The organism is Microbacterium sp. NPDC064978, from assembly GCF_044543605.1.
Lineage (GTDB): Bacteria > Actinomycetota > Actinomycetes > Actinomycetales > Microbacteriaceae > Microbacterium > Microbacterium meiriae.
The window spans coordinates 224,038-281,414 of the sequence record NZ_JBITWF010000002.1 but is presented as its reverse complement, the minus strand read 5'-3'; the positions used below and the strand labels follow the sequence as shown (position 1 = coordinate 281,414).

Annotated in this window: 49 protein-coding genes (1 of these 49 running past the window's edge); 31 read left to right on the top strand and 18 right to left on the bottom strand. The window is 70.8% G+C overall.

Annotated features, from left to right (window positions below):
- Positions 1-1,564, top strand: the 3' portion of a protein-coding gene (locus tag ACIGJI_RS08250; RefSeq protein ID WP_363444931.1) for a biotin carboxylase N-terminal domain-containing protein. It extends 152 nt beyond the left edge of the window; only the last 1,564 of its 1,716 coding nucleotides appear in the window; the start codon falls outside the window, past its left edge; it ends in the stop codon at positions 1,562-1,564.
- A gap of 270 nt (positions 1,565-1,834) precedes the next feature.
- Here ACIGJI_RS08250 and ACIGJI_RS08245 read toward each other — a convergent pair whose 3' ends face one another.
- Entirely contained in the window at positions 1,835-3,190 is a 1,356-nt protein-coding gene (locus ACIGJI_RS08245; RefSeq protein ID WP_062766125.1) for a uracil-xanthine permease family protein, read from the bottom strand.
- 100 nt (positions 3,191-3,290) lie between these two features.
- Positions 3,291-4,166, bottom strand: coding sequence for a phosphoribosylaminoimidazolesuccinocarboxamide synthase (locus tag ACIGJI_RS08240; RefSeq protein ID WP_292793286.1), 876 nt, complete (start codon positions 4,164-4,166; stop codon positions 3,291-3,293).
- Positions 4,167-4,355: 189 nt separating this feature from the next.
- Here ACIGJI_RS08240 and ACIGJI_RS08235 point away from each other — a divergent pair, with 189 nt between their 5' ends.
- The 4 genes from ACIGJI_RS08235 to ACIGJI_RS08220 all read left to right on the top strand — a co-directional run bounded on the left by ACIGJI_RS08235 (position 4,356) and on the right by ACIGJI_RS08220 (position 8,874).
- Entirely contained in the window at positions 4,356-4,988 is a 633-nt protein-coding gene (locus ACIGJI_RS08235) for a PadR family transcriptional regulator (protein WP_313362741.1), read from the top strand.
- Positions 4,985-6,517, top strand: a complete 1,533-nt coding sequence (locus ACIGJI_RS08230; protein WP_187663085.1) for a DHA2 family efflux MFS transporter permease subunit — start codon at positions 4,985-4,987, stop codon at positions 6,515-6,517. Before ACIGJI_RS08235 ends, ACIGJI_RS08230 begins: the two co-directional genes overlap by 4 nt.
- A gap of 147 nt (positions 6,518-6,664) precedes the next feature.
- Positions 6,665-8,149: an amino acid ABC transporter substrate-binding protein/permease gene (locus tag ACIGJI_RS08225; protein WP_363444928.1), complete on the top strand. Its 1,485-nt coding sequence runs from the start codon at positions 6,665-6,667 to the stop codon at positions 8,147-8,149.
- Positions 8,146-8,874 (top strand): amino acid ABC transporter ATP-binding protein, encoded by a 729-nt coding sequence (locus ACIGJI_RS08220; RefSeq protein WP_060922441.1) that lies wholly within the window; start codon positions 8,146-8,148, stop codon positions 8,872-8,874. The genes ACIGJI_RS08225 and ACIGJI_RS08220 overlap by 4 nt, the downstream gene beginning before the upstream one ends.
- 70 nt (positions 8,875-8,944) lie before the next feature.
- On the opposite strand, the gene purD is transcribed toward ACIGJI_RS08220, so the two are convergent.
- Positions 8,945-10,222 (bottom strand): phosphoribosylamine--glycine ligase, encoded by a 1,278-nt coding sequence (gene purD / locus ACIGJI_RS08215; RefSeq protein WP_187663087.1) that lies wholly within the window; start codon positions 10,220-10,222, stop codon positions 8,945-8,947.
- Positions 10,223-10,369: 147 nt separating this feature from the next.
- Positions 10,370-11,044, bottom strand: a complete 675-nt coding sequence (locus ACIGJI_RS08210; RefSeq protein ID WP_259952902.1) for a CoA pyrophosphatase — start codon at positions 11,042-11,044, stop codon at positions 10,370-10,372.
- A 49-nt stretch (positions 11,045-11,093) separates the two neighbouring features.
- Here ACIGJI_RS08210 and ACIGJI_RS08205 point away from each other — a divergent pair, with 49 nt between their 5' ends.
- A complete protein-coding gene (locus tag ACIGJI_RS08205) occupies positions 11,094-11,462 on the top strand; it encodes a sterol carrier family protein (protein ID WP_187663089.1) in 369 nt (122 codons plus the stop codon).
- Here ACIGJI_RS08205 and ACIGJI_RS08200 read toward each other — a convergent pair.
- Genes ACIGJI_RS08200 through ACIGJI_RS08190 form a run of 3 tightly spaced genes read right to left on the bottom strand, consistent with a single transcriptional unit; the run spans position 11,459 to position 14,405 of the window.
- Positions 11,459-12,232: a heme ABC transporter ATP-binding protein gene (locus tag ACIGJI_RS08200; RefSeq protein ID WP_363444926.1), complete on the bottom strand. Its 774-nt coding sequence runs from the start codon at positions 12,230-12,232 to the stop codon at positions 11,459-11,461. The two genes, ACIGJI_RS08205 and ACIGJI_RS08200, sit on opposite strands and share 4 nt — an antisense overlap.
- Positions 12,229-13,302, bottom strand: coding sequence for an iron ABC transporter permease (locus ACIGJI_RS08195; RefSeq protein ID WP_363444924.1), 1,074 nt, complete (start codon positions 13,300-13,302; stop codon positions 12,229-12,231). Before ACIGJI_RS08195 ends, ACIGJI_RS08200 begins: the two co-directional genes overlap by 4 nt.
- Entirely contained in the window at positions 13,299-14,405 is a 1,107-nt protein-coding gene (locus ACIGJI_RS08190) for an ABC transporter substrate-binding protein (RefSeq protein WP_363444922.1), read from the bottom strand. The genes ACIGJI_RS08195 and ACIGJI_RS08190 overlap by 4 nt, the downstream gene beginning before the upstream one ends.
- Before the next feature lie 162 nt (positions 14,406-14,567).
- On the opposite strand from ACIGJI_RS08190, the gene ACIGJI_RS08185 reads away from it, so the two are divergent.
- Both ACIGJI_RS08185 and ACIGJI_RS08180 read left to right on the top strand, forming a co-directional pair.
- Entirely contained in the window at positions 14,568-17,984 is a 3,417-nt protein-coding gene (locus tag ACIGJI_RS08185) for an HtaA domain-containing protein (protein WP_363444921.1), read from the top strand.
- A gap of 95 nt (positions 17,985-18,079) precedes the next feature.
- Positions 18,080-18,409, top strand: a complete 330-nt coding sequence (locus ACIGJI_RS08180; protein ID WP_363444919.1) for a potassium transporter Trk — start codon at positions 18,080-18,082, stop codon at positions 18,407-18,409.
- On the opposite strand, the gene ACIGJI_RS08175 is transcribed toward ACIGJI_RS08180, so the two are convergent.
- Positions 18,406-19,011 (bottom strand): zinc-binding alcohol dehydrogenase, encoded by a 606-nt coding sequence (locus ACIGJI_RS08175; RefSeq protein ID WP_187663095.1) that lies wholly within the window; start codon positions 19,009-19,011, stop codon positions 18,406-18,408. The genes ACIGJI_RS08180 and ACIGJI_RS08175 overlap by 4 nt on opposite strands.
- A 151-nt stretch (positions 19,012-19,162) precedes the next feature.
- On the opposite strand from ACIGJI_RS08175, the gene ACIGJI_RS08170 reads away from it, so the two are divergent.
- Genes ACIGJI_RS08170 through ACIGJI_RS08160 form a run of 3 tightly spaced genes read left to right on the top strand, consistent with a single transcriptional unit; the run spans position 19,163 to position 21,023 of the window.
- Complete coding sequence (locus ACIGJI_RS08170; protein ID WP_259952894.1) at positions 19,163-20,041, top strand: hypothetical protein; 879 nt, start codon at positions 19,163-19,165, stop codon at positions 20,039-20,041.
- Positions 20,038-20,460: a phage holin family protein gene (locus tag ACIGJI_RS08165; protein ID WP_187663097.1), complete on the top strand. Its 423-nt coding sequence runs from the start codon at positions 20,038-20,040 to the stop codon at positions 20,458-20,460. The genes ACIGJI_RS08170 and ACIGJI_RS08165 overlap by 4 nt, the downstream gene beginning before the upstream one ends.
- A complete protein-coding gene (locus ACIGJI_RS08160; protein ID WP_187663098.1) occupies positions 20,457-21,023 on the top strand; it encodes a DUF3618 domain-containing protein in 567 nt (188 codons plus the stop codon). The genes ACIGJI_RS08165 and ACIGJI_RS08160 overlap by 4 nt, the downstream gene beginning before the upstream one ends.
- A gap of 72 nt (positions 21,024-21,095) precedes the next feature.
- Here the strand turns inward: ACIGJI_RS08160 and ACIGJI_RS08155 are convergent, their stop codons facing one another.
- A complete protein-coding gene (locus ACIGJI_RS08155) occupies positions 21,096-22,598 on the bottom strand; it encodes a DUF5979 domain-containing protein (RefSeq protein ID WP_363444917.1) in 1,503 nt (500 codons plus the stop codon).
- Positions 22,599-22,833: 235 nt separating this feature from the next.
- On the opposite strand from ACIGJI_RS08155, the gene purM reads away from it, so the two are divergent.
- From purM to ACIGJI_RS08140, 3 genes are read left to right on the top strand one after another with little or no spacing between them, the layout of a single operon-like run.
- A complete protein-coding gene (purM, locus tag ACIGJI_RS08150) occupies positions 22,834-23,946 on the top strand; it encodes a phosphoribosylformylglycinamidine cyclo-ligase (RefSeq protein ID WP_363444915.1) in 1,113 nt (370 codons plus the stop codon).
- A 6-nt stretch (positions 23,947-23,952) separates the two neighbouring features.
- Positions 23,953-25,425, top strand: a complete 1,473-nt coding sequence (gene purF, locus ACIGJI_RS08145; protein WP_259952892.1) for an amidophosphoribosyltransferase — start codon at positions 23,953-23,955, stop codon at positions 25,423-25,425.
- A complete protein-coding gene (locus ACIGJI_RS08140; RefSeq protein WP_363444913.1) occupies positions 25,425-26,747 on the top strand; it encodes an MFS transporter in 1,323 nt (440 codons plus the stop codon). The genes purF and ACIGJI_RS08140 overlap by 1 nt, the downstream gene beginning before the upstream one ends.
- A gap of 429 nt (positions 26,748-27,176) precedes the next feature.
- On the opposite strand, the gene ACIGJI_RS08135 is transcribed toward ACIGJI_RS08140, so the two are convergent.
- Positions 27,177-28,223 (bottom strand): LacI family DNA-binding transcriptional regulator, encoded by a 1,047-nt coding sequence (locus ACIGJI_RS08135; RefSeq protein WP_280565139.1) that lies wholly within the window; start codon positions 28,221-28,223, stop codon positions 27,177-27,179.
- Between the two features lie 93 nt (positions 28,224-28,316).
- Here ACIGJI_RS08135 and ACIGJI_RS08130 point away from each other — a divergent pair, with 93 nt between their 5' ends.
- The 4 genes from ACIGJI_RS08130 (at position 28,317) to ACIGJI_RS08115 (ending at position 35,963) form a co-directional block, all read left to right on the top strand.
- Positions 28,317-30,134: a beta-galactosidase family protein gene (locus tag ACIGJI_RS08130; protein ID WP_363444909.1), complete on the top strand. Its 1,818-nt coding sequence runs from the start codon at positions 28,317-28,319 to the stop codon at positions 30,132-30,134.
- Positions 30,135-30,319: 185 nt separating this feature from the next.
- Positions 30,320-35,503, top strand: a complete 5,184-nt coding sequence (locus ACIGJI_RS08125; RefSeq protein WP_363444907.1) for an endo-alpha-N-acetylgalactosaminidase family protein — start codon at positions 30,320-30,322, stop codon at positions 35,501-35,503.
- A 155-nt stretch (positions 35,504-35,658) separates the two neighbouring features.
- Complete coding sequence (locus tag ACIGJI_RS08120) at positions 35,659-35,796, top strand: hypothetical protein (RefSeq protein ID WP_363444905.1); 138 nt, start codon at positions 35,659-35,661, stop codon at positions 35,794-35,796.
- Positions 35,793-35,963, top strand: coding sequence for a hypothetical protein (locus ACIGJI_RS08115; RefSeq protein ID WP_363444903.1), 171 nt, complete (start codon positions 35,793-35,795; stop codon positions 35,961-35,963). The genes ACIGJI_RS08120 and ACIGJI_RS08115 overlap by 4 nt, the downstream gene beginning before the upstream one ends.
- On the opposite strand, the gene ACIGJI_RS08110 is transcribed toward ACIGJI_RS08115, so the two are convergent.
- From ACIGJI_RS08110 to ACIGJI_RS08095, 4 genes are all read right to left on the bottom strand, one after another.
- Complete coding sequence (locus ACIGJI_RS08110; protein WP_363444901.1) at positions 35,953-36,873, bottom strand: carbohydrate ABC transporter permease; 921 nt, start codon at positions 36,871-36,873, stop codon at positions 35,953-35,955. The two genes, ACIGJI_RS08115 and ACIGJI_RS08110, sit on opposite strands and share 11 nt — an antisense overlap.
- The gene (locus tag ACIGJI_RS08105; RefSeq protein WP_363444899.1) at positions 36,870-37,844 is read right to left on the bottom strand and encodes a sugar ABC transporter permease; all 975 of its coding nucleotides are present in this window, start codon (positions 37,842-37,844) and stop codon (positions 36,870-36,872) included. Before ACIGJI_RS08105 ends, ACIGJI_RS08110 begins: the two co-directional genes overlap by 4 nt.
- 89 nt (positions 37,845-37,933) lie before the next feature.
- Positions 37,934-39,247: an extracellular solute-binding protein gene (locus ACIGJI_RS08100; RefSeq protein WP_363444897.1), complete on the bottom strand. Its 1,314-nt coding sequence runs from the start codon at positions 39,245-39,247 to the stop codon at positions 37,934-37,936.
- Positions 39,248-39,537: 290 nt separating this feature from the next.
- On the bottom strand, positions 39,538-39,729 hold the full coding sequence (locus tag ACIGJI_RS08095) for a DUF3073 domain-containing protein (protein WP_025104705.1): 192 nt from the start codon (positions 39,727-39,729) through the stop codon (positions 39,538-39,540).
- A gap of 149 nt (positions 39,730-39,878) precedes the next feature.
- On the opposite strand from ACIGJI_RS08095, the gene ACIGJI_RS08090 reads away from it, so the two are divergent.
- Positions 39,879-40,421: a universal stress protein gene (locus ACIGJI_RS08090; RefSeq protein ID WP_187663109.1), complete on the top strand. Its 543-nt coding sequence runs from the start codon at positions 39,879-39,881 to the stop codon at positions 40,419-40,421.
- A 62-nt stretch (positions 40,422-40,483) separates the two neighbouring features.
- On the opposite strand, the gene ACIGJI_RS08085 is transcribed toward ACIGJI_RS08090, so the two are convergent.
- Both ACIGJI_RS08085 and ACIGJI_RS08080 read right to left on the bottom strand, forming a co-directional pair.
- Positions 40,484-41,110 (bottom strand): PadR family transcriptional regulator, encoded by a 627-nt coding sequence (locus ACIGJI_RS08085; RefSeq protein ID WP_363444895.1) that lies wholly within the window; start codon positions 41,108-41,110, stop codon positions 40,484-40,486.
- Positions 41,107-41,946 (bottom strand): DUF4097 family beta strand repeat-containing protein, encoded by an 840-nt coding sequence (locus ACIGJI_RS08080; RefSeq protein ID WP_187663111.1) that lies wholly within the window; start codon positions 41,944-41,946, stop codon positions 41,107-41,109. The genes ACIGJI_RS08085 and ACIGJI_RS08080 overlap by 4 nt, the downstream gene beginning before the upstream one ends.
- Positions 41,947-42,165: 219 nt before the next feature.
- Between ACIGJI_RS08080 and ACIGJI_RS08075 the strand changes: the two genes are divergently transcribed.
- The 3 genes from ACIGJI_RS08075 to ACIGJI_RS08065 all read left to right on the top strand — a co-directional run bounded on the left by ACIGJI_RS08075 (position 42,166) and on the right by ACIGJI_RS08065 (position 44,349).
- The gene (locus ACIGJI_RS08075; protein WP_363444893.1) at positions 42,166-43,041 is read left to right on the top strand and encodes a MerR family transcriptional regulator; all 876 of its coding nucleotides are present in this window, start codon (positions 42,166-42,168) and stop codon (positions 43,039-43,041) included.
- 113 nt (positions 43,042-43,154) lie between these two features.
- Positions 43,155-43,538: a hypothetical protein gene (locus ACIGJI_RS08070; protein ID WP_187663113.1), complete on the top strand. Its 384-nt coding sequence runs from the start codon at positions 43,155-43,157 to the stop codon at positions 43,536-43,538.
- 4 nt (positions 43,539-43,542) lie between these two features.
- The gene (locus ACIGJI_RS08065) at positions 43,543-44,349 is read left to right on the top strand and encodes a nitroreductase family protein (RefSeq protein ID WP_259952866.1); all 807 of its coding nucleotides are present in this window, start codon (positions 43,543-43,545) and stop codon (positions 44,347-44,349) included.
- A 1-nt stretch (position 44,350) separates the two neighbouring features.
- Here ACIGJI_RS08065 and ACIGJI_RS08060 read toward each other — a convergent pair whose 3' ends face one another.
- Positions 44,351-45,880 (bottom strand): FAD-dependent oxidoreductase, encoded by a 1,530-nt coding sequence (locus ACIGJI_RS08060; RefSeq protein ID WP_363444891.1) that lies wholly within the window; start codon positions 45,878-45,880, stop codon positions 44,351-44,353.
- A gap of 86 nt (positions 45,881-45,966) precedes the next feature.
- Here ACIGJI_RS08060 and ACIGJI_RS08055 point away from each other — a divergent pair, with 86 nt between their 5' ends.
- The 9 genes from ACIGJI_RS08055 to ACIGJI_RS08015 all read left to right on the top strand — a co-directional run bounded on the left by ACIGJI_RS08055 (position 45,967) and on the right by ACIGJI_RS08015 (position 56,176).
- Entirely contained in the window at positions 45,967-46,341 is a 375-nt protein-coding gene (locus tag ACIGJI_RS08055) for a CrcB family protein (protein ID WP_363444889.1), read from the top strand.
- A complete protein-coding gene (locus ACIGJI_RS08050; RefSeq protein ID WP_315638066.1) occupies positions 46,338-46,697 on the top strand; it encodes a CrcB family protein in 360 nt (119 codons plus the stop codon). The genes ACIGJI_RS08055 and ACIGJI_RS08050 overlap by 4 nt, the downstream gene beginning before the upstream one ends.
- Before the next feature lie 112 nt (positions 46,698-46,809).
- Positions 46,810-48,072: a sugar ABC transporter substrate-binding protein gene (locus ACIGJI_RS08045; protein ID WP_363444884.1), complete on the top strand. Its 1,263-nt coding sequence runs from the start codon at positions 46,810-46,812 to the stop codon at positions 48,070-48,072.
- Positions 48,073-48,076: 4 nt separating this feature from the next.
- Positions 48,077-49,039, top strand: a complete 963-nt coding sequence (locus ACIGJI_RS08040) for a sugar ABC transporter permease (RefSeq protein ID WP_363444882.1) — start codon at positions 48,077-48,079, stop codon at positions 49,037-49,039.
- Positions 49,032-49,922: a carbohydrate ABC transporter permease gene (locus ACIGJI_RS08035; protein ID WP_268777692.1), complete on the top strand. Its 891-nt coding sequence runs from the start codon at positions 49,032-49,034 to the stop codon at positions 49,920-49,922. Before ACIGJI_RS08040 ends, ACIGJI_RS08035 begins: the two co-directional genes overlap by 8 nt.
- A 3-nt stretch (positions 49,923-49,925) precedes the next feature.
- Complete coding sequence (locus ACIGJI_RS08030; RefSeq protein ID WP_187663121.1) at positions 49,926-50,981, top strand: LacI family DNA-binding transcriptional regulator; 1,056 nt, start codon at positions 49,926-49,928, stop codon at positions 50,979-50,981.
- 41 nt (positions 50,982-51,022) lie between these two features.
- Positions 51,023-52,219, top strand: a complete 1,197-nt coding sequence (locus tag ACIGJI_RS08025; protein ID WP_363444880.1) for a Gfo/Idh/MocA family oxidoreductase — start codon at positions 51,023-51,025, stop codon at positions 52,217-52,219.
- A 212-nt stretch (positions 52,220-52,431) separates the two neighbouring features.
- Positions 52,432-53,019, top strand: coding sequence for a TetR family transcriptional regulator (locus tag ACIGJI_RS08020; RefSeq protein ID WP_363444878.1), 588 nt, complete (start codon positions 52,432-52,434; stop codon positions 53,017-53,019).
- A 16-nt stretch (positions 53,020-53,035) separates the two neighbouring features.
- The gene (locus ACIGJI_RS08015; RefSeq protein ID WP_363444876.1) at positions 53,036-56,176 is read left to right on the top strand and encodes an efflux RND transporter permease subunit; all 3,141 of its coding nucleotides are present in this window, start codon (positions 53,036-53,038) and stop codon (positions 56,174-56,176) included.
- A 96-nt stretch (positions 56,177-56,272) separates the two neighbouring features.
- Here the strand turns inward: ACIGJI_RS08015 and ACIGJI_RS08010 are convergent, their stop codons facing one another.
- Entirely contained in the window at positions 56,273-57,169 is an 897-nt protein-coding gene (locus ACIGJI_RS08010) for an aldose 1-epimerase family protein (protein WP_363444874.1), read from the bottom strand.
- Positions 57,170-57,377: the final 208 nt, after the last annotated feature.

Sequence of the window (57,377 nt, the reverse complement as noted above, 5' to 3'; positions counted from 1 at the left end):
CGGCGACACCGCGGCGACGACGTACCTGTCGGTCGAGGCGCTGATCGACGCGGCCCGCCGCAGCGGTGCCGATGCCGTGCACCCCGGCTACGGCTTCCTCTCCGAGAGCGCCGCGTTCGCGCGAGCCGTCGAGGACGCCGGACTCGTCTGGATCGGACCCTCGCCGGAGAGCATCGACGCACTCGGTGACAAGATGACCGCGCGTCGGATCGCCCAGCGTGTGGGGGCCCCGCTCGCCGCCGGCACGGATCAGCCGTTGTCCGGACCGCAGGAGGCGGTGGCGTTCGCCGAGGAGCACGGCCTCCCGATCGCGATCAAGGCCGCGTTCGGTGGCGGCGGCCGAGGGCTCAAGGTCGTCCGCGAGCTGTCCGAGGTCGCCGACGCGTTCGACGCGGCCACCCGTGAGGCGACCGCGGCATTCGGCCGCGGGGAGTGCTTCGTGGAGCGCTTCCTGGAGAGCCCGCGACACATCGAGGTGCAGGTGCTCGGCGACGGGCGCGGCGGCGTCGTCGTCGTGGGCGACCGCGACTGCTCCATGCAGCGGCGCAACCAGAAGCTCATCGAAGAGGCTCCCGCGCCCGGCCTGACGGAGGCGCAGCGGGCGGCGTTCCATGACGCGGCGCGGGCGATCTGCGCCGAGGTGCAGTACCGCGGCGCCGGCACGGTCGAGTTCCTCCTCGCCGCGGACGGCACGATCTCGTTCCTCGAGGTGAACACCCGGCTGCAGGTCGAGCACCCCGTGACCGAGGAGGTCACCGGGACCGACCTCGTCCGCGAGCAGTTCCGGATCGCGTTCGGCGAGGGGCCGTCCTTCACCGACACCCCGGCTCCGACCGGGCATGCGTTCGAGTTCCGCATCAACGCCGAAGACCCCGGCCGCGGATTCCTGCCCAGCCCCGGACGGGTGGATGCCCTGCGCATCCCCGGCGGACCCGGCGTGCGGTGGGACAGCGGCATCGAGGCCGGCGACACCGTGCAGCCCGCGTTCGACTCGATGATCGCGAAGCTCATCGTGCACGCGGAGACCCGGGACGCGGCGCTCGTGCGGGCGCGTCGAGCGCTGCGGGAGCTCGCCGTCGAGGGTCCGGCGACCGTGATCCCGTTCGACCTCCGCGCCATCGACGACCCCGCGTTCGCGACCGCGACCTTCGCCGTGCACACCCAGTGGATCGAGACCGTGCTGCTCCCGGCGCTGGAGTCGCAGCCGCGCCCCGCGGTCGCCCCGGTCTCCGGGCTGCAGCGCTTCCCGGTGGAGATCGACGGCCGCCGCGTGATGCTCGGTCTGCCCGCGGAGCTGCTGGCCGGCATCGGCCGTCCGGCGGGAGAGGCCGCTGCACCCGTGTCTGCGGCGGACCCCTCCGAGCTCCGGGCTCCCGCGCCGGGCACGCTCGTGCGGTGGCTCGTCGACGACGGGGCCGAGGTGGCCGAGGGAGACCCGGTGGCCGTGCTCGACGCGATGAAGATGGAGACGACGGTCACCGCGCACCGCGCCGGCACCCTCACCCCTCGCGCGGACACCGGCGCGACCCTCTCCGCCGACGGCCTCCTCGCCACGATCGCCTGACCCCGGTCCCGTCCCGTCCCGTCCCGTCCCGTCCCGTCCCGTCCCGTCCGGCATGCGGAGTGCGAATACGTCCCTCCCGCGTCCCTCCGACGCCCGCTTTCGCTCCCGCTGGCATGGCCCGTCGGGAGTGCGAAAACGCCCCCTCCTCGCGAGAGGAAGGGGCGTTTTCCGTCCGGGCTCCACCCCGCAAACCGGTGCGAGTGCGAAAACGGGCTTTCGAGGGGTGCGGGAGGGGCGAAACCCGTCCCGCACGCACCCCGGGGCGGGACGTTACGCGGGGTCGCCGCCGAGGGGGCCGACGGGCTCGAGGGGCTTCGGGTCGTCGGCACCGGTCTTGCGTGCCCGGGCGATGAGGTTGCCCAGGTGGTAGATGAGCAGCGCCGCGACCGTACCCAGCACGATCCCGCCGAAGGCGAAGTCACCGAGCTGCATCGTGAACCCGGCGATGCCGATCACGAGGGACACCGCGGCGGTGTACTGGTTGACCGGCCGGGAGAAGTCGACGCGGCTGTCCACCCAGATCTTGATGCCGATGATGCCGATGAGGCCGTAGAGCGCGGTCGTCGCCCCGCCGAGCACGCCCGCGGGGATCGAGTTGAACACCTCGCCGACCTTCGGGGAGAAGGCGAGGAGGATCGCGAACAGACCCGCCACCCAGTACACGGCGGTGGAGTACACGCGGGTCGCGGCCATGACGCCGATGTTCTCGCCGTAGGTCGTGGTGCCCGAGCCGCCGAAGCCACCCGCGATGGTCGTGGCGACGCCGTCGGCGATGAGCGCGCGGCCGGTGTGGCGGTTGATGGCGGGGTCCTCGGTCATGGTCGCGACACCGCGCACGTGGCCGACGTTCTCCGCGATGAGCACGAGCACGACGGGCAGGAACATCGCGATGGTCGACCAGGTGCCCGGCTCGACGAAGTCCGGGAACTGGAAGTGCGGGAGGCCGATCCAGGGGGCGTCCGCGATGAGCTCGGCGGGGGTCTTGTCGCCGCGGAGCGGGTTGGGCACCTCGAACGAGCCGTTGAACGCGGCCCAGATGAAGCCGACGGCGACGCCGAGGAAGATCGAGATCCGTCCGAGGAAGCCCCGGAAGAGCACGGCGAAGAGGATGATCGCGACGAGGGTGATCGTGGCGGTCACCGGGTCGAGCGCGAAGTTGCTCCAGGCGGTGGGGGCGAGGTTGAAGCCGATGAGCGCGACGATGGCGCCGGCGACGACCGGGGGCATCAGGGCGTCGACCCAGCGCAGGCCGACGAACTGCACGACGAGGCCGACGACCGCGAGGAGCACGCCCACCGCGACCACGCCCGCGAGGGCCGAGCCGGTGCCGCCCGCCGCGACGGCCGCGGTGATGGGGGCGATGAAGGCGAACGAGGAGCCGAGGTAGCTGGGCAGCTGGTTCTTCGTGATGAGGAGGAAGAGCAGCGTGCCGATGCCGCTGAAGAGCAGGGTCGTCGACACCGGGAAGCCGGTGAGCGTCGGCACGAGGAACGTGGCGCCGAACATCGCGACGACGTGCTGCGCGCCGATGGCGATGGTCGCGGGCCAGGACAGACGTTCCTCGGGGGTGACGACGGCGCCGGGCTCGACGGTGCGGCCGTTTCCGTGCAGCTTCCACAAAGCCATGCGGGCTCCTCAGGGTTCGGGATCGGGGGCGGAGTGCTGGAGCAACACTACCGATTCCTGAGTTTTCCCTGTGCGCCCCGCGGTCGCGGGGAGCGCGGTGTCAGGCGCCGAGGCGGTCGATGAGCTCGCGGTACCGGGCGGCCGTCCGGGCGACGACCTCGTCGGGCAGCACGGGGGGCTCGCCCTGCCTGTCCCAGTTCGCCGCGAGCCAGTCACGCACGATCTGCTTGTCGAAGCTCGCCATCCGCTCGGCAGGCGTCGACCCCGTGCGCCAGGCCTCGGCGTCCCAGTACCGGGAGGAGTCGCTCGTGAGGACCTCGTCCGCGAGGCGGAGGGTGCCGTCGGCGTCGGTCCCGAACTCGAACTTCGTGTCGGCGAGGATGAGGCCCTTCTCCTCGGCGATGGCCGCGGCCCGACGGTAGATTGCGAGCGAGGCGTCGCGGAGCTCGGCCGCCCGGTCCGCCCCGACGAGCTCGACGACGCGGTCGAACGTGATGTTCTCGTCGTGCTCACCCATCGGCGCCTTGTAGGCCGGGGTGAACAGCGGCTCGGGCAGGCGGTCGCCGTTCTGCAGCCCTGCCGGCAGGGCGATGCCGCACACGGTGCCGTGCTCCTGGTACTCGGCCCAGCCGGAGCCGGTGATGTACCCGCGCACCACGCACTCGATCGGCAGCATCTCGAGCGACTGGGCGAGCATGGCACGATCGGCCACCTCCTCCGGCAGGTCGCCGTCCGTGAGGTGATTCGGCACGTCCAGCTGGGCGAACCACCAGCGGCTGAGGCGCGTCAGCAGGGCGCCCTTGTCGGTGATGCCGGGAGAGAGCACCACGTCGAACGCGCTCACCCGGTCGGACGCGACGACGAGGATGCGGGTGTCTCCCGGGTCCTCGGAGGCGTAGAGGTCGCGGACCTTTCCGGAGTAGAGGTGTCGCCATCCGGGGATGGCCTGCGCGTTTCCTGCGGACGGTGTGCTCACCCGCCCATTATCCCGGTGATGCGTGCTCTTCCGCGCCGAGACCCCGCGTTCGCGTCGAGACCCCGGGGTGAGCGCCCCGGGACCCCGGGGTCTCGCCGGAAAGACGGGGTCTCGGCGGAGGAGGGGCGGGTGTATAGTCCATGTGGACTATTCGTGCGGGGCAGGGGACAGGGCATGAGGGGGAGAGGCGTGGGGAAGAGCAGGGATGTGGTGGCGGGACTCACGCCGCTCGGCGTCATGGTGCTGGCACTGCTCCGCGAGAGCGACATGCACCCGTACGAGATGGTGCGCCTGCTCCGCGCGCGTCACGACGACCGGCTCATCACCGTCACCAACGGCACGCTTTATCACACGGTCGCCCGACTCCAACGGGCCGGGCTGCTCGACGAGGTCGGCACGGACCGCGAGGGCAACCGGCCGGAACGCACGACCTACACCCTCACCGACGCCGGACGGGAGGCGGTGGTCGCCTGGGTACGGCGCTCCCTTCCCCGCATCGACCGCGAGACCGACGCCCGCGTCGCGCTCGCCGAGTCGCACAATCTCGACCGGGACGACGCCGTCGCGCTGCTGCAGGAACGGCGTGAGGCCCTCGTCGCCTCGTACGCGCTCCACCACGACGGCCTCGCCGCCGCCCGCGCCAAAGGCGTCCCGCCGCAGGTCCTCGTCGAGATCGAACGGCAGGAGGCGCTGCTCGACGCCGAGCTCCGCTGGCTCGACTCCCTCCTCACCCGCCTCGACGGCGACGAGCTCCGCTGGGGCCCCGACGCCTTCGACGACACCGACCGCTACCGCGCCCAGCGAAAGGCTGCACAGCAATGACCGATTCCCGTCAGACCTCGGGACCCGAGACCGGGCCCTTCGCCGCCGGTCACGCACCGAAGAGTCCGTGGCCGGCGCTCTGGGCGCTCGTCATCGGGTTCTTCATGATCCTCGTCGACACCACGATCGTCTCCGTCGCGAACCCGGCGATCAAGGCCGCCCTCGACCCCGACACGAACAACCTCGACAACGTGGTGTGGGTCACCAGCGCCTACCTCCTCGCCTACGCCGTCCCGCTGCTGATCACCGGACGACTCGGCGACCGCTTCGGGCCGAAGAACATCTACCTCATCGGGCTCGCGGTCTTCACCCTCGCCTCGCTCTGGTGCGGACTGTCGACGACGCTCGAGGGCCTGATCGCTGCCCGCGCGGTCCAGGGGCTCGGCGCCGCATTCATGACGCCGCAGACCATGGCCGTGATCACCCGCACGTTCCCGCCCAACCGCCGCGGCGCGGCGATGGGCCTCTGGGGCGCCACGGCCGGCGTCGCCACTCTCGTCGGCCCCCTCGCCGGCGGTCTGCTCGTCGACGGCTTCGGGTGGCGGTGGATCTTCTTCGTCAACCTCCCCGTCGGCGTCATCGCCTTCGTGCTCGCCTGGATCCTCGTGCCGAAGCTGAAGACCCACCCGCACCGGTTCGACGTGGTCGGCGTCGTGCTCAGCGCCGTCGCGCTCTTCCTCATCGTCTTCGGGCTGCAGGAGGGCGAGAAGTACGACTGGGGGACCATCGTGGGGCCGATCTCGGTCTGGGGGCTCATCATCGCGGGCGTCGTGGTGCTCGCGCTCTTCATCGTGCAGCAGGCGCGCACCCGCAGCGAACCCCTCGTGCCGCTCGCGCTCTTCCGCGACCGGAACTTCTCCGGCGCGAACGTGGCGATCGCCGCGGTCGGCTTCACCGTCACGAGCATGTCGCTGCCGATGATGTTCTTCCTGCAGACGGCGCGCGGCCTCACCCCGACCGAGGCGGCGATGCTGCTGATCCCGATGGCCGTGCTGTCGGGCGTGCTCGCCCCGGTCGCCGGGAAGATCCTGGACCGTGTCGACCCGCGTATCATCCTCGTCCCCGGCCTGATCTGCGTCGCGGCTGCCCTGGTCTGGTACTCCGCCCTGACCACGATGGACACCCCCATCCTGATGTTCCTGCTGCCGTCCGCCCTGATGGGCATCGGCAACGCGGGCATGTGGGGGCCGCTGGCGACCACGGCCACGCGCAAGCTGCCGCCGCGGCAGGCCGGTGCCGGCGCGGGCATCTACAACACCACGCGCACCATCGGGTCGGTCATCGGCTCCGCGTCGATCGCCGCGTTCATGCAGTCGCGGCTGGAGGCGAACCTCCCCGGTCTGGCCGACGCCCCGGCCGGCACGGGCAGCGGCGCACTGCCGCCGCAGGTCGCCGAGGGCTTCGCTGCGGGCATGTCCCAGACCCTCCTGCTGCCCGCCGGCGTGATCCTCATCGCCCTCGTCGCCTCGCTGTTCCTCCGCGGACACGACCGCAAGGACGAGCCCGTCGCCACAACCCCTCCGGCGTGACCGCGATGACCCCGACACGCCGGTATCCATGCGGCTTCCGGCAGTGTCGGGCGTCTCTCCGAGATTCCGGTGCGCGGGAGGTGCAGGGTTAGGGTGGATGGTCGGCGGCCGCCGGGCCGCCCTTCCGAACCCCGAGGAGCACTCGACGTGAGCCGCCATCCATCCTCTCCGCCGAGCCGTCGCCGGCGGTTCGGCCGCACCGCCGGCGCGACCGCCCTCGCCGCGCTCGTCGCCGTCGGGGCGCTGCTCGCCGGAGCCGCGCCCGCCACCGCGGCCGACGACGGCGAGACCTATGTCATCGGCACCGACACGACCTTCGCGCCGTTCGAGTTCACGAACGAGTCCGGCGACCTGGTCGGCATCGACATGGATCTCCTGCGCGCGATCGCCGAGGACCAGGGCTTCGACGTGGAGATCCGCCAGCTCGGGTTCGACGCCGCCGTGCAGGCGCTGCAGTCGAACCAGGTCGACGCCGTCATGGCCGGGATGTCGATCACCGAGGAACGCCAGCAGACCTTCGACTTCAGCGACCCGTACTTCACGAGCGGCGTGCAGCTGGGCGTGCTCGAGTCCAGCGACATCGAGTCCCTCGACGACCTCGACGGCAAGACCGTCGCGGTCAAGACCGGCACCCAGGGGCAGGCCTTCGCCGAGGAGAACGCCGACGAGTACGGCTTCCGCATCACGCCGTACCAGGACACGACCGACATGGTCGACGCGGTCAAGGCGGGTCAGGCCGTCGGCTACTTCGAGGACTTCCCCGTGCTCGCCTACGGCATCCAGCAGGGGTCGGGCTTCCGTCTCGTCGGCGAGCCCGCGCTCGGCGGCGAGTACGGCTTCGCGGTCAACAAGGGCGAGAACGCCGAGCTCCTGGAGATGTTCAACGCCGGCCTCGCCAGCCTGCAGGACTCCGGCGAGTACGACGAGATCGTCGACACCTACCTCGCGTCGGGCGACGACGCGCAGGAGGCGCAACCCACCGACATCATCTCGGTCGCGGTGAAGTACTGGCCGGCCCTGATGCAGGGTCTGTGGCTCACCATCCTCGCCACGATCGTCGCGGTGATCGCGGCCTTCATCCTCGGGATCATCTTCGGCTTCGGGCGCCTGTCGAAGTTCGCGCCGTTCCGCTGGATCGCGACCGCGTACGTCTACGTCTTCCGCGGGACCCCGATCCTGATCCAGGCGTTCTTCGTGTTCTTCGCCATCCCGCAGCTGATCCCCGACCTGAAGTTCGACCCGTTCGTGGCCGGTGCGATCACCCTGTCGCTGAACACCGGTGCGTACATGACCGAGATCATCCGCGGCGGGATCCAGGCGGTCGACCCCGGTCAGGCGGAGGCGTCGCGCTCGCTCGGTCTCAGCCACTGGAAGACGATGCGGAAGGTCGTGCTGCCGCAGGCGTTCCGGATCATGATCCCGTCGTTCGTGAACCAGGGCATCATCACGCTGAAGGACACCTCGCTCATCAGCGTCATCGGTCTCTCCGAGCTGACCTTCGTCTCGCGTCAGATCATCGCCTCGACGTATCTCTCGGCGCAGGTGCTGACGATCGTCGCCATCATCTACTTCGTCGTGATCACGCTGCTGACGCTGCTCGCGAACCGCCTGGAGAGGAAGGCCAACGCATGAGCAAGATCGAGGTCAGGGACCTGCACAAGTCCTTCGGCGACAACGAGGTGCTCAAAGGCATCGATCTCACCGTCGAGGACGGCGAGGTCATCGCGGTGATCGGCCCGTCCGGGTCGGGCAAGTCCACGCTGCTGCGCTGCCTGAACAAGCTCGAGGAGCCGACGTCGGGGCACGTGATCATCGACGGGGTCGACCTCACCGACAAGAGCGTGAAGCTGGACGAAGTGCGCCAGCGCATCGGCATGGTGTTCCAGCACTTCAACCTGTTCCCGCACATGACCGTGCTGGAGAACATCACGCTCGCCCCGGTCGAGCTGGGCCGCATGACGAAGGCCGAGGCCCGCGACCGCGCCCGCTCGCTGCTTGAGCGCGTCGGCCTGTCGGAGAAGGCGGACGCGAAGCCCGCGTCGCTCTCCGGCGGTCAGAAGCAGCGCGTGGCCATCGCCCGTGCACTCGCGATGGACCCGGAGATCATGCTATTCGACGAGGCCACCAGCGCCCTCGACCCGGAGATGGTCGGCGAGGTGCTGCAGGTCATCCGCGACCTTGCCGAGGGCGGCATGACCATGGTGCTCGTGACCCACGAGATGGGCTTCGCGCGCGAGGTGTCCGACCGCACGGTCTTCATGGACGGCGGCGTCGTGGTCGAGGAGGGCACCCCCGCCGACCTGTTCGGCGCCCCCAAGAACGAACGCCTCCAGGACTTCCTGTCCAAGGTTCTCTGACCCCGGCTTTCGAGTCGCGTGAATGGCTGCATTCCCGGTCGGGATGCAGCCATGCGCTACGTGAAGCGGGTCAGCGGGCGACGCGGGCAGCGATGTCGGTGCGGTGGTGGGAGCCCTCGAGGCGGATGCGGCCGATGGCGTCGTAGGCGCGGGCGCGGGCGGTGCCGAAGTCCGGGGCCACAGCGACGACGTTCAGCACACGGCCGCCCGTCGCGATGAGCGAGCCCCCGGGTGCGTCGGGGCTGGCGGTCGCGGCGTGCACCAGACGGACGCCCTCGACCGCGGCGGCGTCGGTCAGGCCCTCGATCGGACGCCCGGTCTGCGGCGCCTCGGGATATCCCTCGCTCGCCAGGACCACGGTGATCGCGACCTCATCGCGGAACACGGGCTCTGGCTGGTCCTCGAGCGTGCCGGACGCGGCGGCGAAGAGGAGCTGGGACAGCGGGGTCTCCAGCCGCGGCAGCACGACCTGGGTCTCCGGGTCGCCGAAGCGCGCGTTGAACTCGATCACGCGCACGCCCTGCGGGGTGAGGATGAGGCCGGCGTAGAGGAGCCCGATGAACGGGGTCCCCTCGGCATCGAGCTGTCGGACGACCGGGAGCGCGACGTCGCGGGTGACCTCCTCGACGAACGCCTGCTCGCTGCCGAACTGCTCCGCGAGCCAGGGCAGCGGGGAGTACGCTCCCATGCCTCCGGTGTTGGGGCCGGCGTCGCCGTCGAGGGCACGCTTGAAGTCCTGTGCCGGGCTGAGGGCGCGTACCGTGTCGCCGTCGCTGAGGAAGAACAGCGAGACCTCGGGGCCGGACAGGAACTCCTCGACCAGGACGGGGCCGGCCGGGAGGTACTGCTCCGCGTGGGCCAGGGCCTCGGCGCGGTCGGAGGTGACGATGACACCCTTGCCCGCGGCGAGTCCATCGGCCTTGACCACGTGCGGGGCGCCGAGCTCCTCGAACGCGGCTTCGACGTCGGCGACCGTGGCAGCGCGGACCGCGCGGCCGGTCGGCACACCGGCGGCGTCCATGACGCGCTTGGCGAAGGCCTTGGAGCCCTCGAGCTGCGCGGCGGCCTTGCCGGGTCCGAAGACGGGGATGCCGCGGCCGCGGAGCTCGTCCGCGACGCCTGCCACGAGCGGAGCCTCCGGGCCGATGACGACGAGGTCGATCGCGTGCTCGTTCGCGAAGGCCGTGACCGCGGCGCCGTCCAGCGGGTCGAGGGCGACGGGGGTCGCGTCCTGCGCGATGCCGGCGTTGCCGGGGGCGACGAGGATCTCGTGCGCGGTGGACTCGGCGCGCAGCGCCAGGATGATCGCGTGCTCACGGGCACCGGAACCGAGGACGAGGATCTTCACGCGTCCAGCCTATCGAGGCACGTGCGCGGGGTTTCGGCCGGTCCCGCGTTCACAACTCAGGACGATCGGCGCGGCAGCCGGGATCCGACGGCATATCCGGACCGATCCGCCGCGGTTCTCCTGAGCTGTGCACGGAGGTCGGGAGGGTCAGAGCACGATCGGGCGCTCGTCCGCGGTATCCCAGGGCACGGTCCAGCCGGTCGCGTCGAACAGCGCGTCGAGAACCATGGCGGTGAAGCCCCACACGATCGTGCCGTCCACGTCGAAGGCGGGTCCGCGGAACGTGCGGCCGGCACGGGACAGGGTCGAGGTGAAACGGGTCGCCGGGTCGAGGAGCTGGGCGACGGGGACGCGGAACACCTCGACGGTCTCCGCGTGGTCGACGGCGACGACGCGGGACGGCGACTGCCACCAGGCGAGCACGGGGGTGACGAGGTGGTTGCTGGCAGCGAGGGGGATGACGGGGAGCGTGGCGAGTACCTCCACGCCGGCGGGGTCGAGGCCGGTCTCCTCCTCGGCCTCCCGCAGCGCCGTGGCGACCGCGTCGGCGTCGGCCGCTTCGGCGCGTCCGCCGGGGAAGGAGACCTGGCCCGGATGCGAGGAGAGCGTCGGAGCGCGACGCTGCAGCAGGACGTCGAGATCGCGTGCGACCGCCGCGTCCACGGTCGGTGCGGGGATGTGGTCGAGGACGCCGAAGAGGATGAGCACGGAGGCGTCGTGGGCGCCGCCCGGGTCCGCGAGCGGAGGGATCGGCACGCTCCAGGAGTGGTCGGCCGCGGCGGCGAGCAGCTCGGCCCGGGCGCCCTGCGGATGCATGCTCATGTCCTCGAGCTTATGACCCGGTCCGGGGCGGCGGATCTAGGGTGGGGGGATGGCCAGGAAGATCGACATCGTCGACGGGCGCGCGGCGCTCGGTGCCGTTCGCGACGCGGAAGCCGCGGGGACGAAGCCGGCGCGTGCGGAACTCGCGACCGCGGTGCGCTACCTGCTGCAGCTGCTCGACGAGAAGGCCCCTGGCAACAGCGTCGAGGTGCGGGTCCCGCCGTTCGGAGCCGTGCAGGTGATCCAGGGGCCGCGGCACACGCGCGGCACGCCGCCGAACGTCGTGGAGATGGACGCGGCCACCTGGATCGCGGTCGCCACCGGCGCCGAACCGTGGGCGGACGCCGCGACGGCCGGGCGCATCCACGCCTCGGGCACGCGCGCTGACCTCACCGGCGTGCTCCCATTGCGTCCCTAGCGGCGGGCGACGACGAGCGGCACCCCGGTGCGCGGGTGCGGGAAGACGTCGACGGGCTGCCCGTAGACCTCCTCGATCCGCGCGGCCGTGAGGACCTCGTCCGGCGTGCCGGTGGCGGCGACCCGCCCGTCGGCGAGCAGGGTGACGCGGTCGGCATGCGCGAGCGCGGCGTTCAGATCGTGCAGCACGATCGCGACCGCGACCCCGGCCTCCGCCTGGGTGCGGACCACGCGCATCACGTCTTCGTGATGCTTGAGGTCCAGCGCCGCCGTGGGCTCGTCGAGCAGCAGGATCCCGGTGCTCTGGGCGAGCACGCGGGCGAGCGCCACCCGCGCGCGCTCACCGCCGGAGAGCGAGGGGACGGACCGCTCCCGCAGCGCCGCGACCTCGGTCGTCGCCATCGCCGTGGCCACGGCGCTGTCGTCCTCGGCGGCGGCCGGGGTCCGCGCCCACGGGGTGCGTCCCATCCGCACGACCTGCTCGACCGTGAAGGGGAAGGTGACGGTGTTCTCCTGCAGCAGCACGGCCCGGTGCCGGGCGAGGTCGCGGGGGCGGGTCGCCGCCACCGGACGGCCGTCGAGGAGGACGGTGCCCGAGACCGGAGCGATGTCGCCGGAGAGCACGCCGAACAGGGTGGACTTGCCCGCGCCGTTCGGCCCGACGAGCGCATGCACCTCCCCGGCGTGGATGTCGATGGCCGCGTCGGCGAGGATGGCGCGTCCGTCCCCGACGCGCACCGTGAGCCCGCGGCCCTGCAGCCGGAGGCTCACGCCCACCCTCCCGACCGCCGCCGCGTCCGCACGAGGAGCCAGAGGAAGAACGGGCCGCCCACGAGCGAGGTGATCATGCCGATCGGGAGGTCCGCGAGCGGCACCGCGGTGCGGGCCACGAGGTCGGCGACCGCGATGAGGAGGGCGCCGCCGAGGGCGGAGGCGATCACGAGCGGCAGGTGCGCCGGGCCGATCAGCATGCGCATGAGGTGGGGGACGACGAGTCCGGCGAAGCCGATGATCCCCGCGAAGGCCACCGCCGCGCAGACGAGCAGCGCCACGGTGACGATGACGACCATCCGCAGCAGCTCGACCGGGACGCCGAGATGCCGGGCGGTGCGCTCGCCGAGGGCGAAGAGGTCCAGACCCGGCGCCACGATCAGGGCGACGACGATCCCGATCGCCACGAGCGGCGCGACGAGCTGGATGTTCGACCAGAGCGCGCCGTTCAGCGAGCCGAGCTGCCAGAACACGATCTGCTCGCGCGTCGAGGTCGTGCCGAGGAAGGCGAGGAAGGCCATGCCGGCGCCGGCGATGGCGTTGATCGCGATGCCGGTGAGCAGCAGGGTGACCACTTCGGTGCGGCCGCCGGAGCGGCTCAGCAGGTACACCGAGAAGACGGCCACGAGGCCGCCGAGGAAGGCGAAGGCGGGCGTGGTCCACATGCCGAAGGTGGCCAGGCCGAACGTGATGCTCGCCGCCGCGCCGAGCGCCGCGCCGGACGAGACGCCGACGACGCCCGCGTCGGCGAGGGGGTTGCCGAAGATGGCCTGCATGAGCACGCCGGAGACCGCGAGCGCGGCGCCGACGAGGAGGCCGAGGACCAGCCGCGGGAGGCGGAGGTTGAAGATCACGCCGTCGTCGGTCGCCGCAGCCGCAGCCCCCGGGGTGTCGATGCCGAGACCGCGCAGAAGGACGCCGACGAGCGCGGTCGGCGACAGGTCGTACTGCCCGCTCGTGATCGACGCGACGCAGGTGACGAGGAGGGCCACGACGAGGGCCACGACGACCGCCGCGAAGCGCAGTCCCCGATGCCGGGTCGGCGTCGGGGTGACGACCTCGCCGGTCACGAGGCGGGTTCCGGCGCGTACAGGGCGCGCGCGAGGGCGCTGATCACGTCGGCTGACCGGGGGCCGAAGCTGAGGATCTCGGCGTCCGCCATGTCGATCACCCGGCGATGTGCGCCCGCCGGGGTCTCGGCGATGGCGGGGATGCGTTCGATGAGTCCGTCGACGCCGCCGACCGATTCCAACCCGTCCGTCATCATCACGAGCACGTCGGGCTGCGCGGCGACGAGCGCTTCCGCGGTCATCGGCTTCATGCCCTCCCAGCCGATCTCCTCGGCGACGTCGACCCCGCCGACCGCGTCGATGAGGGAGTCCGCCCCCGAGTCCTCGCCGAAGATGTAGTACACGTTGGCGCTCCCGCGCACGTACAGGAACAGCATGCGGGCCCTGTCCGCCTCGGCGGGCGGGGTGACGGCGGCGATCTCCGCGATGGCGGCGTCGAGCTCGGCGTCGAGGCGGGCGATGAGCGCCGCACCGCGCGTCGGGACGCCGAGGGCCGTGGCGATCTCCGTCACGAGCGCGTCGGTGGTGTCGATCCGTCGGTCGCTGGAGATGACGACGACCGCGATTCCGGCGTCCCGCAGCTGCTGGCGGACCTCCTTCGGGCCGATCGTGGTGTCGGTGAGCACGACGGTCGGGGCCAGTTCGAGGATCGCCTCCGGGTTGAGCGTGTGCCCGGTCTTGGTGACGACCGGAAGGTCCTCGGTGCCGGGGAACTGCGTGGACGCGTCGCGCCCGACGACCTGATCGCCGAGCCCGAGCGCGAACACGGTGGCGGCGATCGTGCCGGAGATGTCGATCGGGAGGATGCGATCGACGTCCGTGATCTCGACCTCGCGGCCTTCGCTGTCGGTCACGGCCACCGGGAGCGCCGGGGCGGTGTCGTCATCGACGGGGACGACCGCGTGACTCGCGAGGCACGCGGTCGAGGGACCCGTGGCCGCGCGCACATCGGCGACCAGGTCGAGATCGGCGAGAGGAGTCGACGCCTGCGGGCACGCCTCGTCGACGGGAGGTGTCGACGCGGGGTCGGAATCCGGTCCGGCACAGGCGGCCAGTCCGAGAACCAGCGCGGCGGCGAGAAGCAGGGCAGGAGCGCGTCGCATTAGGCAAGGCTATCCTAAAACTTGACGTCCTCGCCGACGCCCCTCTACGCTCGGGATCGGCGGCTTGCTTAGCCAAGCCTAACCAAAGTCCACTTCGCCCGACTGCCGTGCGGTACCGCCGGGAGCGCACGATCGATCGCGCCCCGCGGGCCGCGGAGAACCGTGAACGCCACAGCACATACCCCCTCAGCGACCACACGCCTGCGCGTCCTGCTCGCCGCCCTCGTCTCCTTCGTCCTCGTCGCCGCCGGGGCGATGGTCAGCCCGCCGGCGCACGCTGTCGCGGCGACCGTCGCCGCGACGGTGTCGTCCGCCGACACCACCGGCCTCACCGTGCAGGTGCGGGCCGAGGGTCTGCCGGACGTGACGGGCGTCTATGCCGCACTGATCGTGTCGGGCACCGAGAGCGGCGTCTCCGCCGGTGGTGGCTACGCCGCGTTCGCGCTGCCCTTCCCGAGCGTGCAGCAGGGGGCCGCCTCCTTCACGCTGCAGGCGCCCGTCGCGTCCCTGGACCGCGCGAAGACGTACGAGGTGCTCGTCTGGCAGCAGCACTCCGCGCCGACAGCCGCCACGATCTACGGCCGCGGCGACGTCACGGTGACGCCTGCGCAGTGGGACACGGTCTTCGGAACGACGCCCGTCGAGCCGGGCGAGACGGAGCCGGGGGAGACGGAGCCGGGCGAGACGGAGCCCGGGGAGACGGAGCCCGGTGAGACGGAGCCCGGGGAGACGGAGCCGGGCGAGACGGAGCCGGGGGAGACGGCCCCGGGCGAGACCGAGCCGGCGCCCGCCGAAGCCGCCATCGACGTGTTCCTCGCCGACGGCACCACGCCCGCTGCGGGTGCTCGCCTCCAGGCGGGTGACGAGATCGTCGTCAAGGGCACCGGATACGACCCGACCGCGAACGTCGGCGGGCGCGGCGTCCCGATCCCGTCGAACCTGCCCCAGGGCACCTATGTGGTCTTCGGCAACTTCGCCGCGACGTGGCAGCCCTCGCACGGGGCGCCGTCCTCGGCGCGTTCGGTCGGTGCACAGGCCTGGGCGCTCGCCGAAGGCGTGCTGACCCAGGTCCCGGCGCAGTACCAGGGCGCGATCCGCGCACAGTGGGTGGACATCACCCCCGAGGGCTCGTTCCAGGTCACGCTCACGCTGAAGGACACTCCGGCGACGCCCGGCTCCTACGGCGTGTACACCTACCCGGCAGGCGGCGTCGTCAACGCCGACCAGGAGCGCCGCGTCGCTCTGGACTACCGCGTCGCCTCGGGGCTCACGACCACCGTGAAGGCGGCGACGGCCGATGACGGCCTCACGGTCACGGCAGCGGCGACGAAGCTCGGCGCCGTCTCGGGCGCCTACGCGGCACTGATCGAGAAGGGCACGGAGGCCGACGTCACGGCCGGAGGCGGCTTCCTCGCGATGCAGTACGTGCGCGGCATCACCGGTGGCGGCTTCAGCGTCGACCTGACCGCTGCGGCGACAGCGCTGGACCGGTCGAAGGCCTATGAGGTGATCGTCTGGCAGCAGCACACCATGCCGAATGCGAACACGATCTACGCGCGCTCCACCGTCACCGTCACCGACGCGCAGTGGAACGCCCTGCTGCCGTCCCCCGGGCCGTCGGTCACCACCGCCGTCACGGGAGCCTCGGCCGCGGACGGGCTCACGGTGAAGGCCACCGCCGCCGACCTCGGCGCGGTCACCGGCGCCTACGTGGCGCTCATCGAGATGGGGACCGAGGCTGACGTGACGGCCGGCGGCGGCTTCCTCGCCATGCAGTACGTCCGGAACATCGGCTTCGGAGCCTTCGCGGTCGACCTGAACGCGGCGGCGAAGGATCTCGACCGGTCGAAGACGTACGAGGTGATCGTGTGGCAGCAGCACACGATGCCGACCGCCGACACCATCCACGCGCGGGGCGCGATCACGATCACCGATGCGCAGTGGCGCGCACTGCTCGGCGAGAAGCCGACCGAGCCGAAGCCCCCGGTCACGCCGAAACCCCCGGTGACGCCGACGAAGCCAGCCGCGACCGTCCCCGGCGGGTCGCTGCGCTGGGCCATCTCGTCGTCGTTCACGAACTACATCACCGGCCCGATCGCCCAGGGTGCGATCGCCGTGTCCGGTGGCGCCACCCGGTCCGGCGGCCAGTTCCAGTTCGGGCAGACCGTCGGCGGCGATTTCGACGCGACGTCCGGGCGAGGCAGCGTGGTCTACCGCGGCGCGGTGCGCTTCACCGGCCACCACGGGGTGCTCGACGTCACCGTCGCCGATCCGATGATCCGGATCACCTCGGCGTCCTCCGCCACGCTGTTCGTGACGAGCGGGGGTGCGCAGGTGCCGTTCGCGACCCTCGACCTCTCCCGCGCCGTCCGCACGGCGGCCGGCGGCGCCGTCACCTACACGGCGGCACCCGCCGCCCTCACGGACGCCGGGCGCGACCGCGTCCTCTCGGGATACGGCACCACGCTCAACCCCGTCTCGTTCACGATCGGCTCCGTCGCCGCCGCGCCCTCGGGCACGACGGGAACGGTCGCGGCGGCCGCGGTCGCGCCGAAGGCCACGCTCCCGGCGACCGCGCCGACGGCCACCGGCATCGAGGTCGACGAGGAGAACCTCGCCGCGCTCGCCGCCGGGAAGCCGGCCACGGTCTCCGCCTCCGGGTTCCGTGCGAACGAGAAGGGCATCACGGTGGTCGTGTACTCGACCCCCGTGCTGCTCGGCACCGTGACGGCGGATGCGTCGGGTGTCGCGACGTGGTCGGGTTCCCTCCCGGCGACGCTCGCGGACGGCGACCACACGCTCACCTTCCAGGGCTCCGTCGATCGCGGCCTCTCGTTCACCCTCGCCAGAGCGACCACGGAGCTCGGGGTGTGCACGGTGGAGGGAGCGACCCTGCACTGGGGCTACAAGGAGTCGTTCCGGACCTACATCGAGGGCATCGCGCGGGGCGGCTGGACGCTGACCGGCGTGACGTACGAGTACCCCGCCTTCGTGTGGTCGAACGGCACCGGTTCGCTGGATGACGCGGCGCGCACGGGTCTGGTCACGTACGGCGGCAGCATCGCCTTCACGGGCCACGACGGGGCGCTGAACACGACGCTGGCGAACGCGCGTGTCGAGCTCGCGGGCGATACCGGGTACCTCATCTTCGATGTCACCGGGACCACCCAGGACGGAGAGGCCGTGGCGCAGCAGGGGGTGCGTCTCGCGGAGTTCGCCCTCACGGACGCCGCCGTCACCGACGGTGCGCTGACCCTCGACGACGTACCCACGACACTGACCGCGGCCGGCGCCTCCGCGTTCGGCACGTATCAGGCGGGCGAGGGGCTCGACCCGGTCTCCGCCGTGATCCCGGTCGACGATGTGTGCGGCGCTCCTGCGGAGGAGGAGTCCGAGCCGGAGGCCGAAGCCGATGCGGCGGTGACCGCGATCAGCGCGCCGGTCGCCTCGGACGAGGCCCCGGTGTGGCCCTGGATCGTGGGCGGTCTGGTCGTCGTCGCGCTGGCCGCGACGGGCGGGGTGCTGATCGTGCGTCGCACCCGGAGGGGGGAGCCGGCCGAGACGACGACCGAGGTCTGAGACCGGCGGCTAGCGGAACCGCCCTCCCCGGTCATCCGGGGAGGGCGGTCTCGCATGCGGCTGCGCACGGCTGCGGAGGGTGGGACAATGGAGGCATGCCCTCCCACGACACCCATCAGACCGTCGAAGCGACCGTGCGCCGCGTGCCGCGGTACGGCGTGCTCATGGGCATCGGGGTCGTGCTGGGCGTCATCGCCGCCGGCATCCTCACGATGGTCGGCAGCTTCGAGCAGTCGCAGGCGCTCGACGTCGTCTATCCGCCCGGTCAGGTCTTCGGCTTCCTCCTGCTCTGGACCGTGCCGATCGGTCTCGCGCTCGGCGGCGTGGCCGGTCTGGTGCTCGAGCGTCTCGCCCGCCGCCACGACCGCGTCGTGACCGTCGACCGGGAGACCGTCGTCGACGACGGCACCACGGACCGCGCTTAGGCGAGCTCGGCGATCACCGGGCGGATCGCGGAGTCGAACGCCACGACGTCCCGGCGGAGCCCGTCCGTCACCGCGACCGTGAGGTCGCCGATCCACCAGATCCCGCGCTGCGACAGAGGCAGCACCTGCACGTTGAGCTCGAAGGAGTGCGCACGGCGCCCGATGTCGCGCTCGAACTCGGCGATCGCGCTCGCGTACGCTCGGTAGGCGTCCCCGCCGGTGTGGCTCTTCATCGACCCCACGTACCGGTCGTGTGCGGCGGTGGCATAGCGGAGCGCGGTGCCGGCATGCGGTCGGATCGCCGACGAGAGCGCCTCGGCGCCGGTCGCCGGGAGGGCCACCAGCGTGTCGAAACCGTCGATCAACTCCAGCGGGACGCCCGAGTGATGAGCCCGCGGCTCCACGGTCATGTCCCAGTAGCCCTGCCACTGCGCCTCGACCTCGGGCGGGGCGTCCACCGCGTCGGGTGCGCGGACCGACAGGTCGCGGAGGGACGGCAGATCCAGGGGTGCCCGGATGCCCAGCAGCTGGCGCAGGGCGAGCGCGACGAGCACGGGGACGCTCGCGTCTTCGCGGATGAGCCACTGCGGCTTGTCGGCCATGGCCCCATCGTAGGCGGGTGCAGCAGCCGTGCGGAGCCCCGGCACGGTAATGCCCGCGGAGAGCCGCGTCAACCCTCGCTGTGATCGCCGGATCCAGGGGTAGACCTGCTGACACGTCGGCGGCCGTCGGCGGGAGTCGAGAGGAAGAACGATGTCGCAGAGCAATGCAGAAGGTGCCGCGGGCAGCGGTACGACCGAGTCTCCGGGCACCGTCCGGACCGCCGCGCACGAGGCCGCAGGCGTCGCCGACGAGGCGAAGAGTCAGGCGGCGGGCGTCGTCGAGACCGCGAAGGCCGAGGCCGGTGCCGTCGCCCATGAGGCCAAGGACCAGGTTCGCGACCTGTACCACCAGACCAAGACCGAGCTGTCGGAGCAGGCGGCGGTGCAGCAGCGCCGTGTCGCGGACGGGCTCCGGTCCGTGGGCGGGGAGCTCGGCACGATGGCCGAGCGCTCGGACGGCGGTGTCGCCGCCGACCTCGTGCGCCAGGCGTCCACCCGGATCCAGGGCATCGCGGGCTGGATCGGCGACCGCGACCCCGGTTCGCTGCTCACGGAGGTGAAGTCGTACGCACGGGCGAAGCCCGGCACGTTCATCGCCGTGGCGGCACTCGCCGGTCTCGTCGCCGGCCGGCTGACCAGAGCGCTCTCCGAGGGCGCTGCCGAGTCGGCCTCCTCGGGGTCGGGTTCCGCCGGGTCCGGCTCTTCGTCGGCCGCAGGGGCGACGGCAGCCGCCGTTCCGCCGCGTCCCGTCGTCCCCGCGGCGACCACGCCCGGGGCGGTTCCCGGTGGTGCGGGGGCGGCCGGTGTCGCCGGAGGCGCGGGAGTCGCCGAGAACACCACCCTCGGTCAGCCGCCGCTGCCGACCGATGGCACGGTCCCCGGAGCGCCGGACGGGATGAGCGGTATCGACGCCGGCACCGCGCCGTGGGGCGTCACACCGCACGGCGAGACGGTGGATGACGGGGACACTCCGCTCTACGACCGGACGGATGCCGCCACCCGCGGCTCCGATGAAGAGGGACGACCATGACCGACCCCATCCCCACACCTTCGGAGCAGAAGGCCGAGACCACATCTCTCGGCGATCTGCTCAGCGAGGTCACCACTGATCTGTCGACCCTGATGCGGCAGGAGCTGGAGTTGGCGAAGGCCGAGCTCAAGCAATCGGCCACACGCGCCGGCCGGGGGGCGGGCATGCTCGGCGGGGCCGGATACGGCGCGCTCATGGCCGTGTTCTTCCTGTCGGTGGCCCTCTGGTGGGCCCTCGGCGCCTATGTCACCGGCCTCGGCTGGTCGGCCGTGATCGTCGCCGTCATCTGGGCGGTGATCGCCCTCGTCCTGTTCGTGATGGGACGCAAGCAGTTGAAGAGCATCGAAGGGGCTCCGCGCACCGTGGACACCCTCAAGCGCATCCCTGATGCGGTGAAGAGGAATGAGGAGAACAAATGAGCGATTCACCCGACGCGATCCGCGCCGACATCGAGCGGACCCGAGCGGAGTTCGGCAGGGACGTCGACGCTCTCGCCGACAAGGTCACCCCCTCGAAGGTCGTGCACCGGCAGACGCAGAAGATGAAGGGCGCTGTGCGCTCGGCCGTCGACCGGGTCATGGGCGCCGCCGATGACGCCGGGGACCGGCTGGGGGACGCCTCCTCCTCGGTCGCCGATGCCGGGCGGCACACCGTCGCCAAGGCGCAGGGGAATCCGCTGGCGGTGGGCCTCATGGCCTTCGCCGCCGGCCTCGTCGTGGCCGCCGTCATCCCCGCCTCCTCGAAGGAGAAGGAACTGGCCGAGGACATCAAGGAGAAGGCCCAGCCTCTCGTCGATGAGGCGACCGACGTCGCCAAGACGATCGGACAGGACCTCAAGGAGCCGGCGCAGGAGGCCTTCGCCGCCGTCAAGGATGAGGCCGCCGGCGCCGCAGCCCACGTCCGTGATGACGCGACCCACGCCGTCGACGAGGTGAAGGGCAGCGCTCAGGACGCTCGCGACAACGTCGCAGGCCAGAGCTGACCGCACGGAACCCCGTTGCACGAGGGCCCGGTCCGATCCGTCGGACCGGGCCCTTCGCGTCGCGGGCGAGCGTCAGTTCTCGATGCCGGTGCTTCCGGGTGCGGAGTCTGCGTGGGTGGCGGACCGACGGCTGAGCAGGATCCCCGCTGCGAGCGCCAGCACCGCCCCGGTGGCGAGTCCGATCAGACCGCCGGGGTCGCCGCCGGTGGCCGCGAGGCCCGTGGTCGGCGGCGAGGGCGGTGCCGGCGGCGTCGAGGGTGACGGCGGTTCCGTCGTGGTCGGCGGCGTGCTCGGGGACGGCGGGGAGAGCGTGGCCGGGTTGGTCAGCTCGACAGCCACGACCGATCCTGCGCCGATCGTGAGCTGTGCTCCTTCGTCCGTCGTGGTCACGCCGTCGCCGCGGAACTGCGGGGTTCCCCACACGACGCCGGGGACGGCATCCGCGGTGTGCTCGGACAGCGTCACGACCGTGCCGACGGGAATCCGCCCGACGCTTCGGTCGGTGCCGTCCACGGGCAGCGTGAGGGTACCGGTGACGGGGCCGTCCGCTCCGGGGTACGAGTAGTCGACGGCGAATGTCGCGCCGGCCGGGACGAGGGGTGCGGCCGCGCCCGTGATCCGCTTCGCGACCGAGAAGCCGCCGAGACCGTCGCCGTCGCCGTCGCCTCCGGCCAGGCTCGCGGTGACGGACGCCGTGGTGGTCGTGAAACTCGACCCGGAGACGGTGTTGCGGAACACCTGTCCGGTGTGCGCGTCTGCGGGCAGGCGCGTCTGGTACGAGACGCGATAGAGGCGGTCAGGCTCCGCCGGCGCGGCGAAGACCACTGTGAACGAGGAGCTGTCAGTGTCCGGGGTGAAGACATAGTCCGACCCGGCTGTGAGGGTGCGGAAGTCTGCGGCATCGAACAGGCCGCCGTTCCAGGCGTCCACGGCGACCGAACCGATCGCCACGGTGCTCGGCAACACGCTCAGCCCCGGGGTCGCGGTGTCGGTGAGGGTCGGGCGCTCGCCGCTGAGCAGGCGTCCCGGCACCCAGATGTACCACTCGATCGTCCCGTCGGCGGTCTGCACGCCCGACTTGGTCGCGTCCGTCGGGGCCGGCTCGGAGCGCTGCGGACCGACGCCGCCACCGGGGATCTCCACGGTGATCGGGCCTCCGTCACCGGTGGTGAAGGTCACGGTGTCGTCTTCCGTGGTCTCCTCCGCCTTCATCTGGAAGAACAGGGTGCCGCGGACGTTGTCGTGCGTGAGGACGTAGTCGCTCAGCGTGCACGTGATGGCGGTCGCCGCGACGGTGCACGTGCCGACGGTGGCGCCGTCCGGGGCTCGCAGCGGGAAGGACGATGTGACACCGACGAAGCGGGGCGTCGTCGGAAAGCTGAGCGAGAAAGTGTCTCCGGGCTGCGCGCTGTCGGGGACGGCCCACGTGGCCTCGAGGCGGAGGGTGTCGTACAGGTGCACCTCACCTGTCGGCTCCACCACCGTCGCCGAGGTGATGGCGTCCCACTCCGCGGCGTGCGCCGTCGGCGGCACGGCGAGCCCGACCAGCGCAAGGAGGGCGATGGCGCTGCTCACGCCGACAACGCTCCTCCCCTGTCGTCGCTGCGTTCTCCTCTTCTGCGCGCGCACTGTCCACCTCTCCTGTTCTTTCCGGGAACCCCGGACACCGGACCCGCCTGCTTCGGCGATAGACTCTCACATGTGCAGATGATTACGCCACATATGAGGACTGATATGTGCAGATCGCGGCGGGTGAACCGGGAAGGAGGCGGCGAGCCGAGTGGTCGGCCGCGGGCGGTAGGCTGTTCGAGTGGCTGCCTCCCCCACCAACCCCTATTCCGAAGCCGGCGTCGACACCGCGGCGGGTGACCTCGCCGTCGAACTGATGAAGTCCTCCGTCCGTGCCACGCACGGCCCCGAGGTGCTCGGCGGTGTCGGCGGATTCGCCGGCCTGTTCGACGCCAGCGCGCTGCGGGACCTCCGTCGTCCGCTGCTCGCGACCAGCACCGACGGCGTCGGCACGAAGGTCGCCATCGCGCAGGCCATCGACAAGCACGACACGATCGGCCAGGACCTCGTCGGCATGGTCGTCGACGACATCGTGGTGGTGGGCGCGAAGCCGCTCTTCATGACCGACTACATCGCCTGTGGCAAGGTCGTCCCCGAGCGGATCGCGGACATCGTGCGCGGCATCGCGGAGGCGTGCGCGGCGACGGGCACCGCCCTCGTCGGAGGTGAGACGGCGGAGCATCCCGGCCTCCTCGGTCCGCGCGACTACGACGTCGCCGGGGCGGCGACGGGCGTGGTCGAGGCCGACGCCATCCTCGGCGCCGAGCGCGTGCAGGACGGCGATGCGGTCATCGCGGTCGCCTCCAGCGGCCTGCACTCCAACGGCTACTCTCTCGTGCGTCATATCATCACCCGCGCCGGGATCTCCTACGGTGACAACGCCGCGGACTTCGGCTCGACCTGGGGCGAGGCCCTCCTCGAGCCGACCCGGCTCTACACGCTTCCGCTGCTGCGCCTGATCGAGGCCTCCGGCGGAGTCCACGCCCTGAGCCACGTCACCGGCGGGGGTATCGCCGCCAACCTCGCCCGCGTGCTGCCGCAGGGAAGCTGGGTCGAGGTCGACCGCAGCACGTGGTCGCCGAGCCCGGTCTTCCGTGTGCTGAGCGACATCGCCGGTTCCACGCTCGAGTCCGCCGAGGGCACCTGGAACCTCGGCATCGGATTCCTCGCCGTGGTGGCGGCGGACAAGAAGGACGCCGCGATCGCGGCGCTGAACGCCGAGGGCATGCCCTCCTGGCAGGTCGGCACGGTGGGCTTCGGCCCGCGTCCGGCCGGCGAATTCGAACAGGGCGCCAAGGGCGTCGATGGTGGAGCGGTGCGCCTCGTCGGCGCCTACGCGGACGGAGCGAAGTAAGAGCCCATGTGCGGCATCGTCGGAATGGTGGGCTCTGCCCCGGTCAATCAGGACATCTACGACGCCCTCCTGCTGCTGCAGCATCGCGGGCAGGACGCGACGGGCATCGCGACTGCTGAGGCGAACGGCGTCATGCACAACGCCAAGGCTCAGGGGATGGTGCGCGAGGCGTTCCGCACCCGTGACATGCGCGGCCTGCTGGGCAACGTCGGCCTCGGCCACGTCCGCTACGCCACCAAGGGCACCGCGTCCAGCGAAGAGGAGATGCAGCCGTTCTACGTGAACGCGCCCTACGGCATCATCCTCATCCACAACGGCAACCTCACGAACACGCGCGAACTCGCCGCCGACATGGCACAGCGCGACCGTCGGCACCTGAACTCGTCGAGCGACACCGAGCTGCTGCTCAACGTGCTCGCCGGTGAGCTGCAGGCCACGACCTCCACGGTCGACCTCGACCCCGACCGGATCTTCGAGGCCGTCGCCCGCACGCATGACCGCATCGAGGGCGCGTACGCCGTGATCGCCGTGATCGCCAACTACGGCCTGCTCGCGTTCCGGGATCCGTTCGGCATCCGTCCGCTGATCCTGGGTCGTCGTCCTTCGACCGTCGTCGGCGCTGAGGGCAAGGACGAGTGGGTCGTGGCGAGCGAGTCGCTCGTGCTCGAGAACGGCGACTACGAGGTCGTGCGCGAGGTCGAGCCCGGAGAGGCCGTCTTCATCACGAACGACGGCGAGCTGTTCTCCCAGCAGTGCGCCACCGCCGCGACGCTCGCACCCTGTGCGTTCGAGTACGTCTACCTCGCCCGTCCGGACTCGGTCATGAACGGCATCTCGGTGTACGAGTCGCGCCTGCGGATGGGCGACAAGCTCGCCGACACGATCGCGAAGCACGTGCCGATGGACAAGATCGACGTGGTCATGCCGATCCCCGACTCGTCCCGTCCCGCGGCCATGGAGGTCGCCCGCAAGCTCGGCATCGAGTACCGCGAGGGCTTCTACAAGAACCGCTACGTCGGCCGCACCTTCATCATGCCGGGGCAGGCGGTGCGCAAGAAGAGCGTCCGCCAGAAGCTCAACGCCATGTCGACGGAGTTCCAGGGCAAGAACGTGCTCCTGATCGACGACTCCATCGTGCGCGGCACCACCTCGAAGGAGATCATCCAGATGGCCCGGGATGCCGGAGCCGCCTCGGTGACGTTCGCCTCCGCCGCCCCGCCGGTCCGGCACCCGCACGTGTACGGCATCAACATGCCGTCGCGGCACGAGCTCATCGCCCATGGCCGCACGATCCCGGAGATCGCGGAGGAGCTGGGCTGCGACCACCTCGTGTACCAGGAGGTCGACGACCTGAAGGCCGCGATCACCGAGGGCTCCGCGCTGGAGGACCTCGACATGAGCTGCTTCGACGGCCGCTACGTCACCGGCACCGTCACCGACGAGTACCTCGCCTGGGTGGAGGGGTCGCAGACCTCTTGATGTCCGGGTCCCTGAGCTCGCCGCAGGGCCGACCCCTCTGGCAGGGGCGCGCCCTCGCGTTGATCGGGATCGTGCTGGTCGCGTTCTCGCTGCGGTCGGCCGTCGCCTCGCTCTCTCCGGTCCTGGACCACGTCGCCGAGGACTTCCCGGTGGCCCCCGTGATCGTGGGGTTGATCGGCGCCGCTCCGCCCGTGTGCTTCGCGCTGTTCGGGCTGCTGACCCCGCTGTTCGAGCGCCGGTTCGGGCTGGAGCGGATGGCGGTCGCGGCGATCGTGCTGATGGCGGCGGGCATGCTGCTGCGCGGCCTCGCCCCCGACTCCTGGAGTCTGCTCGCGGCGACCGCGGTCGTGTTCGCCGGCGTGGGGTCGGGCAACGTCCTGCTGCCGCCGCTGGTCAAGAAGTACTTCGCCGACCGGCTCGGCGTCATGATGACGGCGTACTCCACGACGCTCGCGGTCTCGACCTTCCTGCCGCCGCTGGTCGCCGTCCCCGTCGCCGACTCGCTCGGGTGGCGGATCTCGCTGGGCATGTGGGGCGTGGTGGCCGCACTCGCCCTCGTGCCGTGGGTCACGCTCCTGGTGCGCTCCCGCGGCGACGACCGCCCGGTGCCGACGGAGCTCCTGGTCCCCGACCCCACCGACGGCGTGGACGATGTGCGCGACGCGGTCGCCGCCTCGACGGGGCCGATCACGACCCAGTCGGCGAGCCCCCGCGTCTTCGGCCGGCTCTGGCGACTGCCGCTGGCGTGGGCCCTCGCCCTCGTGTTCGGCACGTCGTCGACCATGGCCTACGTCGCCTTCGCCTGGCTGCCGACCATCCTCGTCGACCTCGGCGGCGTGACCCCGGCGACGGCCGGCTTCCTGCTCTCGCTGTTCGCTCTCGTCGGGCTGCCCTGCTCCATGCTCGTGCCGGTGCTGGTCGTGCGGTTCCAGGCCACCCGCCCGCTCTTCTTCGTGGCCGTGGTCGCCGGTCTCGTCGGGCTCGGCGGCCTGCTGCTCTTCCCGACCGTCGCGCTGCCGCTGTGGGTCGCGATCTTCGGGCTCACCGCGATCATGTTCCCGCTCAGCCTCGTGCTCCTGAGCATCCGCGCCCGTACGCCGGAGAGCGCCGTCGCCCTCAGCGGCTTCGTGCAGAGCATCGGCTATGCCATCGCGGCGGTGTTCCCGCTCCTCGTCGGCCTTCTCCACGACACCAGCGGTGGGTGGCAGGTGCCGCTTCTCGTGGTGGCGGGGGTGCTGGTCGTCTCGGTGCCGGCGGGGATCATCGCGGGTCGCCGCCGCACGATCGAGGACGAGTGGGAGCGCCGCCACGGCCGCTGGTGACGATCCCGGTCAGAGCGCTCGTCGGTGCGGCGCGGCTGCGCCAGTACGATCGGATGCGCTGTCCTCCGAAACGCGGGCAGCCTGGCGTTCCTCTGCGCTGTATGGTGACATGTGAAATGTCAGTCGTTAGTGACGACGGAGGACTCATGACGCAATCGGTTCTCTCAACGCGTGAAGATGTGGGAGTCTCGCCAGCGAGGGTGCGGAGATGGGCGATGCTCGTGCTCGCACTGGCTTACATCGCGTTCGCAACGTACTACTATCTCGGACCGGCAAAACCGACAAACGAGGTAGTCGTCGTCGTGGGTCTCTCTGTCTTGTGGAGTGCATGGCTCGGCGTGCTGTTGGTGACGCTGATCGCTCGGCCGCGGACACGTGCCGACCGACTCGCAGGTACTCTGGCACCGATGTTCATCGTTGCCGCAGGGGCTATGAGCTTTCTCGCGTCGTGACGCGAGGCGGCGCGGTCGAGGAGCGCACGATGAGCTGCGGGTCGGTGGAGGGCATCTCGCCGACCGGGTCGTGGCCCTCGATCTGGGTGATGAGCCGCAGCGCGGCGGCGCGGCCCATGGCCTCGAACGGCTGACGGACGGTGGTCAGGGCGGGGGAGGCGTAGGCGGCGAGGGCGATGTCGTCGACGCTCACGACGGAGATGTCCTCCGGCACGCTGCGCCCGGCCTCGTGCAGGGCGCGGATGAGGCCGAACGCCATCTCGTCGCTGCTGACGAAGACCGCGGTCGCCTCAGGGATCGCGGCGATGGTGCGCCCGGCCCGGTACCCGGACTCCGGGGTCCAGTCCGCCGGGATCACCGGCGGCGGGACGATGCCGCGCTCGCGGAGCGTCTGCTCCCAGGCCTCGCTGCGCTGCTGCGTCTCCGTCCAGTAGTCGTCGCCCGAGACGTGCCACACGGTCTCGTGGCCGAGGTCGAGGAGGTGCTCCACGGCGAGCCGGGCGATCGCGCGCTGGTCGACCGCGAGCGGGGCGTCCTCCTCCAGGGAGGTGCGCTCGCTGCGGGTGGCGGGCGTCCGTTCGGTGCGCGCCCGCATCGCCGGGGTGTCCAGGGCGATGGGCACGCCGAGGATGATGCCCTCCGCACCCTGCCGCTCCAGGCGGTCGAAGGCCTCGAGGAAGGCGTCGTCCGAGGCGTGGTCTGCCACCGCGGCGGTGGTCACGGTGTAGCCGTTCGCCGCCGCGGCCTGTTGGATGCCGACGCCGAGCGCGGCGGAGGAGTAGCGGTCCGTCGAGACGACGATCACGCCGAGCACGCGCGTGCGTCCCGATGCGAGCGACGCGGCTGCGGCGTGCACCCGGTAACCGAGTTCCTCGACGGCGGCCAGCACCCGTCGCGCGGTGTCGGGGCGGACGTTGTCCTGCCCGGACATGACGCGCGAGACGGTCTGCGTGGAGACGCCGGCGAGGCGGGCGACGTCGACCTGGCTGGGGGCGCGGTCGTCTTTCGGGCGGCGAGGGGACATGCCCCAATGGTAGCGATCCATCGGCGGAAAACCAGGGAGCACGGACCTCGGCGATGCGATAATGTGAACGCAAACAATTCAGCTGGGAGTGCAATGTCCGACCTTCTCGCCGCGGCTTCCGACGGCTCGACCACCGCCGTCGCCGCGCCGGCAGACGCCGCTGCCTCCGGCGCTCCCGCCCTGTCCTGGCGCGAGGGGGAGATCCTCCGCGACGGTGTGCCCCACCGCATCCTGTCGGGCTCGATCCACTACTTCCGCGTCCACCCCGACCAGTGGGAGGACCGCCTGCGCCGGCTCGCCGCGATGGGCGCGAACACGGTCGACACCTACGTCGCCTGGAACTTCCACGAGCGGGTCGAGGGGGACATCCGCTTCGACGGCTGGCGGGACGTCGAGCGCTTCGTGCGGCTGGCCGGCGAGGTCGGCCTCGACGTCTTCCTCCGACCGAGCCCCTACATCTGCGCGGAGTGGTCCAACGGCGGGCTGCCCTTCTGGCTCACCGGCAGGGTCTCGGCGCTGCGGACGAGCGATCCCGCGTTCCTCGCCGCCGTCGACGCCTGGTACGACGCGCTGCTCCCGCGGCTCGCCCCTCTGCAGGCGGCCTACGGCGGGCCGATCGTGGCGATCCAGATCGAGAACGAGTACGGATCGTTCGGCAGCGATGCCGCCTACCTCGCCCACCTACGTGACGGGCTCCGGCGACGGGGCATGGTGGAGATGCTGACGACGGCCGACGGGATCACCCCGGACATGATCGCGCACGGGAGCGTGCCGGGTGCGATGACGACGTTCACGTTCGGCACCGGTGTGCCGGTGGCGGCCTCCCTGCGTCGGCACGGGGAGGCGCTCATGTGCAGCGAGCTCTGGGGCGGCTGGTTCGACCACTGGGGCGAGCGGCACCACGTGCGCTCGGCGGACAGCATGGGCGGGACGATCCGCGAGCTCCTCGACGAGGGCGGCTCGGTCAGCCTCTACATGGCGCACGGGGGCACCAACTTCGGCCTGTGGAACGGTGCGAACCACGACCTCGTGCTGCAGCCCACGGTGACCAGCTACGACTCCGATGCCCCGATCGGCGAGGACGGCACGCTCGGGGAGAAGTTCCATGCGCTTCGCGCGCTCTTCGCCCCCTTCCACGCCGACGGACTGCCGCCCGTGCCCGACCAGCCGCGGCGGCAGTCCGCGACCTCCGCGCCTCTGGAGCGGCGAGCGAGCCTGCTCGACGTGGTCCGGGCGACCCCTGCCGCGGGCGGGCTCTCGCCGCGCCCGCTGACCTTCGAGCAGCTCGGAGCGGAGGACGGCCTCGTGGCCTACGAGGCCGACGTGTCGTTCCCGGACGAGGCGACACTGACCGTCGACGGCCTGCACGATCGTGCGGTCGTCTTCCTCGACGACCGCCGCCTCGGTGTGCTCGAGCGGGACGGCGAGACGTCCCTCGCTCTCCCGGTGGACGGCGGCTCCGGTCGGCTGGCGCTCGTCGTCGAAAGCCTCGGGCGCATCAACTACGGGCCGTACACCGGGGAGGGCAAGGGCATCATGCGCGGCGTGATGATCGGCCGCCGTCTCGTGAACGGCTGGACGCATCGCCTCCTGCCGCAGACGGCACCGGCGGTGGACGCCGCTGCCGTGGGCGGGGTGGACGGCCTCGCCGTCGCCGCGCTGGACGTCGCCGAACCCCTGGACGCGTGGCTCGCCTTCCCCGGTGGCGGCAAGGGACTGGTGTGGCTGAACGGATTCCTGCTCGGACGCTACTGGAGCGTGGGCCCGCAGGAGACGCTCTACGCCCCCGCGCCGTTGTGGCGTACCGGGCGCAACGAGATCGTGGTGCTCGACACCGACGGCCTCGGTGCGACCGTGGAGATCCGCGAGGCGCCGTCCCTCGGGGAGACCGAGGAGTTCATCGGCTCCTGAGCCGCACTCGGGCCTCGGGTGGTGACCTTCGGCCAATGTTTGCGCATACTTGACGTTCGACTCTTGTCTTAAGCCACAAGCTCGCTCTACGGTGATAGCGCAAACATCGATTCCGATCGATGATCCATCTGCGGCGCACCGGGGCGTCCCTTCCTCCGGCCGTCGCACCGTTCGAGAGGCAAGACGTGTCGACACCTTCCCGACCGCCGCGCACCGCCGTCGCCGTCAGTTCCCTGCTGGCGACGGCTCTCGCGCTCGGCGGAGCGCTCCTCCCTGCGACCGCGGCGCAGGCCGCCGATCTCGTCCCCGTCCCGCACGCGGACTACCGGCTGCACGCGGTGTCCAGCGAAGCCGATCCGTATCCGGCGCCGCCTTCGCTCGACGGCACGGCTCTCGGCGCGTTCGACGGCGACTACTCGACCCAGTGGACGTCGCGGTACTCGGCCAACGCCCCCTTCCCGCACTGGATCGCGCTCGATCTGCAGCGGCCCCTCTCGGTGAAGGCGCTGGACTATTCGGTCAAGCGCGGGCAGAGCGTCGCGGCGAAGACCGTCGAGGTGTACGTCACGGATGACGCCGACGCCGCGCGCACCTCGCCCGCCGACGGGGGATGGGGCGCCGCCGCCGCGGCCGCGACGCTGCACGCGCCCACCGCGAACGACGAGAAGCAGCGCATCACGCTGGAGACCGCGAAGGACGGCCGGTACGTGGCCCTCCTCATCATCGACGCGCAGGGCACCACGGGCGGCGGCGCCGGCGAGATCCAGGTGTTCTCCGACGAGGAGCTCCCGCCGATCGTGACCGAGCCGGAGACGCCGGAGCAGCCGGAGCCCGGGGACACCGTCGAGATCGCCGCGGGCGGCACCACGGCCACCGTCTTCTCCGCGTTCCCGCAGATCCTCGGCTACCGCGTGGGCGATGAGCGCCTCGGCGGCCAGAAGGGCTCCCCGCGCACCTGGGCGGTCAACGGCACCGCCTATGCGTCGACCACCACGTCCACGGCGACGGCGACCGGCGTCGACTACGTCTCGGCCCTGACCGGCATCGACGTCACGGTGCGCAGCAGCATCCGCGTCGCGGCGAACGGCACGGTCGAGTTCGCCGTGACCGGAGTCGACGGCTCCGCTGCGGTGAACACCCTGGCGCTCCCCGACAACGCCTTCCTCTCCGCGACGGCCGCGGACGGCGCCGTCCTCGACCGCACCGTGATCAGCCCGAACAGCACGACGAACGCCGATGAGCACATCGCTGTGGGGCCCGCGACCGCCACCGGGACGAAGGGCGCGGCCTTCGCCTTCCTCGGCGACGGGACCCTCGCCGGCAGCGTGATCACGAACGCGACGACGCAGGCCTCCGGCGGCACCGCCTCATGGAACACCCGGCTCACGACGCGGGTGACCGCGGCCGACGGCCGGACCGCGGAGATCGGCTCGAACACCTGGCTCATCCATCCGACCACCGCCGTCGACAGCCGGGTGACGACCTACGCCCTTCCTAAGGTCACGGTGCTCCTCACCGCCGATCGCAACGGCGACGAGACCGTGGACTGGCAGGACGCCGCGATCCGCTACCGGGAGGTCGACGCCCCGCGCCTCGGTGCCGACCGGGTCGCCGACCGCGTGATCAGCCGCATCCCGTTCAACTTCGCCTCGAGCGCCACGAACTACTTCGACCTCGTGCTCGACAACACCAAGCGCATCGCGAACCAGACCGACGGCCTCGGGCAGTGGGTGCTCAACAAGGGCTTCGGCAGCGAAGGACACGACTCCGCGAACACCGACTACGGCGGGAACTACAACGAGCGCGCGGGCGGCCTCGCCGACCTCAACCGTCTCGTCGACGAGGGGGCGAAGCTCAACGCCGACATGAGCGTGCACGTCAACGCCACCGAGATCTATCCGCAGGCGGACGCGTTCGACGCGGCGATCCTCGACGGCACACCGCCGTACAAGCCCGGCTGGAACTGGCTCGACCAGTCGTACTACATCGATCAGCAGACCGATCTCGGCACCGGACGCGCGCTCGACCGCTTCCAGCAGCTGCGGGACGAGGTGCCGGAGCTCAGCGGCGTCTACATCGACGTGTACTACTCCAACGGCTGGGTGGCCGAGGAGCTCGCGGACGAGCTGAACGCCATGGACCTCGAGGTCGCGACCGAGTGGGGCGACAAGTTCGTCGACAGCACGGTCTGGTCGCACTGGCCGAACGACCTCGCCTACGGCGGCAAGGACAACAAGGGCATCAACTCCACCATGGTGCGGTTCATCCAGAACGCGCAGGCGGACGTCTGGAACGACGACGCCCTGCTGGGCCAGCAGCGTCTCGTCGATGCCGAGGGCTGGGTGGGCAACCGCAACTGGGACGGCTTCATCGGCAACATCTGGTCGCAGAGCCTGCCGACGAAGTTCCTGCAGCACTTCGACCTGCAGACGTACGCGGCGGGGGCCGAGGCGACCTTCACCGACGACGTGGCGGTCCGGATCGACGGTGGTACCCGCGTCATCACGATGGACGGCGCGACCGTCCTGCGGGGCGACTCCTACCTGCTGCCGTGGCAGTCGCTGGAGTCGAGCGCCGAGTCGGGTTCGCCCGTCGACGCGGACAAGATGTACTTCTTCACGGCCTCCGGCGGTGAGAAGACCTTCGGGCTCACGGATGCCTTCCGCGGCAACACGACCTTCGACGTGTTCGCGCTCGGCGACCAGGGGCGCGAGAAGGTGGACACCGTCACCGCGGTCGACGGGAAGCTGACGCTCTCCGGCGAGGAGGGGGCGGCTTACGTCGTCGTGCCCCAGGGTGGGGCGCAGCGGGCGGCGATCGAGTACCGCGACGCGGGCCTGACCGATCCCGGGTTCAACTCGGGGTCGCTGGACGGCTGGAACCCGCGGGGCGACGTGACCATCGAGCGCACGGACCTCGGCGCGGCGAAGAACGCCTCACGGGGCGACAACATCGCGGTGTTCGGCTCATCCGCGTCCGCGATCTCGCAGACCGTCACCGGCCTCACCCCCGGGAAGCGCTACGCGTTCTCCGCGCAGGTGCAGATCGATCCGACGGCCACGCGCGACGTGAGCGTCGCGGTCGACACCGGCGCCGGCGTCGTCAGCCGCACCTGGAACCTCTCGCCGACATACAACTACATGCGCGCCGACTCCAAGGCCGGGCAGTACTACCAGCGCGGATCGGTGTCGTTCCTCGCCCCGGCCTCCGGCGAAGTGACCGTCTCGGTCTCGGCGGTCGCCGGTGACGCGGCGGTGCGAGTCGACAACGCCAGGGTGATGGCGGACACGACGGCGCCGACCGCCGCGGGCACCGTGTACTCGAACGACTTCGAGGGCAACCAGCCCGGGTGGGGGCCGTTCGTGAAGGGTGACGCCAACGGCATCGACGACCCGCGTACGAGCATCTCGCGTCGGCACGACCCGTACACGAGCAGCGACTGGCGCAACACGGCCAAGCCGTTCGACACCGGAGCCACCGCGGGCCTCGCGGTGGACTCCACCCTCACCGGTGAGCACTCGCTGATGTCGCACTCCGAGAACTCCGGCGTCGTCTACCGGACCGACCCCACGCTCGTCCCGCTGCAGGCCGGGCACACCTATCGCATCGGGTTCGACTACCAGGCCGGAGCGAGCGGAGCGTACCGCTGGCTGACCGGTACGGACGCCGTGATCGACGGGGAGATCTCCTCGACGACCCTGCGTCGCACCCCTGTCGTGCAGGCGCTGGAGACCACCGCGTTCCGCGAGGACGTGATCGTGGGCTGCGGCGACTACACCTGGGTCGGTCTGGAGCGCGTCGGCGGGCCCGACGTCGACTTCGTCCTCGACGATTTCACGGTGACGGACCTCGGCCCGACGGACGGAGGCACCCCGTGCGCCACCGTCGCCGGCGAGGCCGTGACCCTGAGCCCCGGGGCGCAGACACCCTTCACCACGACCTTCACCAACAGCGAGGACATCCTGGCGGAGAACGTCGGCGTGCAGCTCGACCTCCCGGAGGGCTACACCGTCGAGGTCGCGGACGGCTCCTCGAACCTGTTCACGAAGGTCGCCCCCGGCGAGAGCGTGACGACGGACTGGCTGCTGACGGCACCGGCGTCGGCCGCGGGCTCGCCGGTGAGCATCGGCATCGCCGCCACCTACCTCGTCGACTGCGACGTGCGGACCGTGCAGACCGCGCAGGAGGCCGCTGTCGCGTCCCGCGCCCGCATCCCGAACGCGCAGATCACCGCGACCGCGAGCTCCGAGGAGACCGCGGGTGAGGACGGCACGGCGGCGAACATGCTCGACGGCAACGCCGGGACGTTCTGGCACAGCCGCTGGAGCACTGACGCCGCCGCGTATCCGCACGTGCTGACGTTCGACCTCGGTTCCGAGGAGACGGTCGACGGCATCTCCTATCTGCGTCGCGGCGCGAACCAGAACGGCCCCATCAAGGGCTTCCAGGTCGCGGTCTCCACCGACGGGCAGACCTTCACGGACGTGGCCGCGGGGGAGTGGAAGAACGTCGCGGAGTGGCAGGACGTCGACTTCGCCGCGACGACAGCGCGATACGTTCGGGTGACGGCGACCTCGTCGATCTCGGGCACGCCGTTCGCGGCCGTGGCGGAGATGGCGGTGTACGGCACCACCGCCCCGCAGGCCGGGCACGCACCGGAGGCGCGACCCGAGGACGACCTCGGGGTCTGCGCTCCGGAGACCGATCCTGCGCTGACGCTCGGCGCGGATTCCGTGCGGGCAGGGGAGACGGTCGAGGCCGTGCTCTCGGGCTTCGCGCCCGACGCCGCCGTCTCGTTCTGGCTGGACGGCGTGCGGCTCGCGGACGCGACGGTTGATGCGTACGGCGCGCTGACCACCCGGGTCCTCATCCCCGCGGATGCAACGGTCGGGAAGCACCGCTTCCTCGTCAAGGACGCCTCCGGCGCGGAGGTGGCCGGCGCCGCCCTCAAGGTCAAGAAGGCGAAGCCGGCGAAGGTGCCGGTCCTCACCCCGTCGGTCGGCACCGCGGCGGCCGGAGACTCCCTCCGCGTGCAGCTCCGCGGCTTCGACCCCGAGTCCGTCGTGCAGCTCTGGCTCCACTCGGAACCGGTCAGGGTGGGCGAGGTGACGATCGCCGCCGACGGCAGTGCGGTCGCGACCGTCACCATCCCGGCGGCCACACCCGCGGGCGCCCATGCGCTCGTGGCGACGGACGCCGAGGGCGCCGAGCTCGCTCGTGCGGATCTCGCGGTCACCGCCGCGGCGACGGCCGGTGGCGGGGCGCTGGCCACGACGGGTGCGGAGGGGATGACGTGGCTGGCGGTCACCGTCGGTGCGCTCGCCCTGAGCGCCCTCGGCGCGGGGCTCTGGCGACGGCGACGCAGCTGAGCACCTCTGCTGCACACGAGAGGCCCGGGGTTCGCCCCGGGCCTCTTCTGCACGCGGCGGGGAGTTTGCCGGTTCTCCACGGGTTGCGGTTCCGAGGCCGGAGAGCGTGCCTCCGGTCCCCGATACTCGAGGGGTACCCACGAAAGGAGCCGCACATGCCGAACGTACTCATCCGCGATCTCGACCCCGGCGTGCATTCCGTGCTCACCGCGCGAGCGCAGGAGCAGGAGGTGACCACGCTCACCCCGGAGAGCATCGTCGCCGCCGTGCACGAGGGGTGCGCCGGGCGGTGATCGTCGTCGACGCCGCGATCGTCGTCGACCTGGTCTGCACCGGAATGTCGACCCGAGTCCTGCAGGCGCGGCTGGAGGACGAGTTCCTGCTGCCCCTCCTCACGCGCGACCGGAGGCTCGCGCGGGCGGCCTCCGGTCTGTGTGCGGTCGAGGTGCCTAGCCCTTGACGGCGCCGGCGGCGAGACCGGAGCGCCAGTACTTCTGCAGCGTGAAGAACAGGGCGATGAGCGGGATCACGCCGAGCAGTGCCCCGAGCATGACGGCGCCCTTGTCGGGGGAGAAGTAGCTCATCATGCCGTAGAGGCCGAGCGTGACCGGCTTGAGGTCGGGGCTGGAGATCATCATGAGCGGGAGGAGGAAGTTGTTCCACGTGGCCACGAAGATGAACAGGAAGATCGTCACCATCGCGGGGCCGAGCAGCCGCAGCACGATCGTGAAGAAGATCCGGGCCTCACCGGCGCCGTCGATGCGGGCGGCCTCCAGCAGCTCCGTCGGCACCGACGACTGCGCGTAGACCATGCCGAGGAAGACGCCGAACGGCGAGACCGCCGAGGGGATGATGATCGCCCACACGGTGTTCGTGAGGCCGAGCGCCTGGAACTCGATGTACAGCGGCACCGTGAGCAGGGCGACGGGCAGCAGAAGTCCCGCCATGATGATGCCGACCGCGAGCTTCTTCCCGGGGAAGGCGAACTTGGCGATCGCGTAGCCGGCCATCACGGCGAACAGCGTGCCGATGATCCCGGCGCTGAGCGAGTAGAACAGGGAGTTGCCGACCCAGCGCCAGAACAGCCCCTGGGTCCAGCCCATGAGGCTGTCGTAGTTGGCGGCGAGGTTCGGCTCGGCGAACCAGAATCCGAACGTCGAGGTGAGGTCGGTGTTGTTCTTCGTCGAGGCCACCACGAGCCAGAACACCGGCACGAGGAAGTACAGCGTCGCGACGACGAGGGCGATGATGCCGAACGTGCGGGCCGCGGGTCCCGGGGCGATGGACGGAGGAGGGGCGTCCGCCGCCTGCGGCCTACGAGAGTGCCGCTTCGTCGGCGGGGTCACGGTGACAAGTCGTGTGGTGGTCATGCGTCGCCCTTCCGCCGCTGGAGCAGTGCGTACACGATCGCGAGCACGCCCGCGATCCCCGCCATGAGCAGCGAGTACGCCGACGCCGGACCGCTGCCCGACGGCGACAGCTCGCCCATCATCGTGTTGTAGGTGAGCATCATCGGCGTGAAGTCCTTGCCCATCCAGGAGTTCGCGGCCTCCAGGATGACCGGCTCGTTGAACAGCTGGATCGTGCCGATGATCGACAGCAGCACCGCCAGCAGCGCGGCACCGCGCACGAGCGGCACCTTGATGCGGGTCGCGATCTGGAAGCCCGTCGCACCGTCCAGACGGGCGGCCTCGTAGAGGTCGCGGGGGATGGCCTGCAGGGCGCTGAGGAAGATGAGCATGTTGTAGCCCGTGTAGGTCCACGTCGTCATGTTCGCCATCGAGAAGAGGATCGTCTGCGGCGACATGAGGTCGGTCCCCTCCGGCAGATACGGCAGGAAGGGCGACACCTCGGGCGTGTAGAGGTAGAGCCACATCATCGCCGCGATGATGCCGGGGACCGCGTACGGGAGGAAGAAGGCGAGGCGGAACAGGGCGGGGCGGCGCACGATGAACGAGTCCAGCAGCAGGGCCAGGGCGAGGGCCGCGATGATCATCACCGGGATCTGGAACGCCGCGTAGAGCACGACCCGTCTCATGCCGGCCCAGAAGGCGCCGTCGGTCGCCGCCGCCGCGAAGTTGTCGAGGCCGACGAAGGTGTCGACGAGCTCGCCCCCGCCGTACAGGCCGCCGCCGGCGGGCACCTGCGCGAAGAACGCCGACCGGACCGACACGATGATGGGGATGAGGAAGACGACGGCGAACAGCAGCGCGAACGGCGCCATGAACAGCCACCCGGTCAGCCCCTCTCTTCGGATCCGCGATCGACGGGTCGACGGGGCGACGGGACGGCGCGCGGGAGGGAGCGGCGCCGCTGCCCTCAACTCGGTCACTGTGGCCATGATGTGCCTCTCGCTCTCACGACGACGGCGGAGTGCACGATCGCCCGTGCACTCCGCCGTCGTTCATCCGATGATGCCGTCCGGTCCGGTCATTCCGCGACCGGGAGGCCGAGGTCCTTCAGCGACGCGACGGCCGTGTCCTGCGCCGTCGTGAAGATGTCGGCGACCGTGGCGGTGCCGGCGGCAGCCGCGGCGGCCGTCTCGTTCATGTTCGCCAGGGTCGAGAAGCCGGGGGCGTACGGGAAGTCGGGGTTGAGGTTCTCGGTGGCCGTGCCGAGCTCGGCCAGCACGTCCTGGCCGCCGAACTGACGCAGCATCTTCTCCGGGGTCTCCACCTCGCCCTTCGCGGCGACGACGAGGCCCTGGGAAGCGAGGTCGTCGACCTGCGTGTTGAACCAGTCGTTGAACTCCATGGCGGCCTCGGGGTTCTCGCAGCCCTTCATGACCGAGACGCCGGACCCGCCGTCGGGGCCGCTCATCGCCCCGGCGCCGAAGTCGGGGAGCTGGGCGACGCGCCACTGCCCCTCGGCCGGAGTGCCGTCCAGGGAGTCGAGGAGGAAGCCGGCCTCCCAGGCCGCGCCGACGTGGCCGATGAGGCTGCCGTTGTTCAGCGCCGCCGTGAACCCTTCACCCCAACGCTCGGTCGCGAGCGTCTGCTTGCCGTCGAGCAGGCCCTGCCAGAACGCGGCGACCCGCTCGGAGCCCGCACCCTCGGCATCCACCTTCCACTCCTCGCCCTCCGTGGAGAACCAGGTGTCACCGGCGGCGGCAGCCTGTCCGGAGAGCCAGTTCTGCGCCTCGTCCGGTGTGAACGCCGTGACGAACTTGCCGGCGGCGGCGGCCGTGGCGGAGGCGGCGGTCAGGTCGTCGAGCGTCGCCGGGGCGTCGAGGCCGAGCGCCTCGAACTCCGCCGTGTTGTAGAAGTAGACCAGGGGTCCGGTGTCCTGCGGGAGGCCCACGATGGCGTCGCCGACCCGCATGCCGCTGAACGCTCCGGCCGAGTAGTGGTCCTCGTACTTCTCGGCCTCCGCGGCGACGTCCTCCAGCAGACCCTTCACGTAGAGCTGCGGCACCTCGGAGTATCCGGTCTGCGCGAGGCACGGACCGTTCCCGGCCTTGATGTCGGTCTCGAGCTTGAGGATCATGTCGCTGGCCTTGCCGTCGAACTTCGTGGCCTTGACCTGGATGTCGGGGTGCTCCTCGTTCCAACGGTCGACGATCTCGGCGACCGTGGTCATGCCCTCGCCGTCGGGGAGGCGGTGCATGTACTCGATGGTGACGGGCTCTCCGCCGGCGTCCCCGCCCCCGGAGGCGGCCGGGGCGCAGGCCGCGAGTCCGAACGCCGACACCGCGCCGAGGGCGACGACCGCGGCGACGCGGGGGGTGCGTGAGGTGGGTGCCATGCTGTTCTCCTCTTTGAGGTCATGTTCCTGCGGATCGCCCGAAGCCGGGACGCGGCGAGGGTGCGCCGTCGATCACATGCACATCAAATCAGAAAATGTTTGCGCTCACAAGACGCGGATCGGCGGAATTGCGTCGGATTATCCTGCCCTTGAGGGAGCGCTGACATCGCGAGGGCCTCCTCGTTCCGGCGGCAGGCCGCTCGGTCGGGACGAGCGACCGGGGCGTCGCATCGCCGCCCGGGAACGACGAAACACCCGCACGAGCCGTGCGGGTGTTTCGAACCGAGGGGCTAGGCCTTCTCTAGTTCGTCTTCGTCTTCGTCCGCGTACTCGTCGGCCCACTTGTCGACGTAGGCGTCTTCGTCGGAGTCGCTCGAGTGCGCGAGCTCGCGCTCCAGCGCCGAGTAGTTCACCGACGGACTGTACGCCTTGAGTTCGCGGGCGATCTTTGTGTGCTTCGCCTTCTGACGGCCACGGCCCATGCCTGAGACCCCCTCACGAGTTAAGCTGCGGGCAGACAGGCGCCCGAGTCATTCACGACACCGGCTCGAGGCCGGTAAGAGTAGCATTCAGGATAGCACGCGGGGAACAGACCCTGGCCGCGGCCAGGCCGGCGAAGGGAGCGATCTCCATGACCGACAGCACCTCCACTCCGTCCGACGAGGCCACGCAGAACGCCGCTCTGCAGAAGGCTGTCATCGTCGGGATGCAGCTCGACCAGGACCCGCACGTTCTCGATGAGGCCGTGCGGTTCGCCCGGCTGCTGAACGCTCCGCTCGTGGTCGCCCACGTCGACATCACGCGCTTCGTCACCTACGAGGATCCGGACGGCTACGTGCACTCCGCCCCCATCGACATCAACTTCGACGCGGGCGCCGCCGAGTTCGAGGCCGTCGAGGCCGCGGCTGCCACGATCCTCGCCGGGAAGGGGGTCACCTGGACGGCGCGACAGCTCGTCGGCGACCCGGCCCTGGCCATCAAGCAGCTCGCCAACAAGCTCGACGCCCAGCTCATCGTGGTCGGCACCCGCAAGCGCGGCATCGGCGAGTCGATCCGGGAGTTCTTCACCGGCTCCGTGGCCGCCCGGCTGGCTCATCGCCAGCACCGTCCGGTGCTCGTCGTGCCCCTGGGGGAGTCGGTACCGGACGAGCAGAAGGAGATCTGGCCGGAGTGACCCGGACGCGACGAGGCCCCGCCGATGGATGTCGGCGGGGCCTCGTGCTGTGTGATGGAGGCTCAGGAGTCCGGCTGGCTCAGCGCGACCGTCACGGTGCGGGCGGCCTGATCCAGCGCGTTCTCGAGGTCGGTGACCACCGACGCCGGGAGGACGCCGCCCTTCGCGACATGGGTGCGCAGGTCGGTGCGGACCCGTGCGCGGAAGGCGTTCACGACGGCGTCGGCGCGGTGCAGCTCCTCACGGCTGGTCAGCCGCGCATCCTCGCTCGCGGTGCGGGGCCGCGACTTCGCCGCCGCCCGGTCATCCTTGGTGGCCGTCGCCAGATCGGCGCGGAGGCTCTTCATCGCCTCCTGCACGCTCTGGCGCACCTCGTTGGCGATGAGTCGGACGGTGTCGGTGATGCCCGCCTCGATGTCGGCGAGGTCGTTCTCGCGGGAGGCGAGCTCGGTGCGCCCGGCCTCGGTGATCGCGTAGATCGTGGTGCGTCCATCGACCGTCTTGGTGACCAGCCCCTCCTCCTCGAGCTTCGCGAGGCGCGGGTAGATCGTGCCGGCACTCGGGGTGTACGTCCCGCCGGTGCGGTCCGTGAGGGACTGGATGATGCCGTAGCCGTGCTGCGGGGACTCCGCGAGCAGCGACAGCAGGTACAGGCGCAGGTCGCCGTGGGAGAAGACCGCGGGACTCATGCTTCCCACTCCGGGTCGTTCTCGATCGTCTGCGGAGCGCGGCGGAGGACCGTCACCCCTCCGGAGACGGAGTTGGCGCGGAGGTCCACGAAGCGCCCGGCGAGCTCGCCGGACGTGCCGTTGTAGGTGCTCGGGCCGGAGGTGCTGCGCTCGACGCCGTCGATGAGGAGACGACCGCTGAGCGAGCGGATCACGTAGTTCGCCGCGAGGGACTCGTCGAGCCGGACGGTCGTGCCGCCGGAGACCGAGTTCACGGTGATCGTGTTGACATCGCCTGCGGCGTCCACCAGCGTCGACCCGGAGACGATGTCGACCGTCGCCTTGCGGATCGCTCCGGTGACGGCCACGTCGCCGGAGACGCTGTTGGCGTTGATCGAGCCGGTGAGGTTGCGCACCTGTACGTCGCCGGAGACGGAGTTCACGCTGAGGTCGCCGATGAGGGTGTCGACGATGATGTCGCCGGACACGGTGTTGAGCCGGGTGTCGTTGCGGATCCCCGACACGAGGGCGCCGGCGCTCACGACGCCCAGGGTCAGGGCGATGGAACGCGGGACGGCCACGCTCACCTCGGCGCGCGGGCCGCCGGAGCCGAAGTTCCGGAACACCTCGAGGAAGTTGTCCCAGCCCAGCTGCGGGTGGTCGATCTCGACCTCCCCGTCGCGGGATTCGATCCGGAGGTCCTTGGTGGTGACGCCGTGCACCTCGATCCGGATGCCGGGTTCGTCGTGGGCGATGACGTCGACCTGTCCGCCGACGAGGCCCACCTTGAGCCGGGTCGCGGAGGCGATGTCGATGACGCGTTCCTCGCCGGGGGCGATGAGCCACTTCTCGGTCATGTCTGCTTCTCCTGTGTCGAGGGATTCACGATATATCGTGTTGCCGTCACGATAACACGATATATCTCGATTCCGACACCCCCTCTCTCCTTCGAATCGCCTGATTGGCCCCATCTCCGCCGGAAATAGAGCCAATCACGCGATTCGGAGGCGGGGTTGACCTTGACGTAGCGGCAACTTCTACGGTGGGAGGAGACCTGACACGGAAGGGGAGGGCGGATGGAATCGCGGGACTGGTCGATCCAGGAGATCGCGCGGCTGACGGGCACGACGAGCCGGACGCTGCGGCACTACGACGACATCGGGCTGCTGCCGCCGTCGCGCATCGCGGCCAACGGCTACCGGCACTATGACGCGGCGGCGCTCGTGCGACTGCAGCGGATCCTCCTGCTGCGGGAGCTCGGACTCGGGTTGCCGCAGATCGCGGAGGTGCTGGGCCCTTCGACAGCCTCAGGGACCCAGGGTGCGGGCTCAGGGACCCAGGGTGCGGGCTCAGGGAACCAGGGTGCGGGCTCAGGGAACCAGGCGGCGGCCGAGGCGTCGGCCCTGGAGACCCACCTCGCGCTGCTGCGCGAGGAGCAGACCCGGCTGGCGCGGCAGATCGCGTCGGTCGAATCCACCATCACGGCATTGAGAGGAGGTGAGAACCTCATGGCAGAGAACATGTTCGACGGCTTCGACCACACGCAGTACAAGCAGGAGGTCGAGGACCGCTGGGGGACGAAGGCCTACGCCGACAGCGACCGCTGGTGGCGCGGGATGAGCGACGCCGAGCGCGCCGACTGGCAGCAGCGCGTGTCCGATCTCGGACGCGACTGGATCGCCGCGGCGGAGAGCGGCATCGATCCCGCGTCCGCCGAGGCACAGGAGCTCGCGCGTCGTCACGTCGCCTGGCTCACGGGCATCCCCGGCACTCCGGCCGCCGCCCTCCGGAAGGGGCCGGATGCCGCAGCCAAGGCGTACGTCATCGGACTCGGCGAGATGTACGTCGCGGACCCGCGCTTCGGTGCGAACTACGCGACGTCCGCGGGCGGCACGCAGGGTGCGGAGTTCGTCCGCGACGCGCTCCGCATCTACGCGGACGCCGCCCTCTGATCCGTCGAGCGGCCCCTTTGCGTGCGACCCACCCCGGGGCGGTCGTACTCAAGGGGGCCGCTCGCACGCAAGGGGGTGGATCGGGGGAGGAGGGGAGGGCGTAGGGTCGTGCCATGACGGGGCGACGGAAGCGCGAGCGCGACGACCGCCCCGCGTCTGGAGTCTTCGCGGCGGCGGCGACGGCCTATGCGGCGAACTGCGCCCTCGGGGCTGCGGTGGCGGGACGGCTCATCGACACGCGTCGTTTCCGCTGGGTGCACCACGCGCTCTACATCCTGACCTGCGCGACGACCGGACTCGCCGTCGTCGTCGGTCTGGCCACTCGCACGCCGCGCAGCCGCCGCGCCGCCCTGGCCCTCCTCCCCGCTGCCGTCCCGCTGGCCGCGATCCCCTACGCCGGGACGCACACCCGGCGGCACCCGCTCGTCGCCCTCACGGCAGCGCCCTTCGTCCTCGCGGGCCTCGTGGTCTCGCGCCTCCCCTCCGACCGGAAGTGACCGTATGGAACTCCTCGACGCCATCCGCCGCCGCAAGACCACGAACGGAGCGTTCCTCCCCGACCCGGTCTCCGAGGAGCACCAGCGCATCCTCCTGGAAGCCGCAGGTCGCGCACCGTCGCAGCTCAACAGTCAGCCGTGGCGCTTCGTCGTGATCGAGAACCGGGACACGATCGACGAGATCGCGCGCATCTCCGGCGAGAGCATGACCGAGGCGATGTCGAACGGCACGTTCTTCGAGCGGTACAAGCCCTACTTCCGCTTCAGCCAGGAGGAGATGGAGGAGAAGCGCAGCGGCATGCTGTTCGACAAGCTCCCCGCGCCGCTGCGCCCCTTCACGTCGCAGGTGTTCACGAAGCGCGGCCAGACGCTGATGAACACGTTCGGGGTGCCGAAGACGCTGGGCGCGGAGAACCGCAAGCTCGTGGCCGGGTCGCCCCTCCTGCTCGGCGTCATGCTCGACCGCAGCGAGTACCGGCCGGGGCAGCTATCGTCGTTCTACTCCGTGTTCAGCATGGGCGCGGCCATGGAGAACGTCTGGCTGACCACGGTCGAGCTGGGCATGGGCATCCAATTCATCTCGTTCCCGATGGAGGTGCCGGGGCGCTGGGACGAGATCGTGCGGCTGCTGCGGGTGCCCGACGACCTGGAGCTCATGGCCGTCTACCGGCTGGGCTACCTGCCGCCGGAGCAGCGTCGCCCGGCGATCGACTGGTCCAGCAGCCAGCGCAAGCTCGTGTCGCAGTACGTGTTCCGTGAGGACTGCGACACCCCGCAGCAGGGTTGGGACGCCCCGCCGACCCGGTCCTGAGTCACGAGCCGCCGACCGTCCGCGGCATCTGCTCGAGGTCCTTCAGAGCAGGCCCCTCGATGCGGGTGCCGTCCGCGGCGAACCGCGACGCGTGCAGCGGGCAGTCCCATGTGCACTCGGCGTCGTTCCAGTCGAGGACGCCGCCGAGGTGCGGGCACACCGCGCTGACCGCACGGGTCACGCCGTCGACGGTGGAGATGGCGACCGGGCGGCCGCCGCGGTTCGCCACCACGCCCTCGCCCTCCGCGGGCTGCGGCACCGGGACCGGCGTGGTCTCGGCCTCGACCCAGCCCTTCGTGGCCGCGGCGGCCACCTTCGCTCCCTCGACGGCGCCGCGCGCGAGGTCGGCGGGGACGGTCAGACGGGTGCCGAGGCGCAGCATCCAGGACGGACGCTCGCTGCGCTTCGTCCCGATGATCTCCTCGGTGAGCCGCAGGGCTGCGGCGGGCGCGTTCGACAGCCCCCACTTCGCGTACCCGGTGGCGATGCGGATGCGACCGAGGCCGCGCGGCAGAGCACCGACGAAGGGGATGAGGTTGTGCGACTGGTAGTCCTGCGCGGACCAGCGGTGCGTCTCCTCCGCGTCCGGGAAGTGCAGCCGCGTCCAGGCGACGAGATCGTCGATCGCGGCGGTCTCGCCGTCGGAGCGGCCGACCGGATGCCCGTTGCCGCCGACGACGAGCTGTGCCGTGGCCGCCGGACCGTCGGCAGCCGAGACCGGACGGATCGACCGCGTGGGGCTGTCGGCGGAGATGAACGTCCCCTCCGGCACCCCGCCGGAGACCCGGAACGAGACGCAGTACGACCGCATCCCGGCGACCTTGGAGAAGTACAGACCGCGGTCGAGGATCGGGGTCCCCGTCGCGAGGACGATGTGCTCGGCGAACATCGGGCCGGCCGTGGTCTCCACCCGAGGCTCCGGGAGGGCGTGGGCACCGGTCACACGGACGCCGGTGTGCAGCGTGCCACCGCCCGCGAGGAACTCCTTCGCGAGCGCGTCGGCCACCGCGACCGGGTCGATCGTCACCTGGGAATCCAGCGCGACCGCGCCCGCGACGGGGAACGGCGTCGACAGCTCGCCCGCGGTGAGCAGACGCGTCGGCAGTCCCGCCTCCCGCGCGGCGGCATGCTGGGACCGCACCGATTCGAGCCCCTCAGGACCCTGGGCGTAGGTGTGGTCGGTGCGCTCGGTGTAGCTGAGGCCGGCGGTGTCGGCGAAACCGGTGAGCCACTCCATGCCGGCGCGGTTGGCGTCGACGTACGCCTGGACGAGCGCGGCCGGATGGTGCGTGCGGATCGTGGCGAGCTGCTGCCCCTGGAGGAGCGAGAGCTTGCCCGTGTTGCCGCCCGTCGACAGCTCCGCCACATCGCCTGCATCGACGACCACGACGTCGAGTCCGGCGCGGGTCAGGAGCACCGCGGTCGAGAGTCCCGTGAGGCCCGCCCCCACGATGAGCACGTCGTGCTGCGCGCCGGGATCGAAGGGAGTGCCGTGGGGTGCGTCCTGGTCGACCTTCCAGAGTGGCTTCATGCCGACAGTCAACGCCTGTCTCCGCCCCCACCCCAACGCCTTGACATCGGACGGCCGCACTGTCATGCGCGACTACAGTGGCCAGCGTGAGTCTCCGTCGTGTCCTGCTCGTCGCGCTCGGCGGCACGCTGGGGACGGCTGCGCGTCTGGGCCTCGGGCTCCTCGTCCCCGACCTCGGCGGGTTCCCCCTCGCGGTGCTACTGGCCAACGTGCTGGGCGCCCTGCTCATCGGCGTCGTGGCGGCGCGGCTCCCGGCCTCAGCGGAGCTGCGGCTGCTCCTGGGCACCGGGGTCCTCGGGGGGTTCACGACCTACAGCGCCTTCATGACCGGGACGCTGGCCCTGTGGGCGTCGGCACCGCTCCTCGCCGCCGCGTATGCCGCGGTCAGCCTCGCCCTCGGCCTCCTCGCGGCGTCCGCGGGGCTCCGGCTGGGGCGCCCGCGCCGGGGAGGGGCGACGTGAGTCCGCTGCTGTTCCTCGCCGCGGCGCTCGCCGGGGGCGTCGGCGCCGTCCTGCGCTATCTCCTCGACCTCGGTGTCGCCCGGCTCGTCGGCCGGCGGTTCCCGTGGGGGATCCTGGCCGTCAACCTCACCGGCTCCTTCGCGCTGGGGCTGGTGGCGACGGCGCTTCCGGACGCGGCGTTCGTGCTCGGCGCTGGTCTGCTCGGGGGCTACACGACCTTCAGCACCGCGATGCTCGATGCGGTCGCGCTGTGGCGGGACGGCGAACGCGGCGCTGCGGCGTTCGACGCGCTCGGCATGCTCCTGCTCGGTCTCCTCGCCGCGGGGCTGGGGCTGGCGCTGGGATCCGCGCTCTAGATCGGTGCTTGCGAAGAACGGACGCGGCGCGCTACTCTCACTGCTAATCGTTTAACGCTAAACGGTTAACATCGCGCACCGCCTTCTCGTGCACCCGTCAAAGGAGACCTCGATGCCCCGCACCTCCCGCCGCGCCCTGGGCGCTCTCGCCGCCTCCGCGGCCGCCGTCCTGGCGCTCTCCGCCTGCTCCTCCTCCGCGACCGGGGAGTCCTCGGGCGGCGACATCACCCTCAGCTACGCGATCTGGGACGAGAACCAGAAGCCCGCGATGGAGGACATCGCCGCCGCCTATACCGAGGAGCACCCGAACGTCACGATCGAGATCCAGGTCACGCCCTACAAGGAGTACTTCACCAAGCTCCAGACCGCGGTGACGGGAGGGTCGGCCGCCGACGTGTTCTGGATGAACGGGCCGAACTTCCAGCTCTACGCCTCGAACGGCCAGCTCGCGCCGCTCGACGACGTGGACGCCTCCGACTACCCCCAGGGCCTCGTCGACCTCTACACCTACGACGACGCGCTCTACGGCGCCCCCAAGGACTTCGACACCGTCGCGCTCTGGTACAACAAGACGCTGTTCGACGCCGCCGGAGTGGAGTACCCCAGCGCCGGCTGGACCTGGGACGACTTCACCACCGCGGCCGCGAAGCTGACCGACCCCGCGAGCGGCCGGTTCGGCGTCGCCGCGAGCCAGTACGGCCAGGAGAACTTCTACAACTCGATCGCACAGGCCGGCGGCGAAGTCATCTCCGCGGACGGAACTGAGACCGGCTACGGCTCGCCCGAGGCTCTCGAGGGCGTCGAGCTGTGGACCGACCTCATCGCTGACGGCTCCTCGCCCACGGCGCAGCAGATGACGGACACGAACCCGGAGGACTTCTTCCTGTCGGGCAAAGTCGCCATGTTCCAGAACGGCTCCTGGGCCGCCATCGCCTACGCGGACAACGCCGACATCGGCGACAGCGTCGACGTGGCTCCGCTGCCCGCAGGCCCGGAGGGCAACCAGAGCGTGATCCACGGCGTCGGGAACGTCGCGAACGCCAAGAGCGCGCACGTGGAGGAGGCGAAGGACTTCGCCGCCTTCGCGAGCGGCGAGCAGGCGGCGAAGATCCAGGCCGAGACCGGCACCGTGATCCCGGCGTTCAACGGCACGCAGCAGGCCTGGGTGGATGCGCTCCCGCAGTACGACCTGCAGGCCTACATCGACGCGCTGGAGACGGCCGTCCCGTACCCGGTGTCGAAGAACACCTCCGCGTGGACGAGCATCGAGAGCGAGGTGCTGTCCCAGGTCTGGTCCGGAGCGGTCTCCCCGAAGGAAGGCCTGCAGGATCTCGCCGCGCAGATGCAGACAGCGCTGGACGCCGAGCAGGAGTGACCGGATGACCGTCCTCGCGCCTCGCGCGGTCGCCCCCGCCGCCGGGCGGGCACCGGAGGCCCCGTCCTCCGGTGTCCGCCGGCGGCGCCGGACACCCGGTGCCTCGCCGTGGTGGGCCCTCGTCTTCCTCGGGCCCACCGCCCTGGGGCTGGCCGTGTTCTACCTGTGGCCGACCGTGCGCACGCTCATCATCTCCTTCACGAAGTCCGGCCCGTTCGGCGGCTCCGAGTGGATCGGGTTCGAGAACTACGTGCGGCTGTTCCAGGACCCGGAGCTCCTCGGCGCTCTGCGCAACACCGCGGCCTACACGGTGATCGCGCTGATCGGCATCCCCCTCGCGGTCGGGATCGCCGCGCTGCTGAACACCACCGGCCTCACGGGCCGCAGCGCCTACCGCACCCTCTACTTCATCCCCGTCGTCACCATGCCCGCGGCGATCGCCCTCGTCTGGCGCATGATCTACAACGGCGATTACGGCGTCCTGAACGCCGCCCTCGGCGCGGTCGGCATCGACGGGCGGAGCTGGCTGACCGACCCGAACACCGCATTGATCGCGATCGCCGTCGTCGGCATCTGGGCGGGACTGGGGACCAACATCGTCATCTTCCTCGCCGGACTCCAGGGCATCCCGGACACGATCATGGAGGCGGCCGACCTCGACGGGGCGGGCCCCGTGCGGAAGTTCTTCTCCATCACGATCCCGCTGCTGTCGCCGTCGATCTTCTTCGTCAGCGTCATCAGCGTGATCGGGGCTCTGCAGGTGTTCGACCTCATCTACATGATGCTCGGCCGCAGCAACCCCGCGATGCCGAACACCCGCACGGTCGTCTACCTGTTCTACGAAGCGGGTTTCCTCGACAACGACCGCGGGTACGCCGCCGCCGTCGCCTTCCTCCTGCTGCTGATCATCCTCGTGCTGACGATCGTGCAGTTCCGGCTGCAGAAGAAGTGGGTGCACTATGAGTGACGTCTCCCTCGACACGCGCGCGGTCGTCGGCGCCGCCCCCGCACGATCGCGGACGGCCGGCACGCCCCGGAACCGCGGACTGTGGATCGTGCACGTCGTGCTCATCGTCGGCGCCGCACTCATGGTGTTCCCGTTCGTCTGGCAGCTGCTGACCTCGTTCAAGACGCTGTCCGACTCGGTGCAGGTGCCGCCGTCGTTCCTCCCGCGCGAATGGGTGTTCACGAACTTCGCCGAGGTCTTCGACTCGATGCCGTTCGGCCAGATGTTCCTGAACTCCGTGCTCCTCACCGTCGGCCGCACGGTCGGGCAGGTCGCCCTGTGCACCATGGCGGGCTACGCGTTCGCGCGCATCGCCTTCCCCGGCCGGAACGCCCTGTTCGTCGTGTTCCTCTCGGTGCTCATGGTGCCCTCGCAGCTCTACCTGCTGCCGCAGTACGAGATCATCCAGGCGCTCGGCTGGCTGAACACGTTGCAGGCGCTCATCGTGCCCGGCATCTTCAGCGCCTTCGGGACCTTCCTGATGCGCCAGTTCTTCCTCTCCATGCCGGCCGAGCTGGAGGAGGCGGCGCGGATCGACGGGGCGAATCCGTGGCAGACCTTCTGGCGGATCATGGTTCCGCTGGCGAAGCCTGGCATCATCGCACTTGTGGTGTTCACCGTGCTGTGGTCCTGGAACGATCTGCTGTGGCCGCTGATCGTGACGACCGACCCGGCGAAGATGCCGCTGTCTGTCGGACTCTCGCAGCTCGTCGGCATCCACGGCACCGATTACCCGGTGCTCATGGCCGGCGCCCTGCTGGCGACCCTGCCCATGCTGGTGACGTTCATGATCCTGCAGCGGCAGTTCATCCAGGGCATCGCGTTCAGCGGGACGAAGGGATGAGACATGGCACAGCGTGAGCACGCCCCCAGCCGCCGACCGACGCTGCGGATGGTGGCCGAACGTGCCGGGGTGTCGACCGCGACCGTGTCGTACGTCTTCTCCGGCCGCGCCGGTGCCAGCGGGGCCGGCGTGGCCGAAGCGACCGCGGCCAGGGTGCTCGCGGCCGCGGACGAGCTCAACTACCGTCCGAACACCGCGGCCAGGGCGATCCGCACCGGTCGCAGCGGCATGGTGCAGCTCTCCCTCCATATGCTGAGCGATCCGTGGTCGCTGGCGGTGGCCGACGCCGTGAACGCCGAGGCGAACAAACACGGGCTCACGACGCTGATCCTCGCCGACGGCGACTGGCACGCGGCGCTCGACCGCGTCGAGAGCGACGTGGCATACCTCGACGGCGTCGGGCTGGACGAGGAGGACGCCCGACGGCTGGGCGACCTCGTCAAGCGCGGCCAGCGCCTCGTGGTGTTCTCGGAGCATCTGGAGCCGGACGGGTTCGACGTCATCCGCTCGGACGCGATCCCGGGGTGCGAGCTCGCGATGGACCACCTGCTGGAGCGGCACGCGGCCATCGGCTGCATCGCCGCGGAGGGCGCCGTCCGCCTCGCGGCCACGCAGGTCACGCGGTACACGCCGTACGTCGAGAAGCTCGCGGCGGCCGGCATCTCGCCGGACCCGGCATGGACCGTGACCTATGCCGAGACGCAGGCCAGCGCCTTCACCGCCGCGATCGAGCTGCTGTCGCAGGAGAACCGCCCGGACGCCGTGTACGCGACGACCGACTTCGCCGCGATCGCCGCGATCAACGCCGCCCACATGCTCGGGCTCCGCGTGCCTCACGACGTCGCGGTGGTCGGCGTCGGGAACACCCCGGACGCCCGGCTCATCGCCCCCACCCTCACCACCGTCGGCCCGACGGACTTCTACGAGCGGCAGGCGCGGATCATCGTCGAGAAGGCGCTCGAGAGCGACCCCTCACCCGGTGCGCTGCACGAGTTCCCCTGGGCCCTCGTCCCCGGCGGCTCGACCGATCTCGACGCCCCGGCTGCCCGCGGTCGCTGAGCCGCCCCCTCTTCTTCCCCCCCTTTCACGAAGGACTTCTGTTGGACCTCCACATCGGCATCATCGGCTTCGGCGCGCGCTCCACCCTTCAGGAGGAGGTGCATCGGCCGGACCACGGCTCCCGTATCACCGCCGTCTGCGACCTCGCCCCGCGTGCCCGCGAGGACGCCAGGGCGCTCGTCCCCGACGCCCTCATCACCGACTCCCTCGACGAGCTGCTCGCGTCCGGGGTCGACGCGGTCATGGTGCTGACCCCGGACGACACGCACGCCGCGCTGACCATCCGGGCGCTGGAGGCCGGGGTGCCCGTCTTCTGCGAGAAGCCCCTCGCGATCGACCTCGCCGATGCCGACCGCATGCTGGAGACGGCGCGACGGACCGGGACCCGCCTCTACATCGGCCACAACATGCGGCACATGCCCGTGATCACGCTCATGCGCGGGCTCATCCAGGCCGGGCGCATCGGGCAGGTGAAGGCCGTGTGGGTGCGGCACTTCGTGGGGCACGGCGGCGACTTCTACTTCAAGGACTGGCACGCCGACCGGAGCCGCACCACCGGACTCCTCCTGCAGAAGGGAGCGCACGACCTCGACATCATCCACTGGCTGGCGGGGGCGTACACCGAGCAGGTGGCGGCGATGGGCGGCCTCAGCGTCTACGGCGACATCACCAACCGGCGGGACCGCACGGGCGAGCGGATGCCCGACTGGTTCAGCATGGACAACTGGCCGCCGACCGCGCTCACCGGACTCCACCCTGTGGTCGACGTCGAGGACATCTCGATGGTGAACCTGCGGCTCGAGGGCGGGATCTTCGCCTCGTACCAGCAGTGCCACTTCACCCCGGACTACTGGCGGAACTACACCGTGATCGGCACCGAGGGGCGCATCGAGAACTTCGGCGACGTGGCCGGCAGCGAGGTGAAGCTGTGGAACCGTCGGCATGCCGGGGCGGCCGACGCGGACGAGGTGTTCGTCGTGCCCGAGGTGCCCGACGCCGGACACGACGGTGCCGACGCGCTGCTCGTGGCCGAGTTCCTCCGGTTCGTGCGGCACGGGGGTCTCACGGCGACCTCTCCCGTCGCGGCGCGCGAGGCCGTGGCCGCCGGCATCCTCGCCACCGCGTCCCTCCGGGGTGACGGCTCCGCGATCGCCGTCCCCCCGCTCGACCCCGATCTCGTCGCCTACTTCGAGCGCGGCCAGACCCCCTCCTCCGCCCCGTCTTCCTCCGCCGCCTGACCCCCTCCTCCGCCCCCACCCCGGTACGTTTTCGATCACGGGAGGAGATTCCCACCCGTGAGAGCGCGAAAAGGGACCGAGAACGGGGGTGCGGGGTGCGGAAGTGATCCGGCACGGCGGGGAGACAGGAAAGAAGCGGGCGACCGTTCTCAGGGAGTTCACACCGGAGCGAATGTACAAACGTACATGTACGGGTGTCCAGGGGGTGAGCGATGGTGGAGAGCGCGCGTCGGCGGCGTGACCCCGAAGCGCGTCGTCGGGAGATCGTCACCGCGACGGCCGAGCTGATCGTCGAGGTCGGGGCCGACGCCATCACGCATCGGATGGTCGCCGCCAGAGCCGGAGTGCCGCTCGGGGCGACCACCCAGTACTTCGACACCCTCGACGACCTGCGCACCGCCGCCTTCCGAGCGCTCGCGGACGAGATCGAATGCCGACTCGACGGAGTGCGGCAGACCCTCGCCGAACGGGGAGCCGGGGCCGACGTCATCGCGGCGCTCGTGTACGACAGCATCCACGACGGCCACGCGGTGCAGGCGGATCGGGCCGTCGTCACGGCAGCCGTGCACGATCCGCGTCTGCGCCAGCTCGCGCGTCACCTGTCCGACCGCCTCGTCGACCTCCTGGAGCCGACCTATGGCGCCGACCGGGCCCGAGCGGCGATGATCTTCATCGACGGCGTCATGTGGAGCACGCAGATCCGCGACGTCGATCTCGAACAGTCCTTCCTCGAATCCGCACTGGCGCGGATCCTCGGAGAACCTCTCTCCCTCCCATCCGCAGCGACCGCCACCCCCTGACACCGAGGACCCCGCCTTGTCGAAACTCGCCATCCTCAGCCTGAAGAACCGCGCCCTCATCGCGCTCGTGACGATCGTCGCCGCGGTGTTCGGCGGGCTCGCGCTGACCAACCTCAAGCAGGAGCTCATCCCGTCGCTCGAGCTGCCGGCGCTCGTGGTCATGACCACCTACCCCGGCGCCTCGCCCGAGGTGGTCGAGAACGACGTCTCGACGCCGATCGAGTCCGCCATCCAGGGCGTGCCCGACCTGGAGTCGACGACCGCGACGAGCACGACCAACGCCTCGATCGTGCAGGCGATGTTCTCGTACGGCACCAACCTCGCGACCGCGGAGCAGAAGATCCAGCAGGCTATCAACCGCATCTCCTCGCAGCTCCCGGAGGACGTCACCCCACAGGTGCTCTCGGTGTCGATCGACGACTTCCCGGTGATCCAGGTCGCGGTCACGGGCTTCGAGGACGCGGACAACGCCCAGGCGCAGCTGGAGAGCGTCGCGATCCCCGATCTGGAGGACGTCGACGGGGTGAACGCGGCGGAGATCGTCGGCGGCGTCGGACAGCGCATCACCATCACCCCCGACCTCGCGAAGCTCGCCGCGGCCGGTCAGAGCAGCGAGGCGATCAGCACCGCGCTGCAGCAGAACGGCACCCTCTTCCCCGGCGGTGAGATCACCGAGGACGGCGAGACCCTCACGGTGCAGACCGGCGCCAAGATCACCTCGGTCGACGAGATCGCCGCCTTGCCTCTCGTCGGTACCGCGGTGACCATCGGCGACGTCTCGACGGTGGCCCAGGTGTCGGACCCGGTGACCTCGATCTCCCGGGTCGACGGCGAGGATGCCCTGTCGATCTCCATCACCAAGCTCCCCGCCGCCAACACGGTCGAGGTGTCGCAGGGGGTGCTGGCCGCGCTCGACGAGATCGGGGAAGCGCTCCCGGACGCCGAGTTCACGGTCGTGTTCGACCAGGCACCGTTCATCGTGCAGTCGATCGACACCCTCGCCACGGAGGGTCTGCTCGGCCTCGTGATGGCCGTGCTCGTGATCCTCGTGTTCCTGATGTCGGTGCGCTCGACGCTCGTCACCGCGATCTCGATCCCGACGTCCGTCCTCATCACCTTCATCGGGCTGCAGGCATTCGGCTACTCGCTGAACGTGCTGACCCTCGGGGCGCTCACGATCGCGATCGGCCGCGTGGTCGACGACTCCATCGTGGTGATCGAGAACATCAAGCGCCACTACGTCGGCGACGCGGACAAGGGCGATGCGATCCGTCTCGCCGTGCGCGAGGTCGCCGCGGCCATCACCGCGTCGACCATCACGACCGTGGCGGTGTTCCTGCCGATCGTGTTCGTCGGCGACATGGTGGGCGAGCTGTTCCGTCCGTTCGCGATGACGGTCACCATCGCCATGGTCGCCTCGCTCTTCGTGGCTCTGACGATCGTGCCGGTGCTGGCGTACTGGTTCCTCAAGCCCGGCAAGCCGCTCCTCGACGAGAGCGGGAACGCGATCGACCCGGAGGACCCGGCGGCCCCGCCGACGCGGCTGCAGCGCGGCTACCGCCCCATCCTCGGCTGGACGCTGAAGCACTCGGGCATCACGGTGGCACTCGCGGTGGTGGTCCTCGCCGGGACGCTCGCCGCCGCCCCGCTGATGAAGGTGAACTTCCTCAGCGACTCCGGTCAGAACACCATGACCGTGACGCAGGACCTCGGGCCGACCGCGAGCCTGCAGGCGAAGTCCGATGCCGCTGCCCCCGTCGAGGAGGCCCTTCTCGACATCGACGGCATCGAGCATGTGCAGGCCTCCATCGGGTCGAGCGGGTCCGCGCTGCGCGACGCGTTCTCCGGCGGCGCGGGGATCACCTACTCGGTCCTCACCGACGGCGACGCCGACCAGGAGAAGCTGCGTGCCGAGGTGCAGGATGCCATCGACGGCCTCGGCGACGAGGTCGGCGAGGTCAACGTCGCGGCGTCCGCCGGCTTCGGCTCCAGCGACATCGAGATCACCGTGACGGCGGCGAACGGCGACGACCTCGCCACCGCGACCTCCGCCGTGGTGGAGGAGCTCGACGGCCGCGAGGGCATCGGGCAGGTCACGGACAACCTCGCCGAGGCCCTGCCGTACATCGCCGTGGTCGTGGACCGCGAGGCCGCCGCGCGGGTCGGGCTGTCCGAGGTCGCCGTCGGGTCGATCGTGTCCAACACGATGCGTCCGCAGCAGATCGGATCGGTCGAGATCGACGACACCGCGCTGACGGTGTACCTCGTCAACCCGGGGCCGCCGACGACCGTCGCCGCGCTCCAGCAGCTCGCGATCCCCACCGCGGCGGGCATCGTGCCGCTGCAGGACATCGCGACCGTCGAGCAGCGCAACGGCCCCACCTCGATCACCACCGAGCAGGGACGCCGCACCGCGACCGTCACCGTGCCGCCCGCATCGGACAACCTCGCGGTCGCCACACAGTCGGTCACCGAGGCGCTCGCCGCGGCGGACCTCCCGGACGGCGCCTCGGCCGAGGTCGGCGGCGTCGCCTCGCAGCAGGCCGATTCGTTCGCGCAGCTCGGCCTCGCGATGCTCGCCGCGATCCTCATCGTGTACGTCGTGATGGTGGCGACGTTCAAGTCGCTGCGGCAGCCGCTCCTGCTGCTGATCTCGGTGCCGTTCGCGGCGACCGGAGCCATCCTGCTGCAGATCGTCACGGGCGTGCCGCTGGGCGTGGCCTCGCTGATCGGTGTGCTGATGCTCATCGGCATCGTGGTGACGAACGCGATCGTGCTCGTCGACCTCGTGAACCAGTATCGGGAGAAGGGGCTGTCGACTGCGGAGGCCGTGATGGCGGGTGGGGAGAAGCGTCTGCGCCCGATCCTCATGACAGCGCTCGCCACGATCCTCGCCCTCACCCCGATGGCGCTGGGGATCACGGGGCACGGCGGGTTCATCTCCCAGCCGCTGGCCATCGTGGTGATCGGCGGACTCGTCTCCTCCACGGTGCTGACGCTCATCGTGCTGCCGACGCTGTACAACCTCGTCGAGGGCGCGCGGGAGCGCCGCCGGGCCCGCAAGGGCGAGCATTACGAGGATGCCGCCCCGGTTCCGGTCCATGCGGACGGCACACCGGTCAGCCGCCGAGAGCTGCGCGAGAACCACGGCGAGTAGCCGAGCGTTCACAACTCAGGAGAAAGGCCCCGATTCCGTCGGTGAGACGAGGATCGGGGCCTTTCCGTGTGGGTTCTCCTGAGTTGTGAACCGCGGTCAGGCGAAGGAGAGGCCCCACTCCAGCGTCCAGGTCTCGCCAGAAGCCAGACGGCGCACCCCGAGGCCGCTGTTGAACGCGTCCGCCGGAGCGGTCATCGGCTCGATCGCGACGGCGAGCGGGGTGCCGGGGTAGTTCGTCGCGGTGTACACCTGCACGAAATCGAAGCCCTCGCCCTGCCAGAGCGTGACGGTCCGGCCGTCGGGCGCCGTGAGGGTGTGCCGCACCCGGCCGTCGGGGTCGCGCACGAGGTCCGTGAACCCCGTGTCGAGCGAGACGTCACCGACACGGATGCCCTCGCGCAGGTCGGGGTCGGCGGGACGGGTGCCGGTCGGAAGCATGCGGTCGTCCGTCTCGAACACGGTGTGGGCCGGGACGCGGAGGACGAGGTCGTGCGGGTCGACGTCGCCGATCGTCGGGAACGGGTGCGTGCCGAGCGCGACCGGAGCCGCCGAATCGGACCAGTTGGTGAGCGTGTGCGTGACCTCGATGCCGTCCGCGGTGAGGACGTAGGCGACGGACGTCTCGATCAGGTACGGGTAGCCGGTCTGCGGAAAGACGGTCGCGCGCAGGGTCGCGGCTCCCTCCGTCTGCTCGACCGCGTAGGCGGTGTAGCGCAGGAGCCCGTGGCTGGCGGTGGTGGTCTTCGGCTCGCTGATCGCGAGCTGACGCACGGTGCCCTCGTCGTCCCAGCGGCCGTCCCGCACCCGGTTGGGCCACGGCGTCAGCACGACTCCTGAGCATGACGGCGTCGGGACGTCGAGCGGGTAGGGCGAGACGAGGTCGACCTCGCCGATGCGCAGGCCACGGAGCGAGGCGCCGACCTGGGCGATCTGCGCGGTCACGTCGCCGAGGCGGAGGTGGACCTGGGTGCCGGTGGGAGAGACGGAGTTCACCTCGACATCGTAGTGCCGCAGGCCGCCGGAGTGCGGGGGTCTCCCAGGGTCGCCGGGTAGACTGGGGCGGTCGGCTTCGGACACCCGCGCAGGGCGCGGACGTTTTTCAGTGTGTGAAGTGTGAGTCCAGGGGCCGATGGTGCGCGTCGATCGACGCGAATCAACCATCACAGGAATGGCCCCGGCCGCAGATCGTCCGGACTCCGCT

Bases quoted from the DNA above. Each gene is read 5' to 3' on its own strand.
- ACIGJI_RS08245 (WP_062766125.1), bottom strand. From the start codon at position 3,190: ATGGCTTTGTGGAAGCTGCACGGAAACGGCCGCACCGTCGAGCCCGGC.
- ACIGJI_RS08230 (WP_187663085.1), top strand. From the start codon at position 4,985: ATGACCGATTCCCGTCAGACCTCGGGACCCGAGACCGGGCCCTTCGCC.
- ACIGJI_RS08220 (WP_060922441.1), top strand. From the start codon at position 8,146: ATGAGCAAGATCGAGGTCAGGGACCTGCACAAGTCCTTCGGCGACAAC.
- ACIGJI_RS08210 (WP_259952902.1), bottom strand. From the start codon at position 11,044: ATGAGCATGCATCCGCAGGGCGCCCGGGCCGAGCTGCTCGCCGCCGCG.
- ACIGJI_RS08205 (WP_187663089.1), top strand. From the start codon at position 11,094: ATGGCCAGGAAGATCGACATCGTCGACGGGCGCGCGGCGCTCGGTGCC.
- ACIGJI_RS08190 (WP_363444922.1), bottom strand. From the start codon at position 14,405: ATGCGACGCGCTCCTGCCCTGCTTCTCGCCGCCGCGCTGGTTCTCGGA.
- ACIGJI_RS08180 (WP_363444919.1), top strand. From the start codon at position 18,080: ATGCCCTCCCACGACACCCATCAGACCGTCGAAGCGACCGTGCGCCGC.
- ACIGJI_RS08175 (WP_187663095.1), bottom strand. From the start codon at position 19,011: ATGGCCGACAAGCCGCAGTGGCTCATCCGCGAAGACGCGAGCGTCCCC.
- ACIGJI_RS08170 (WP_259952894.1), top strand. From the start codon at position 19,163: ATGTCGCAGAGCAATGCAGAAGGTGCCGCGGGCAGCGGTACGACCGAG.
- ACIGJI_RS08165 (WP_187663097.1), top strand. From the start codon at position 20,038: ATGACCGACCCCATCCCCACACCTTCGGAGCAGAAGGCCGAGACCACA.
- ACIGJI_RS08160 (WP_187663098.1), top strand. From the start codon at position 20,457: ATGAGCGATTCACCCGACGCGATCCGCGCCGACATCGAGCGGACCCGA.
- purF (WP_259952892.1), top strand. From the start codon at position 23,953: ATGTGCGGCATCGTCGGAATGGTGGGCTCTGCCCCGGTCAATCAGGAC.
- ACIGJI_RS08140 (WP_363444913.1), top strand. From the start codon at position 25,425: ATGTCCGGGTCCCTGAGCTCGCCGCAGGGCCGACCCCTCTGGCAGGGG.
- ACIGJI_RS08135 (WP_280565139.1), bottom strand. From the start codon at position 28,223: ATGTCCCCTCGCCGCCCGAAAGACGACCGCGCCCCCAGCCAGGTCGAC.
- ACIGJI_RS08130 (WP_363444909.1), top strand. From the start codon at position 28,317: ATGTCCGACCTTCTCGCCGCGGCTTCCGACGGCTCGACCACCGCCGTC.
- ACIGJI_RS08120 (WP_363444905.1), top strand. From the start codon at position 35,659: ATGCCGAACGTACTCATCCGCGATCTCGACCCCGGCGTGCATTCCGTG.
- ACIGJI_RS08110 (WP_363444901.1), bottom strand. From the start codon at position 36,873: ATGACCACCACACGACTTGTCACCGTGACCCCGCCGACGAAGCGGCAC.
- ACIGJI_RS08105 (WP_363444899.1), bottom strand. From the start codon at position 37,844: ATGGCCACAGTGACCGAGTTGAGGGCAGCGGCGCCGCTCCCTCCCGCG.
- ACIGJI_RS08100 (WP_363444897.1), bottom strand. From the start codon at position 39,247: ATGGCACCCACCTCACGCACCCCCCGCGTCGCCGCGGTCGTCGCCCTC.
- ACIGJI_RS08095 (WP_025104705.1), bottom strand. From the start codon at position 39,729: ATGGGCCGTGGCCGTCAGAAGGCGAAGCACACAAAGATCGCCCGCGAA.
- ACIGJI_RS08090 (WP_187663109.1), top strand. From the start codon at position 39,879: ATGACCGACAGCACCTCCACTCCGTCCGACGAGGCCACGCAGAACGCC.
- ACIGJI_RS08085 (WP_363444895.1), bottom strand. From the start codon at position 41,110: ATGAGTCCCGCGGTCTTCTCCCACGGCGACCTGCGCCTGTACCTGCTG.
- ACIGJI_RS08080 (WP_187663111.1), bottom strand. From the start codon at position 41,946: ATGACCGAGAAGTGGCTCATCGCCCCCGGCGAGGAACGCGTCATCGAC.
- ACIGJI_RS08075 (WP_363444893.1), top strand. From the start codon at position 42,166: ATGGAATCGCGGGACTGGTCGATCCAGGAGATCGCGCGGCTGACGGGC.
- ACIGJI_RS08070 (WP_187663113.1), top strand. From the start codon at position 43,155: ATGACGGGGCGACGGAAGCGCGAGCGCGACGACCGCCCCGCGTCTGGA.
- ACIGJI_RS08065 (WP_259952866.1), top strand. From the start codon at position 43,543: ATGGAACTCCTCGACGCCATCCGCCGCCGCAAGACCACGAACGGAGCG.
- ACIGJI_RS08060 (WP_363444891.1), bottom strand. From the start codon at position 45,880: ATGAAGCCACTCTGGAAGGTCGACCAGGACGCACCCCACGGCACTCCC.
- ACIGJI_RS08045 (WP_363444884.1), top strand. From the start codon at position 46,810: ATGCCCCGCACCTCCCGCCGCGCCCTGGGCGCTCTCGCCGCCTCCGCG.
- ACIGJI_RS08040 (WP_363444882.1), top strand. From the start codon at position 48,077: ATGACCGTCCTCGCGCCTCGCGCGGTCGCCCCCGCCGCCGGGCGGGCA.
- ACIGJI_RS08035 (WP_268777692.1), top strand. From the start codon at position 49,032: ATGAGTGACGTCTCCCTCGACACGCGCGCGGTCGTCGGCGCCGCCCCC.
- ACIGJI_RS08030 (WP_187663121.1), top strand. From the start codon at position 49,926: ATGGCACAGCGTGAGCACGCCCCCAGCCGCCGACCGACGCTGCGGATG.
- ACIGJI_RS08020 (WP_363444878.1), top strand. From the start codon at position 52,432: ATGGTGGAGAGCGCGCGTCGGCGGCGTGACCCCGAAGCGCGTCGTCGG.